Origin of the sequence: Amycolatopsis sp. lyj-346, from assembly GCF_046548975.1 — a bacterium.
Taxonomy (GTDB): domain Bacteria; phylum Actinomycetota; class Actinomycetes; order Mycobacteriales; family Pseudonocardiaceae; genus Amycolatopsis.
This window is the reverse complement of sequence record NZ_JAJPWT010000005.1, coordinates 226,871-281,008: the sequence shown is the minus strand read 5'-3', so window position 1 is coordinate 281,008 and position 54,138 is coordinate 226,871. Positions and strand designations below refer to the sequence as shown.

At 71.3% G+C, this 54,138-nt stretch carries 55 protein-coding genes and 1 tRNA gene (2 of these 56 only partly in view); 23 read left to right on the top strand and 33 right to left on the bottom strand.

Annotated elements, in window-relative coordinates; all coding sequences use genetic code 11:
* From ACLJQE_RS18965 to ACLJQE_RS18940, 6 genes are all read right to left on the bottom strand, one after another.
* Positions 1-735 carry the 5' portion of a hypothetical protein gene (locus ACLJQE_RS18965; protein ID WP_410640580.1) on the bottom strand. The gene continues 15 nt to the left of window position 1, outside the view, so the window shows 735 of its 750 coding nt (coding positions 1-735); it begins with the start codon at positions 733-735; the stop codon falls past the left edge of the window.
* A gap of 4 nt (positions 736-739) precedes the next feature.
* Positions 740-1,213: a thioredoxin-dependent thiol peroxidase gene (gene bcp, locus ACLJQE_RS18960; protein ID WP_410640579.1), complete on the bottom strand. Its 474-nt coding sequence runs from the start codon at positions 1,211-1,213 to the stop codon at positions 740-742.
* A 24-nt stretch (positions 1,214-1,237) separates the two neighbouring features.
* The gene (locus ACLJQE_RS18955) at positions 1,238-1,783 is read right to left on the bottom strand and encodes a hypothetical protein (protein WP_410640578.1); all 546 of its coding nucleotides are present in this window, start codon (positions 1,781-1,783) and stop codon (positions 1,238-1,240) included.
* Positions 1,784-1,974: 191 nt separating this feature from the next.
* On the bottom strand, positions 1,975-2,157 hold the full coding sequence (locus tag ACLJQE_RS18950; RefSeq protein WP_410616069.1) for a hypothetical protein: 183 nt from the start codon (positions 2,155-2,157) through the stop codon (positions 1,975-1,977).
* Between the two features lie 128 nt (positions 2,158-2,285).
* Entirely contained in the window at positions 2,286-3,173 is an 888-nt protein-coding gene (locus ACLJQE_RS18945) for a hypothetical protein (RefSeq protein ID WP_410640577.1), read from the bottom strand.
* Between the two features lie 50 nt (positions 3,174-3,223).
* On the bottom strand, positions 3,224-4,102 hold the full coding sequence (locus ACLJQE_RS18940; RefSeq protein ID WP_410640576.1) for an AraC family transcriptional regulator N-terminal domain-containing protein: 879 nt from the start codon (positions 4,100-4,102) through the stop codon (positions 3,224-3,226).
* Between the two features lie 118 nt (positions 4,103-4,220).
* On the opposite strand from ACLJQE_RS18940, the gene ACLJQE_RS18935 reads away from it, so the two are divergent.
* Positions 4,221-5,303 carry an aldo/keto reductase gene (locus ACLJQE_RS18935; RefSeq protein WP_410640575.1) on the top strand — a complete coding sequence of 361 codons (1,083 nt, stop codon included), beginning with the start codon at positions 4,221-4,223 and terminating at the stop codon, positions 5,301-5,303.
* On the opposite strand, the gene ACLJQE_RS18930 is transcribed toward ACLJQE_RS18935, so the two are convergent.
* The gene (locus tag ACLJQE_RS18930; RefSeq protein ID WP_410640573.1) at positions 5,297-6,256 is read right to left on the bottom strand and encodes a helix-turn-helix domain-containing protein; all 960 of its coding nucleotides are present in this window, start codon (positions 6,254-6,256) and stop codon (positions 5,297-5,299) included. The genes ACLJQE_RS18935 and ACLJQE_RS18930 overlap by 7 nt on opposite strands.
* 70 nt (positions 6,257-6,326) lie before the next feature.
* On the opposite strand from ACLJQE_RS18930, the gene ACLJQE_RS18925 reads away from it, so the two are divergent.
* Positions 6,327-7,277, top strand: coding sequence for a saccharopine dehydrogenase NADP-binding domain-containing protein (locus ACLJQE_RS18925; RefSeq protein ID WP_410640572.1), 951 nt, complete (start codon positions 6,327-6,329; stop codon positions 7,275-7,277).
* A 116-nt stretch (positions 7,278-7,393) separates the two neighbouring features.
* On the opposite strand, the gene ACLJQE_RS18920 is transcribed toward ACLJQE_RS18925, so the two are convergent.
* Positions 7,394-7,467 (bottom strand) — tRNA-Leu (locus ACLJQE_RS18920).
* A 100-nt stretch (positions 7,468-7,567) separates the two neighbouring features.
* On the opposite strand from ACLJQE_RS18920, the gene ACLJQE_RS18915 reads away from it, so the two are divergent.
* Positions 7,568-7,789 (top strand): DUF3618 domain-containing protein, encoded by a 222-nt coding sequence (locus ACLJQE_RS18915; RefSeq protein WP_004559246.1) that lies wholly within the window; start codon positions 7,568-7,570, stop codon positions 7,787-7,789.
* Positions 7,790-7,792: 3 nt separating this feature from the next.
* Here the strand turns inward: ACLJQE_RS18915 and ACLJQE_RS18910 are convergent, their stop codons facing one another.
* Together ACLJQE_RS18910 and ACLJQE_RS18905 are read right to left on the bottom strand one after the other, a co-directional pair.
* Positions 7,793-8,212, bottom strand: a complete 420-nt coding sequence (locus ACLJQE_RS18910) for a hypothetical protein (protein ID WP_410640807.1) — start codon at positions 8,210-8,212, stop codon at positions 7,793-7,795.
* 203 nt (positions 8,213-8,415) lie between these two features.
* Positions 8,416-8,973 (bottom strand): TetR/AcrR family transcriptional regulator, encoded by a 558-nt coding sequence (locus ACLJQE_RS18905; protein WP_410640806.1) that lies wholly within the window; start codon positions 8,971-8,973, stop codon positions 8,416-8,418.
* A 113-nt stretch (positions 8,974-9,086) separates the two neighbouring features.
* Here ACLJQE_RS18905 and ACLJQE_RS18900 point away from each other — a divergent pair, with 113 nt between their 5' ends.
* Positions 9,087-10,544, top strand: a complete 1,458-nt coding sequence (locus tag ACLJQE_RS18900; RefSeq protein ID WP_410640571.1) for a flavin-containing monooxygenase — start codon at positions 9,087-9,089, stop codon at positions 10,542-10,544.
* Between the two features lie 40 nt (positions 10,545-10,584).
* Here ACLJQE_RS18900 and ACLJQE_RS18895 read toward each other — a convergent pair whose 3' ends face one another.
* The 3 genes from ACLJQE_RS18895 to ACLJQE_RS18885 all read right to left on the bottom strand — a co-directional run bounded on the left by ACLJQE_RS18895 (position 10,585) and on the right by ACLJQE_RS18885 (position 15,213).
* Complete coding sequence (locus ACLJQE_RS18895) at positions 10,585-11,055, bottom strand: helix-turn-helix domain-containing protein (protein WP_410640570.1); 471 nt, start codon at positions 11,053-11,055, stop codon at positions 10,585-10,587.
* Between the two features lie 179 nt (positions 11,056-11,234).
* The gene (locus ACLJQE_RS18890) at positions 11,235-12,914 is read right to left on the bottom strand and encodes an LCP family protein (RefSeq protein WP_410640569.1); all 1,680 of its coding nucleotides are present in this window, start codon (positions 12,912-12,914) and stop codon (positions 11,235-11,237) included.
* Between the two features lie 145 nt (positions 12,915-13,059).
* Complete coding sequence (locus ACLJQE_RS18885; RefSeq protein WP_410640568.1) at positions 13,060-15,213, bottom strand: phospholipase A2; 2,154 nt, start codon at positions 15,211-15,213, stop codon at positions 13,060-13,062.
* Between the two features lie 163 nt (positions 15,214-15,376).
* Here ACLJQE_RS18885 and ACLJQE_RS18880 point away from each other — a divergent pair, with 163 nt between their 5' ends.
* A complete protein-coding gene (locus ACLJQE_RS18880) occupies positions 15,377-16,309 on the top strand; it encodes a hypothetical protein (RefSeq protein WP_410640567.1) in 933 nt (310 codons plus the stop codon).
* Here the strand turns inward: ACLJQE_RS18880 and ACLJQE_RS18875 are convergent.
* Both ACLJQE_RS18875 and ACLJQE_RS18870 read right to left on the bottom strand, forming a co-directional pair.
* A complete protein-coding gene (locus ACLJQE_RS18875) occupies positions 16,287-17,672 on the bottom strand; it encodes a GGDEF domain-containing protein (RefSeq protein ID WP_410640566.1) in 1,386 nt (461 codons plus the stop codon). The genes ACLJQE_RS18880 and ACLJQE_RS18875 overlap by 23 nt on opposite strands.
* A 284-nt stretch (positions 17,673-17,956) precedes the next feature.
* Entirely contained in the window at positions 17,957-19,204 is a 1,248-nt protein-coding gene (locus ACLJQE_RS18870; RefSeq protein WP_410640565.1) for an MFS transporter, read from the bottom strand.
* Positions 19,205-19,502: 298 nt separating this feature from the next.
* Between ACLJQE_RS18870 and ACLJQE_RS18865 the strand changes: the two genes are divergently transcribed.
* Positions 19,503-20,399, top strand: coding sequence for an SDR family NAD(P)-dependent oxidoreductase (locus ACLJQE_RS18865; RefSeq protein ID WP_410640564.1), 897 nt, complete (start codon positions 19,503-19,505; stop codon positions 20,397-20,399).
* A gap of 92 nt (positions 20,400-20,491) precedes the next feature.
* Here the strand turns inward: ACLJQE_RS18865 and ACLJQE_RS18860 are convergent, their stop codons facing one another.
* A complete protein-coding gene (locus tag ACLJQE_RS18860) occupies positions 20,492-22,348 on the bottom strand; it encodes an AMP-dependent synthetase/ligase (RefSeq protein WP_410640563.1) in 1,857 nt (618 codons plus the stop codon).
* A gap of 241 nt (positions 22,349-22,589) precedes the next feature.
* Here ACLJQE_RS18860 and ACLJQE_RS18855 point away from each other — a divergent pair, with 241 nt between their 5' ends.
* The 5 genes from ACLJQE_RS18855 (at position 22,590) to ACLJQE_RS18835 (ending at position 27,781) form a co-directional block, all read left to right on the top strand.
* On the top strand, positions 22,590-23,246 hold the full coding sequence (locus ACLJQE_RS18855) for a transcriptional regulator (protein WP_410640562.1): 657 nt from the start codon (positions 22,590-22,592) through the stop codon (positions 23,244-23,246).
* Between the two features lie 597 nt (positions 23,247-23,843).
* Entirely contained in the window at positions 23,844-26,414 is a 2,571-nt protein-coding gene (locus ACLJQE_RS18850; protein ID WP_410640561.1) for a nitrate- and nitrite sensing domain-containing protein, read from the top strand.
* The gene (locus ACLJQE_RS18845; RefSeq protein ID WP_043776694.1) at positions 26,414-26,830 is read left to right on the top strand and encodes a roadblock/LC7 domain-containing protein; all 417 of its coding nucleotides are present in this window, start codon (positions 26,414-26,416) and stop codon (positions 26,828-26,830) included. The genes ACLJQE_RS18850 and ACLJQE_RS18845 overlap by 1 nt, the downstream gene beginning before the upstream one ends.
* Complete coding sequence (locus ACLJQE_RS18840) at positions 26,827-27,198, top strand: DUF742 domain-containing protein (protein ID WP_410640560.1); 372 nt, start codon at positions 26,827-26,829, stop codon at positions 27,196-27,198. The genes ACLJQE_RS18845 and ACLJQE_RS18840 overlap by 4 nt, the downstream gene beginning before the upstream one ends.
* On the top strand, positions 27,179-27,781 hold the full coding sequence (locus tag ACLJQE_RS18835) for a GTP-binding protein (protein ID WP_103344348.1): 603 nt from the start codon (positions 27,179-27,181) through the stop codon (positions 27,779-27,781). The genes ACLJQE_RS18840 and ACLJQE_RS18835 overlap by 20 nt, the downstream gene beginning before the upstream one ends.
* 21 nt (positions 27,782-27,802) lie before the next feature.
* On the opposite strand, the gene ACLJQE_RS18830 is transcribed toward ACLJQE_RS18835, so the two are convergent.
* Positions 27,803-28,243, bottom strand: a complete 441-nt coding sequence (locus tag ACLJQE_RS18830) for a DoxX family protein (RefSeq protein WP_410640559.1) — start codon at positions 28,241-28,243, stop codon at positions 27,803-27,805.
* A 110-nt stretch (positions 28,244-28,353) separates the two neighbouring features.
* Here ACLJQE_RS18830 and ACLJQE_RS18825 point away from each other — a divergent pair, with 110 nt between their 5' ends.
* On the top strand, positions 28,354-28,821 hold the full coding sequence (locus tag ACLJQE_RS18825; RefSeq protein WP_410640558.1) for an NUDIX domain-containing protein: 468 nt from the start codon (positions 28,354-28,356) through the stop codon (positions 28,819-28,821).
* On the opposite strand, the gene ACLJQE_RS18820 is transcribed toward ACLJQE_RS18825, so the two are convergent.
* From ACLJQE_RS18820 to ACLJQE_RS18805, 4 genes are all read right to left on the bottom strand, one after another.
* Positions 28,811-29,458: an HAD family hydrolase gene (locus tag ACLJQE_RS18820; RefSeq protein WP_410640557.1), complete on the bottom strand. Its 648-nt coding sequence runs from the start codon at positions 29,456-29,458 to the stop codon at positions 28,811-28,813. The genes ACLJQE_RS18825 and ACLJQE_RS18820 overlap by 11 nt on opposite strands.
* A gap of 59 nt (positions 29,459-29,517) precedes the next feature.
* Entirely contained in the window at positions 29,518-30,309 is a 792-nt protein-coding gene (locus ACLJQE_RS18815) for an alpha/beta fold hydrolase (RefSeq protein WP_410640556.1), read from the bottom strand.
* An 86-nt stretch (positions 30,310-30,395) separates the two neighbouring features.
* Positions 30,396-31,517: a metallophosphoesterase gene (locus ACLJQE_RS18810; RefSeq protein WP_410640555.1), complete on the bottom strand. Its 1,122-nt coding sequence runs from the start codon at positions 31,515-31,517 to the stop codon at positions 30,396-30,398.
* A gap of 58 nt (positions 31,518-31,575) precedes the next feature.
* Entirely contained in the window at positions 31,576-31,989 is a 414-nt protein-coding gene (locus ACLJQE_RS18805) for a DUF1992 domain-containing protein (RefSeq protein WP_410640554.1), read from the bottom strand.
* 61 nt (positions 31,990-32,050) lie between these two features.
* On the opposite strand from ACLJQE_RS18805, the gene ACLJQE_RS18800 reads away from it, so the two are divergent.
* Positions 32,051-32,821, top strand: coding sequence for a TetR/AcrR family transcriptional regulator (locus tag ACLJQE_RS18800; RefSeq protein ID WP_410640553.1), 771 nt, complete (start codon positions 32,051-32,053; stop codon positions 32,819-32,821).
* Here ACLJQE_RS18800 and ACLJQE_RS18795 read toward each other — a convergent pair.
* The gene (locus tag ACLJQE_RS18795) at positions 32,818-33,069 is read right to left on the bottom strand and encodes a hypothetical protein (protein ID WP_410640552.1); all 252 of its coding nucleotides are present in this window, start codon (positions 33,067-33,069) and stop codon (positions 32,818-32,820) included. The two genes, ACLJQE_RS18800 and ACLJQE_RS18795, sit on opposite strands and share 4 nt — an antisense overlap.
* Before the next feature lie 5 nt (positions 33,070-33,074).
* Positions 33,075-34,232 carry a lytic transglycosylase domain-containing protein gene (locus tag ACLJQE_RS18790; RefSeq protein ID WP_410640551.1) on the bottom strand — a complete coding sequence of 386 codons (1,158 nt, stop codon included), beginning with the start codon at positions 34,230-34,232 and terminating at the stop codon, positions 33,075-33,077.
* Between the two features lie 509 nt (positions 34,233-34,741).
* On the opposite strand from ACLJQE_RS18790, the gene ACLJQE_RS18785 reads away from it, so the two are divergent.
* Positions 34,742-35,422: a hypothetical protein gene (locus ACLJQE_RS18785; protein WP_410640550.1), complete on the top strand. Its 681-nt coding sequence runs from the start codon at positions 34,742-34,744 to the stop codon at positions 35,420-35,422.
* Between the two features lie 3 nt (positions 35,423-35,425).
* Here ACLJQE_RS18785 and ACLJQE_RS18780 read toward each other — a convergent pair whose 3' ends face one another.
* The 6 genes from ACLJQE_RS18780 to ACLJQE_RS18755 form a co-directional block, all read right to left on the bottom strand.
* Positions 35,426-35,866, bottom strand: a complete 441-nt coding sequence (locus ACLJQE_RS18780; protein WP_410640549.1) for a GNAT family N-acetyltransferase — start codon at positions 35,864-35,866, stop codon at positions 35,426-35,428.
* A 585-nt stretch (positions 35,867-36,451) separates the two neighbouring features.
* The gene (locus tag ACLJQE_RS18775) at positions 36,452-37,687 is read right to left on the bottom strand and encodes a DUF222 domain-containing protein (RefSeq protein WP_410640548.1); all 1,236 of its coding nucleotides are present in this window, start codon (positions 37,685-37,687) and stop codon (positions 36,452-36,454) included.
* Positions 37,688-37,882: 195 nt separating this feature from the next.
* Positions 37,883-39,370: an alpha/beta hydrolase gene (locus ACLJQE_RS18770; RefSeq protein ID WP_410640547.1), complete on the bottom strand. Its 1,488-nt coding sequence runs from the start codon at positions 39,368-39,370 to the stop codon at positions 37,883-37,885.
* An 83-nt stretch (positions 39,371-39,453) separates the two neighbouring features.
* On the bottom strand, positions 39,454-40,848 hold the full coding sequence (locus ACLJQE_RS18765; protein ID WP_410640546.1) for an MDR family MFS transporter: 1,395 nt from the start codon (positions 40,846-40,848) through the stop codon (positions 39,454-39,456).
* A 117-nt stretch (positions 40,849-40,965) separates the two neighbouring features.
* Positions 40,966-41,295 (bottom strand): hypothetical protein, encoded by a 330-nt coding sequence (locus tag ACLJQE_RS18760; RefSeq protein WP_410640544.1) that lies wholly within the window; start codon positions 41,293-41,295, stop codon positions 40,966-40,968.
* Positions 41,296-41,593: 298 nt separating this feature from the next.
* Complete coding sequence (locus ACLJQE_RS18755; RefSeq protein ID WP_410640543.1) at positions 41,594-42,058, bottom strand: GNAT family N-acetyltransferase; 465 nt, start codon at positions 42,056-42,058, stop codon at positions 41,594-41,596.
* 61 nt (positions 42,059-42,119) lie between these two features.
* On the opposite strand from ACLJQE_RS18755, the gene ACLJQE_RS18750 reads away from it, so the two are divergent.
* Positions 42,120-42,737: a TetR/AcrR family transcriptional regulator gene (locus tag ACLJQE_RS18750; RefSeq protein ID WP_410640542.1), complete on the top strand. Its 618-nt coding sequence runs from the start codon at positions 42,120-42,122 to the stop codon at positions 42,735-42,737.
* Here the strand turns inward: ACLJQE_RS18750 and ACLJQE_RS18745 are convergent.
* A complete protein-coding gene (locus tag ACLJQE_RS18745) occupies positions 42,694-43,659 on the bottom strand; it encodes a helix-turn-helix domain-containing protein (RefSeq protein ID WP_410640541.1) in 966 nt (321 codons plus the stop codon). The two genes, ACLJQE_RS18750 and ACLJQE_RS18745, sit on opposite strands and share 44 nt — an antisense overlap.
* Positions 43,660-43,702: 43 nt before the next feature.
* Here ACLJQE_RS18745 and ACLJQE_RS18740 point away from each other — a divergent pair, with 43 nt between their 5' ends.
* The 6 genes from ACLJQE_RS18740 to ACLJQE_RS18715 all read left to right on the top strand — a co-directional run bounded on the left by ACLJQE_RS18740 (position 43,703) and on the right by ACLJQE_RS18715 (position 49,787).
* Positions 43,703-44,092 carry a cupin domain-containing protein gene (locus ACLJQE_RS18740; RefSeq protein WP_410640540.1) on the top strand — a complete coding sequence of 130 codons (390 nt, stop codon included), beginning with the start codon at positions 43,703-43,705 and terminating at the stop codon, positions 44,090-44,092.
* Positions 44,093-44,170: 78 nt separating this feature from the next.
* A complete protein-coding gene (locus ACLJQE_RS18735; protein WP_410640539.1) occupies positions 44,171-44,674 on the top strand; it encodes a winged helix-turn-helix transcriptional regulator in 504 nt (167 codons plus the stop codon).
* A 69-nt stretch (positions 44,675-44,743) separates the two neighbouring features.
* A complete protein-coding gene (locus ACLJQE_RS18730; protein WP_410640537.1) occupies positions 44,744-45,235 on the top strand; it encodes an SRPBCC family protein in 492 nt (163 codons plus the stop codon).
* Entirely contained in the window at positions 45,232-46,257 is a 1,026-nt protein-coding gene (locus tag ACLJQE_RS18725) for an LLM class flavin-dependent oxidoreductase (RefSeq protein WP_410640536.1), read from the top strand. Before ACLJQE_RS18730 ends, ACLJQE_RS18725 begins: the two co-directional genes overlap by 4 nt.
* Before the next feature lie 11 nt (positions 46,258-46,268).
* Positions 46,269-48,569: a molybdopterin-dependent oxidoreductase gene (locus ACLJQE_RS18720; RefSeq protein ID WP_410640535.1), complete on the top strand. Its 2,301-nt coding sequence runs from the start codon at positions 46,269-46,271 to the stop codon at positions 48,567-48,569.
* Positions 48,570-48,680: 111 nt separating this feature from the next.
* Positions 48,681-49,787 (top strand): epoxide hydrolase family protein, encoded by a 1,107-nt coding sequence (locus tag ACLJQE_RS18715; RefSeq protein ID WP_410640534.1) that lies wholly within the window; start codon positions 48,681-48,683, stop codon positions 49,785-49,787.
* On the opposite strand, the gene ACLJQE_RS18710 is transcribed toward ACLJQE_RS18715, so the two are convergent.
* A complete protein-coding gene (locus ACLJQE_RS18710) occupies positions 49,784-51,307 on the bottom strand; it encodes an AMP-binding protein (protein ID WP_410640533.1) in 1,524 nt (507 codons plus the stop codon). The genes ACLJQE_RS18715 and ACLJQE_RS18710 overlap by 4 nt on opposite strands.
* 61 nt (positions 51,308-51,368) lie before the next feature.
* On the opposite strand from ACLJQE_RS18710, the gene ACLJQE_RS18705 reads away from it, so the two are divergent.
* Positions 51,369-52,196: a hypothetical protein gene (locus tag ACLJQE_RS18705; RefSeq protein ID WP_410640532.1), complete on the top strand. Its 828-nt coding sequence runs from the start codon at positions 51,369-51,371 to the stop codon at positions 52,194-52,196.
* A gap of 219 nt (positions 52,197-52,415) precedes the next feature.
* Complete coding sequence (locus tag ACLJQE_RS18700; protein WP_410640531.1) at positions 52,416-53,144, top strand: nitroreductase/quinone reductase family protein; 729 nt, start codon at positions 52,416-52,418, stop codon at positions 53,142-53,144.
* On the opposite strand, the gene ACLJQE_RS18695 is transcribed toward ACLJQE_RS18700, so the two are convergent.
* Both ACLJQE_RS18695 and ACLJQE_RS18690 read right to left on the bottom strand, forming a co-directional pair.
* Entirely contained in the window at positions 53,145-53,993 is an 849-nt protein-coding gene (locus tag ACLJQE_RS18695) for an LLM class F420-dependent oxidoreductase (RefSeq protein WP_410640530.1), read from the bottom strand. It lies immediately after the preceding gene.
* Positions 53,994-54,038: 45 nt separating this feature from the next.
* A protein-coding gene (locus tag ACLJQE_RS18690; RefSeq protein WP_410640529.1) for a TetR/AcrR family transcriptional regulator crosses the window boundary here: on the bottom strand, positions 54,039-54,138 show its 3' end. 590 nt of this gene lie beyond the right edge of the window; only the last 100 of its 690 coding nucleotides appear in the window; its start codon lies beyond the right edge, outside the window; the stop codon is at positions 54,039-54,041.

Genomic DNA, 54,138 nt, shown 5'->3' with positions numbered 1-54,138 from the left:
GCCGGGGCCGAGCTCTTCGGTGCCGATGAGCTCGGTGTTGGTTGCATCGATGGTCAGTTCCAGGTCCGCCAGCGGGCTGACATCGACGGGCGCGCTGAGTGCAGTGAGCTTGCGCAGTGGGGGAAGGCGAGCGGACGAAGGTCGGGGATCTCCAGATCGTAGAGCTGGAGATCCGCCACCCGGGGGAAGCAACCGATGATGATTTCGCCGGTTAGCGGGTCGTCCACGCTGAACAGGGTGACGTGAACAGGCCCGGCGATCGGTGGCGATGCAGCGGCAGGGTTCGTCTCGGAAGAGACTCAGATGCACGAGGGTTTCGAGTCCGTGCAGGTTGTGTTCGCCGATGACCTGGCGAGGCCCGAACAGGCTGATGGCCGTGAGCTCGAGATGGCTGCTCAGGACGCTGAGGTCGACAGTTGCTTCATGCGCGACTTCGGCTTCGATTCGCACCAGGTGGGGGAGACCGTCGAGTGCATCCAGGTCGGTGAGCGGCTCCGAGAACAGCACGTGGACGCGCAACTCGGTAACGTTCTTCAGATGGCGGACCAGTGGCAAGAGCTGGACGAGGTTCTCCAGCTTGCGCCGCTCCAACGGCCCCTTGAGCTCGCCCGCCGCCAGGTCGACCAGGTCGGCCGACCGGGCGACGCCGGCTTTCCGCCGTTGCAGCCACGACTTCGCCGCCGCCGACGCGATCTGGCCGCCCAGCTTGAGCGCCGGTCCTTCCAGGCTCGTCACGGGCTCAAGAAGTCAGGCCGAGGTCCCGGATCAGCTTCGCGACGTGGCCGGCCGCCCTGACGTTGTAGAAGGCGTGGGCGATCTTGCCCTCCGGGTCGACGACGAACGTCGAGCGGATCACGCCGAGGTACGTCCTGCCGTAGTTCTTCTTCTCGCCGTACGCGGCCCACGCTTCGATGACCTTCTTTTCGGGGTCACCCAGCAGCGGGAACGTGAGGCCTTCCTTCTCGACGAACTTGGCGAGCTTCGCCTGTTTGTCCGGCGAGATGCCGATGACCTGGTAGCCGGCGTCGTTCAGCTCGGCGAGGTTGTCGCGGAAGTCGCAGGCCTGCTTGGTGCAGCCCGGGGTGCTCGCCGCCGGGTAGAAGTACACCACCACCGATCGGCCGCGGAAGTCTCGCAGGGACACCTCCTTGCCCTCGCTGTCGGGCAGGGTGAAGTCCGGGGCTTCGTCACCGGGGGAAAGGCGCTCGGTCATGCCCCCGAGCCTAATGGCGTCGGGTCAGGCGGGGCCACAGTAGGTGACCGCGACGGCTTCGGTCGCGCTCGGCCGGATCTGCAGCCGCAGCTGCGTCTGCTCGCGCGGTACCGCGAAGGCCAGCGTGACGTGCACCGAGCGGCCCGGCAGCACGTCCTTGCCCGCGTCGGTGATGCCCGCGAAGCCCTGGGCGGTGTCCACGACCTGCTTGACCGCGGTGCCGCCCGCGGTGGCGGTGACGTTGAGCCCCGAGAGCTTGTACGTCGTCGAGCCGTCGTTGGTCAGCTGGACGTCGAAGGCCGCGCCGCGCGGGCTCTGCGGGTACGCCGACGGGCTGGGGCGGAACGACTGCGGGGAGCCGACCGAGATGGTGAGGCCGCTGGCGAACCGGTGGTCGGCGCCGAACTTGAGGTCGTTGCCCACCGGCGAAGCCGAGGCGCCGGCGCCCGCGGGGGAGCCGGCCGCGCCGAGGGCCGCGGTGCCGTCGTGTGCCGAAGGGACCCCGCACGCCACCGCCAGGCCGAGCAGTCCTGAGGCGAACATGATCTTGCGGGTGCGCGCGAGCGCCATTGCGGGTACTCCAGTCGGCGGGTCGGGGTGCCGTCGGCAACGGGGGATTGCCGCGGGAACCCGCTCCACTCTGGCCGTGATCGCGCGCCGTTACGAGGCGCCACCGGGGGTTGTCGCGCACCTGGTGCCGCCCCGTGGCCAATCCGTGACCGGAACGGCACGGCTGGTGACAATCTCTGCCCACATGCCACTTAAACCGCGAGCGCGAACAACAGGATGAAGATCGCGACGCCGGCCACCCACGCCGCCATCAGCCAGCCGAAATCCCGGACCGGGTCGACGGCGCGGCTCTCTTCGCCGGGCACGTACACGCCGCGTTCCTCGAACCAGTCCGCCCAGCGAGCGATCCAGCGCAACGGGTTGCGCGACGCCATGCTGCACCTCCGGGGGCCGGTTTCCCCGTCACAGTACGCGTTCGGGCACGCACGCCGGAAGGTGCGGGCGGCCGTCCACTCCCGACACGCCACGGGCGGGTGAACTTGGGCGCCACTCGTGTAGAAGCTCAGGCGAGGCCGTGACGGCGGAGGATCGTCACCGCACGGACGGTCGCGTAACCGCGCCACTCGAGTTCCGCCGCCGGCGAGAAGCTCGCGAAATCCACCCGCCAGCCGCCGTCGTCCTGTTGCGCGGCCGCGAGCCGCCGCAGTTCGGCGTCGACGACGTCGCCGGTGAACAACGCGCGCGCCGGGCGGTCCGGCAGCGGCGCGAAGTCCAGGGCGCGCAGGGTTTCCCCCTCCGAACCACCGTCCACCGGGGCCAGTCCGTCGGCCGGGACGAACGCGGCGAGGTGCTCCAGGAGCACGGGCGCCTCCTCGTGGAGCTCGTGCGCCGCGTCCACGAACTGCACCGCGAAGGACAACGCGATCGCGTGCGGCGGCGCGGAAAGCTCGCGGATGGCGCGGAAGCAGTACTGCGTCGCCGCGGTCAGCCACGGGTGTTCGCGCACGGCCCGGTCGTGCCGGGCGACGCGCAGGGCCACGCCGGCGGTGAACGCGGTGCTCTGCAGGGTGGCCTCCGCCGGATCGGCGGTGGCCCAGAAGGGCGCGCAGCCTGCCGGGTCGGCCACGGGCAGGGCGAACGGCAGGCCACCGTCCGGACGGGACGCCGTGGCCAGCCAATCGCAGAGCTTCGCGGCGTGCGGTGTCGTCGCCGGGGCGATCTCCTCGAACACCTCGAAGGCGTGGAGGGCGCCGCCGGGCTGGCTTTCCGCAGCCCGCAGGTCCGGTTCGAGGCCCCAGCCGTACCCACCGTCGGGATTGCGGTAGCCGTCGACGGCGGCCAGCACCGAGTCGGCGTTCGTCGCGCCGTCGAGCAGCTCGAAGCGGCGCCGGTCGAGGAGGCGGGCGTGCGTCGCCATGAAGGACGCCGCCGCGGGAAGGTTCACGGACATGCCGCCAGCGTCGCACCCGGCGGCGACGGCGGTCTTGAACGGATCGGAACTCAGGGCAGCTGCGGCCCGGGGGCCGCGGCTTCGCGCAGCCGCGCCGCGTCCTGTCCCGGCGGGGCGCCGAACAGGCGCCGGTACTCGCGGTTGAACTGCGACGGGCTGTCGTAGCCGACGAGGTGCCCGATCCGCGCGACGTCGCCCGCGTCGGCCAGCAGCAGCGACCGGGCTTCCTGCAGGCGGATGCGCTTCTGGAACTGCAGTGGGCTCAGCGCCGTGACCGCGCGGAACCGGCGGTGGAACGCCGAGGCGCTCAGCCCGCTCAGCCGCGCGAGCTCCTCGATCCGCATCGGCTCGGCGTAGTTGTCCCTGATCCAGCGGATCGCCCGGCCGACGTGGGCCGTGCCGCTGTCGGCGAGGCCGATCCGGCGGACCAGGCCGCCGTGCGGTCCGGTCAGCAGCCGCCAGAGGATTTCCCGCTCGATCAGCGGCGCGAGCACGGGCGCGTCGGACGGGTGGTCGAGCAGCCGCAGCAGCCGCACCGCCGCGTCGAGCAGTTCCGGGCCGGCGTCGTCGATGGCGAGGGGGGACGACGGCGGCGTGCGGGGCGGCGCCTCGAGCAGCAGCGGGGCGATTGCCGCGGGCCGCAGGGCGAGACCGAGGCCCAGTGCCGGCGTCCGCGGGGTGGCCCCGACGAAGTGGCCGGTCACCGGCAGGTCGGTGCCGACCAGGAGGTACTGCCCGGCGCGGTACTCGTGCACCTGCTCGCCGAGCAGCAGGCGCTTGCCGCCCTGGGCCATGACCACCAGCAGCGGCTCGGCGAGCGAGTGGTGCGGCTCGCTGGTCTCCACTTTGGACAGCAGCAGGCCCGGCACCGGGGTGCGCAGGTCGCCGTGCGCATGCCGGGCGACGAGGTCGCGGAGTTCTTCGAGCACGCATCCAGATAACCGTGGCCGAGAGGATCGTGCAAGAGCCCGCGGCGATCGGTCTACCGCTGAGCAGGTCATTCGCGGTTTCCTGATGGCAGTCGATCCGTTACCCAAGGAGAGTTTCGTGTTACTCGATCACTACGTCACCCTCGGTCGTTCCGGCCTTCGCGTCAGCCCCTTCGCCCTCGGTGCGATGACCTTCGGAGAGGACCCCGGCGGCGCCGGCTGCGGTGTCGAGGAGTCCGAAAAGATCCTCGAGACCTACCTGGACCTCGGCGGCAACTTCGTCGACACGGCGAACTTCTACACCAACGGGCATTCGGAGAAGATCCTCGGCGACTTCTTCGCCGCCCGGCCCGGCCGTCGGGCCCGGGTGGTGCTCGCGTCGAAGTTCTTCGGCAACCTGTTCCCCGGCGACCCCAACGGCGGCGGCGCCGGCCGCGCGTCGATCATCGCCCAGCTCGACGAGACGCTCCGGCGGTTGCGGACGGACCACCTCGACCTGTACTGGCTGCACAACTGGGACCGCGGCACGCCGATCGAGGAAACCATGCGGGCTCTCGACGACCTGGTGCGCGCGGGCAAGATCCGGTACGTCGGCTTCTCCAACACCCCCGCGTGGGTCACCGCGCAGGCGCAGACGACGGCGTTGCTGCGCGGCTGGACGCCGTTGATCGCACTGCAGGTCGAGTATTCGCTGCTGGCGCGGACGGTCGAGGGCGAGCTGGCGCCGTTCGCGCTCGACCAGGGCCTGGCGCTGGTGCCGTGGAGCCCGCTGAAGAACGGCTTCCTGTCCGGCAAGTACCGGCGCGGCTCTTCGGTGCCGGATTCCGCCCGCGCGGCTTTCGTCGGCGGTCCGTCCGAAGCGGAGTTCGCGGTCATCGACGCGGTCGCGGCGATCGCGGGGGAGCTCGGGTCGACGTCCGCGGCGGTGTCGCTGGCGTGGTTGCGGGCGCGGCGCGGAACGGTGGTCCCGATCATCGGCGCCCGGCGGCTGGAGCACCTGACCGGCAACCTCGCGGGGCTGGAGGTGACGCTGACGCCGGCGCAGCTGGCCCGGCTGGACGAGATTTCGGTGCCGTCACTGGATTACCCGGCCCCGATGCACGGCGCCCAGCGGGCGATGCTCCAGTTCGCGGGCGCGACGGTCGACGGCGAACAGTCCACTGTGTACCCGCCGCTGCTGCAGAGCGACGTCCGCTACTGATGGCCGGTTCGCCGAACCGCCACCACCGATGTCGCAGCGCTGCGGAACGTGCGGCGGTAGGTGTCCGGGGGCACGCCGACCGTCCGGTTGAAGTGCCGCCGCAACGTCGTCGCCGTGCCCATGCCGACCGCCTCCGCGATCCCGTCGATGCTCGTGTCCGTGTTCTCCAGCAGCTCCTGCGCCCGGCGGATGCGCTGGTTCAGCAGCCACTGCAACGGCGTCGTGCCCGTTGCCGACCGGAAGTGGCGGCTCAGGTGGCGGGAGCTCAGGTTCGCGTGGCGGGCCAGGTCCTCGACCGTCAGCGGCCGGTCGAGGCGGGCCGTTATCCAGGGGAGCAGCGAAACCAGCGGGTGGTCGTCGCGGGTGGGGACCGGGGTGGTGACGAACTGGGCCTGCCCGCCCGCCCGGTGCGGTGGCACCACCAGGCGGCGGGCGATCGTGTTGGCCGCCGCCGGGCCGTGGTCGGCGCGGACCAGGTGGAGGCACAGGTCCATCGCGGCCGCCTTGCCCGCCGAGGTGAGGACCTGCCCGTTGTCGACGTAGAGGACGTCCGGGTCCACCGTCACCCGCGGGTAGCGGGCGGCCAGGACGTCCGTGTGCGCCCAGTGCGTGGTCGCGCGCAAGCCGTCGAGCAGGCCGGCCGCCGCCAGCACGAACGCGCCCGTGCACAGCGACGCCACCCGTGCGCCGCGGGCGTGGGCCGCGCGCACCGCGTCGACCAGGCCGTCCGGTGGGGGCGTGTCGACGTCGGCCCAGCCCGGCACGATCACCGTGTCCGCGCGCGCGAGCCGGTCGAGGCCGTGGTCCGGCTCCAGCAGGAACCGGCCCACCCGGACCGGGGCCGAGCCGCAGACCGCGAAGCCGTAGCGGGGATCGTCGCCGAACACCTCGGTGGCGATGGTCAGCTCGAACGACAGCATCCCGTCGGTGGCGGCGAGGGCGACAGCGTGCATGTCCGAAAGTGTACGCATCACGTCGTTCCGGACACTGGTGACGGCGGCCGGCGGTCGCCAGGATTGCCTCATGACTTCGGTACTGGTTTACGGCGCTTATGGACACACCGGCCGCTTCGTGGTCGCCGAGCTGCGCAAGCGCGGTTTCGACGCGGTGCTTTCCGGACGGAACGCGGCGAAGCTGCCGGGCGGGCGGCCCGCCTCGGTCGACGACCCGGCCGCCCTCGACCGCGCGCTCGACGGCGTGGCTGCGGTGATCAACTGCGCGGGCCCGTTCGCCGAGACGGCGCCGCCGCTCGCCGAGGCGGCCATCCGCGCCGGCGTCCCGTACGTGGACGTCGCCGCCGAGATCGAGGCGAACCTCGACACCCTCGCGCTGACCGCCGACACCGCGGTGGTGCCCGCGATGGCGTTCTTCGGCGGCTTGGCCGACCTGCTGGCCACGGCGGCGATGGGCGACTGGACGACGGCCGACGAAGTGCACGTCGCCTACGGGCTCAGCGGCTGGCGCCCGACGGCAGGCACCCTCGCCGCGGGCCGGGTGTCCCGGGAACGCCGTGACGGCAAACGCATCCGGTACGCGGGCGGCCGGCTGGAGCACCGCGACGACGCCCTGCCGACGCGCGAGTGGGCGTTCCCCGAGCCGCTCGGCACGCGGCCCGTCTTCGGCGAGTTCTCGATGGCCGACATCGTCACGATCCCCCGGCACCTGAAGGTGCGTGACGTCATCAGCTACATGACGGTCGACGCGGCGCAGGGCCTCGCGGCGGCCGGCGAGCGCGACGCGGCCGAGACGTTCGTGGTGGACGTCGTGGTGCGGGCCGGCACGGAGGAACGCCGCATCGTCGCCCGCGGCGAGGACATCTACGCGGTGAGCGCGCCGCTGGCGGTGGAGGCGGTGGACCGCATCCTGACCGGGCGGACGAAGGTGAAGGGCGTCGCACCGGCCGGCGAGATGTTCGACGCGGCCGACTTCCTGCGCGCGCTGGCCCCGCACATCACGGTCTCCGACGCGGGGTGACCAAGGGGGTCCGGGGGCGAAGCCCGCCGGGCGGGTTCTGGGGGTTGCACCCCCAGAAGACACGACGAGGGATATCGGCGAGCGCTCTCCGCGAGCAGACCTCGCCCAATCCCGAGTGGGCCCGGAGAGACTCGAACTCTCACTGGCACGGACCTAAACCGTGTGCCTCTGCCAATTGGGCTACGGGCCCCCGGCACTTCGCAGCGTAGCGTGCGGCGTGGCCGGTGCGGACGCGGCGGGGCGGTCGACTAAGTTGGGGCCTTGGAAGTCCCATGCGGCGAGGAGGACACGTGGCCCGCGATCCCGAGACGATCGAGCGTGAGATCGAGCAGGCTAGGACCGCCTTGGCGGCGACGCTCGACCAGCTGACCGTCAAGGCCGACCCGAAGAAGCTCGCCGACGCGGCCAAGGACGGCGTGCGCGCCAAGCTGGACAACCCCAAGGTCAAGTTCCCGCTGATCGGTGCGGGCGTCCTCGTGCTGGTCCTGCTGGTGCGCAAGCTCCTGAAGTAGCGCTCAGGCCTGTTTCGCCGGCGCCTTGCTCTCGGCAGCGGGCGCCGGCGCCGCCGGGCTCTTGCGGTCCTCGACCGCCTTCGGGAGCTGCTTGCTCGGCGGCAGCTGCGGCTTCTTGTCCGCCGCGGCCGGAGTCTGCTGCTTCGGCACGCTGCCGGGCGGCGGGACCTCGAGCGGCGGCAGCTTCGGGAGCGTCAGCCGCGCCGTCATGTACGCGCTGGTGAAGTCCAGTGCACTGCCGTTGAGCAGGTGCACCACCGTCGTCTTGGCGTCGCCGGCGAGCTCCTCGACCAGCTGGTCGGCCCGGTCCCGCGCGGCGATGATGCCGGGCGCGCGTGCGGTCAGCTCCTTGCCGCGGCCGCTGACCGCGATGGTCCAGTCGGCGTCTTCCTGGACGTACGTCGCCGTGATCGTTTCCATCATCTGCCTCACGCCCCTCTCCCTCACCGACATCCTTACACAACCGTGACGCGGCCACCGCACTTTCGTGACGTGATTGCCGTGCCCCTCCTCCGGTCGCGAAGGTCCAGCACACTTTCTACCTTGTCATCGGTACTGTAGAGCAACTCTGTGTCACAGGACACGACAACGCTGAGTAACGAACGAATGGCCCAGCGCAGCGCGGGCTAACGTGCCCGCTGCCGCAAGCCGGCCCACAGCACGTCCATGGCGTATTCGGTCGCCGTCTCGGGGTTCACTTCCTCGTGTCGCTCGCACCAGATCGCGAGCCGCTCGCAGGCGCCGACCACGAATTCCGCGGCCGCTTCGGCCCGCAGCTCGTCCCCGTTGTCGAAGTGGCCGCTCATCAGCGCGGCGATGAGGTCGGTCTGCTGGCGGCGGGTCTCCTCGACCTCGTCGGCGGCCGACGTGCCGATCAGCACCATCTCGTGCCGCAGCAGCGACCACGCCTGACGCCGTTCCCGGATGAAGACGAAGAAGGCCAGCAGGCCGCGCCGCAACGCGTCCTCGGCGTCGGTCGCGCCGACCGTCGCCTGCTCGGTGACCTCGCGCAGCACCGCTCGCGACTCCCGGATGCAGGCCAGCAGCAGGCCTTCCTTCGAGTTGAAGTACTCGTACAGCATCGGCTTCGAGACGCCCACCAGTTCGGCGATCTCGTCCATCGACGCCGCCGCGTAGCCGCGTTCCGAAAAGACCTGCTCGGCGACCTCGATCATCTGCCGCATCCGGTCGGCCCGTGGCATGCGCTTGCGCTTCGCGGTGGTCACGGGTCACACTCTACCGCTGGTAACCTACTCACAGTAAGATGGACGACGAGTAACAGGAACCCGGAGGCGTCATGGGCAACCGCACGGAGACCGGGGCCGTCATCGTCGGGACCGGGTTCTCCGGTCTCGGCATGGCGATCCAGCTGCGCAAAGAGGGCCGCGAGGACTTCGTCATCCTCGAAAAGGCCCACGACGTCGGCGGCACCTGGCGGGACAACAGCTACCCGGGCTGCGCCTGCGACATCCCGTCGCACATGTACTCGTTCTCCTTCGAGCAGAACCCGGACTGGTCGCGGGCCTATTCGCCGCAGCCGGAGATCTGGCGCTACCTGCGCGAGGTCGCCGACAAGCACGACCTGCGCCGGTTCATCCGGTTCGGCCAGGAGATGACCGGCGCCCGCTGGGACGCCGAAGAGAACCGGTGGCACGTCGCCACGAGGGGCGGCGACGAGTTCACCGGGACCGCGCTGGTCGCCGGCGTCGGCGCGCTCCACCTGCCGATGATCCCCGAGCTGCCCGGGATCGAGGGGTTCGCGGGCCCGGCCTACCACTCCGCGCAGTGGCGGCACGACGTCGACCTCGCGGGCAAGAAGGTCGCCGTCATCGGCACCGGCGCCAGCGCGGTCCAGTTCGTGCCGAAGATCGCGCCCGAGGTGGCGGAGCTGACGCTGTTCCAGCGGACCCCGCCGTGGATCATGCCGAAGGCCGACCAGGAGATGTCCGGCCGGGCACGGGCGCTGTTCAAGGCGGTCCCGCCGGCTCAGCGCGCCTACCGCACCCTGCTCTACTGGCTGCTCGAAGCCCGCGCTATTGGCTTCAACGGCCAGTCGTGGGTGATGAAGCTCGGGCAGCGGATCGCCAAGCGCAACATCGACCGCGCGATCAAGGATCCGCAGCTGCGCCGCAAGGTCACCCCGGACTACACGATGGGCTGCAAGCGCGTGCTCATCTCCAACGACTACTACCCGGCACTGGCGCGCGACAACGTCGACGTCGTCACCGGGGGCGTGCGGGAGGTCCGCGAGCACAGCGTCGTCGACGCCGCGGGCGTCGAGCACGAGGCCGACGTCATCATCTACGGCACCGGCTTCCACGTCACCGACGCCTTCGACGACCTGGAGATCGTCGGCCGCGACGGGCGCAACCTCGGCAAGGAGTGGGCGACCGAGGGGATGCGGACGCACCTCGGGATCACGGTCGCCGGGTTCCCGAACCTGTTCTTCCTGCTCGGCCCCAACACCGGCCTCGGGCACAACTCCGTCGTGTTCATGATCGAGGCTCAGATCTCGTACGTCGCCGAAGCGCTGCGGCTGGCCCGCGGCGGGGCGATCGAGCCGAAGCCCGAAGCACAGGAGCGGTTCAACGCGCAGATCCAGCGCAAGCTCGCGAAGGGCATCTGGACCCGCGGGGGCTGCAAGAGCTGGTACCTGGACGCGAAGGGCGTCAACCGGACGATCTGGCCCGGCTTCACCTGGCGGTACTGGCTGGACACGCGGAAGGTGCGGCGCGAGGACTTCCTGGTCGGCTGAGCCTGCGGGGTCCCTCGCCGCGGGGAGGGACCCCGCAGGCTCAGCGGGAGGTGTAGCGGCGGAGGCGGGCGATCAGGTCGACGGTCGGCAGGCGGCACAGCTCGGCCATGCGCTCGAGCGCAGGCAGGTCCAGGGAGACCTCGCCGCCGGCCTGGTCGCCGGCCTGCCGGAGGCGGTCCTCGGCCCAGCGGCGCAGCGGCAGCAGATCGGCCGAGGCGTCGGCGACGACCTTGCGCAGATCGACGCGCACCCGCCCGGGCTCGTCCAGGAACACCCGGCGGTGCACCTTGGCCAGCAGGTCCTGGGGGAGTTCGTCCATCGCGACGCACAGCTCGACCAGGCGCACGACGGAGCACTGTCTGGTGCCCAGCTCGTAGGTGGCCAGCGTCTGCAGCGAGATCTCGCTCTGCAAGTGCTGGTTCAGCTCCTTGCGCGTCCACCCTCGGCTGCGCCGGAGCTTGCGGAGCTCGTCTCCGAGGATCCGCTGGTACTCCTCAGCGTCGATCAGCACATCAATGTCCCCTGCCGTGCGCTCCCGCGGCACCGCACGGGCGTGATGATTCCCGTGCAGGTGCACCCTCACGTGTATGTAAGTGCGCTGGGCCCAGGCCCTTACGCGATTTTGCGCATGTCTTTGATACCGATTGCGCGAGTTAGGCCGAACGGGTTAACGACAGGTCGTCGACCGGCTCAGTTGACGCAGGGAACACCCTCGGCCGTGATCGGCTTTTCGTCGTCCGTGGCGGCCGGCGGAGGTGCGGCGGCCTGCGACGTCGTCGCGCCCGCGGCACCGGCGCCCGCGCTCGCCTCGGAGGCCGTGCCCTCGTAGTCGGCGCCGAGGAACACCGTCACGTGGCCCGCCTGCACGCTCTTGTCCTCTTGGATCGTCGGCGAGCCGCCCAGCGCGTCCGCGACGGCCTGGCCCTTGTCCTTGCCGCCCTTCGGCACCCAGATCACCGTGGTCTTGCGCGCGGTCGCGTTGGCCGTCTCGCCGGAGGTGAAGCCCTTGCCCTCGAGGGTCTTGGCGACGCTCGCCGCGAGACCGGTGCGGCCGGAGGCGTTGCGGACGTCGACCGTGGTCGCCTTGTTGGCGGGGTCGGCCTGCTGGGCGGGCGGGGCGGACTCGCCCGGCTGCGGTCCCGCGAGGCCCTGCACGAACTGCTTCACCGCCGCGGGGTCGACCTGGATGGCGACGCCGTCTTCGGGCGTCCGGTACTCGACGTTCTTCACCGGGATCGTGCGGAACTCGAGCTGACCGCCGGTCAGGCCCTTCATCTGCTGGGCGAACCCGAGGATGTCCCAGTTCTGGTTGAGCACGACCGACTTCTTGATCGCCTCGATCAGGCCGTTGAGCTTGCCCGGGTTGGTCAGCGTGCCCGCCGAGAGCACCTTGCGCGCCATCCCGGCCATGAACACCTGCTGGCGCACGACGCGGTCGAGGTCGCCGTTGGGCAGGCCGTGGCGCTGCCGGACGAACTCGAGGGCCTGGACGCCGGAGATCGTGTGCCGTCCCTTGGTGAAGTTCGCGCCGGAGTACTGGTCCTTGACGGTGTTGTTCAGGCAGACGTCGACGCCGCCGATGGCCTTGGTGATCTCGCTGAAGCCGAGGAGGTTCACCGCGGCGTAGTTGTCGATGGTCGACCCGGTGAGCTTTTCGACGGTCTCGATGAGCTCCTTCGCCCCGGCCTGGTTGGCCTTGACGTCGAGTTCCTTCGGGTCGGTGACGCCCTGCTTCTGCAGGTCCTTGCGGGCCGACAGCATCGCCCGCGCGTACGCCGAGTTGATCTTGTGCTTGCCGTAGCCGCCGGGGATGTCGACGTAGGTGTCGCGCGGCAGCGAGATCGCGACGGCCTTGCTGCCGTCGTTGGGGATGTGGACGAAGATCAGGGAGTCGGTGTTGAGCTCGCCGTCGGCCTCGCCGGCGCGCAGCTCGTCGAGCACCTCGCGCGGCAGCGGGTTGCCCTGGGCGTCGGTGCGGCTGTCGAGGCCGACCAGCAGGATGTCGCGGGCGCCGTCGGCGGGCTTGTCGCCACCGCCGCCGTCGCTGATCACGTTCGTGTAGTTGAGCCCGTTGACCAGGCCCTGCATGGCGGCCCACGCGTACCCGGTCAGGCCCATCACCAGCAGCGAGACGACGGCCAGCGCGACCTTCGCGCCGCGGAAGGAGTTGCGGCGGGCGCGCGGGGCCGGGCGCGGCTGCGGGCGGCGGGACGGCGGCGGGGCCGCACGGCGGGCGTCGGCCGGCTCGCCGCGGGGTGCGGGGCGGCGCGGCGGCAGCGTACCGCGCCGTGCGTCGTCCCGGCCTGGCTCGTCCTGCCAGGGCCGGGCGGGGCGGCGGCCGCCTTGCCCGTTCCGAGGCGGGTGATCCACGCGGGCGACTCCTCACTCCATCGATCGGGTGGTGCTAGGGGTTGGGACGCATGGTGCCTTCCCCCGGTTGCCGTAGCGTTACACATCCCCCCGTGAATGTGTCATGCACCACCCAGTTTCCCGTATGTTCGACGGTTTCGCCTGGTCAGGACGTCACGTTCGCCGGTGGTCGAGCCGGGATGAGGGTGCCCGCGGCGGCCAGCAGCGCAAACGCGGCGGTGACGGCGTGGAGCGTGACGCCGAGGAAGCCGGGCGTGTTGCCGTCGGCGGCGAACAGCAGCGATGGTGCGCAGGCGAGTGCCGTCGCCAGCCAGGTGCCGGTCGCCGCGCCGGCCCCGATCCGGATCGTGTGCAGCAGGAAAACCCCGAGCAGCAGGTGCACCAGGCTCTGGATCGGGTCGAGCCGCAGGCCGAGCAGGTCGGCGTCCGCGGCGACCCCGCCGAAGCGGGTCAGCGCGAAGCCGAACACGCCCAGCGTCGCGTAGCCGATCCCGAGCCCGGCCGCGGCCCGGGTGAGCACCGCGGTCCGGCGGCCGGGGTGCTCGGCCGCGCGCGGCTGCCGGACGCCGTGGCCGTGCCGCTCGAACCACCAGAAGACCAGCGTCGCGGGCACCGCGAGCAGCCCGACCGCGACCAGCGTGCGCGGGCGGATCAGCCAGCTGAGGCCGTCGACGATCCGGCCGGGCAGGTAGACGACGGCGACCAGCAGCAGCATCGCGGCGAGGAACGCCAGGTAGAGGCTCATCGGCGCACGCAGGACGAACCGGCAGGCACGGGTGACGCCCGGCCGGTCGCCGAGCCTGCCGAGCGGGCGGGCCAGCAGCCCGAGCACGCCCAGCTGGACCAGGCCCAGCAGCAGCACGCCCCACGGCGGGGCGGAGAACGCGGCGGGCGCGCCCGGGCTGCCGAGCAGGACGGGTGGCCCAGCTCGCAGGACGCTCATCCCGGCGAGACCCGCGATCCCGGCCGCGGCGGCCGCGGCGAACAGCCGTCGTGCCGGGCGGACGCCGTCGGCGTGCGCGAAGGCGAGCTGCTGGGCGAGCAGGGCGATGGCGAACGTCGCCGCGTAGCGGGGCAACGGCGAACCGGACCAGCTCGCGGCCAGCTCACCGACGGCGACCAGGGCGAGCAGGCCGGCGGCCGCGCTCACCGGCGCCCGCCGGTGCAGGGCCAGCAGCGGGGGCGCGCAGACGATCGTCAGCAGGTAGACGCCGAGCAGCCAGAGCGGGTGCAGCGCGATCCGCATCACCGTCGCCGTCGTCCCCGCCGGGCTGCCGAGCAGTTCGAGCGCGAGCGGCGTCAGCAGGGCGACGACCGCGAAGATCAGCGCCGGGCGCAGCAGCGGGCTCGCGCGTTCGGCCAGGTAGTGGCGGTAGCCGCCGCCCGCCTCCTGCTCGGCGCGCCAGCCTGCCGCGTTGGCGTGGCCGCCGGCGAAGTAGATCAGCGGGGCGAGCTGGGCGAGCCAGGTGAGCGGCCACAGCGCCGGCTCGGGAGCCCCGGCCCAGTGCGCGAGCGCCGTCACCGACTCGCCGAGCAGCAGGAGGACGACCCCGCCGGCCCCGAGCAGGGCCCAGCGGCTGACCTGCGCGGGGTCGGCGACGGGTACGGGTGCCCGCGGCTCGCGACGGGCCCGCAGCCAGCCGCGCAGCCGGAAGACCAGCAGGCAGCCGATCACCAGCACGCCGGCGACCATCGGGCCGATCGGATCGCCGACCGGCGGGCCCCAGCGCTGGTGCCACGAGTTGACGACCAGCCCGGCCGAGTAGAAGGAGGCGACGGCCCGGCAGGTGAGCGCCGAGTTCATCGGGTTCAGGTCGCAGGCGTGGTGCATGTCGGAGGAGAGCCGGTCGTCCAGGGCCTCCCGGACCTCCGGGCCGAGCGGGTGGCCCTTGCGAGCGGCGTACCGGAGCAGGTCGTAGCCGAGGTCGTGGGCCTTGCACGGCACGGCGTAGTCCCACTTCGTGTTGTCGTCGCCCCACGGCGTCGAGCAGCCGCCGTCGACGTGCACGGCGCGGACGGTGCCGTCGCGGGCCGGCATCGCCCCCGGGATGACGCCGCTGAGCGCGGTGAAGTCCGGCGGCAGCCGGGCGAGCGCGTCGGGGTGCGGGCCGGGGTGGACCAGCGCTTCGACGGCGTTCTGCGCGGCCAGCACGTCACCAGTGGGCGGGCCCTGGTCCGGCGGGGACGGCGGGCGCGAGGCGATCAGGCCGAACGCGAAGACGACCAGCAGGACCAGCAGCAACCACCCCGACGTCGACCAGGGTCGGCGGGTGCGTGGCGGAGTGGTCGGTGCCGGCATGGGTTCAAGGGTGCCAGCCCCGTCCGGCGGCCGACATGGGGATAACCACAGGGTTGTCTGGAGGTTTCCCGCAGGCTGCCCGGACGGCTGCCCGTTCTTCCCTTCCGCGGTGGGGATGGCCTCGTGAGACTGGGACAGGGGGTGCGGCGACCAGGAGGCAGCAGTGCGCTCGACCGAGCTCGCCGTGCCCGCGGAGAACACCGTGCGGGCACTGCGCCGGCTCGCCCCCGGCGCCCGGCTGCGCCGTCCGCGCACGCCGGAGCTGCGGGTGATCGCCGGTGCACTGCGCGACTGCGCGCCGCCGGAACTGGCCCGGGCCCACCCCGGGCCGGTCGCCCGGGTGGTGCTGGCCGCCCAGCTGCGGGCGCTGGATCGCGCGATGACGGGCTTCTTCGCACCGGAAGCGGGCGGCCCGGACGCGGCTCGCCTGGTCAGGGCAGCCGGCTACAGCAGGATCCGGCAGGCCCGGCTGCTGCTCGACCGGCCGGGCACCGAGCCGGGACTGCACGCGGCGGCGCTGGCCTGGGCGGAGGCACGCGGGCACCGGATCCTGGCGGGAGAGCTGCGCGGGGTACGCGAGCTCCCGGCGGAAGAGGACGGACGGCTGGCGGCGGAACTGGCGGTGGCGGCGCTGCTGCCGCGGGCCGAGGCCGGGACGGGGGGACGGGAGGTGTTGCTGCCCTCGCCGGACGGCGGGCAGGCCGGGCCGCCGCCCGCCGGTCCGGACGGCAGTTCCTTCCTCCGCGTCCGCTCGGTCCGCGTCGGCGACCACGGCTTCCAGGTCGACGTGCACGCCGATCCACCCGTCGACCTGCTCCGCGACGGCGACGGGCTCACCCTGCGGGCCCTCTGGTGGAACGGCCTGGGCCGGGTCGTCGACGATCTCGGGTACGAGTACCTCCTCCTGGCCAAGGACCACGCCGGGACCGGGACCGTCCGGCACTGGTGCCACCCGCGCCTCGCGCCCGGGGCGCGCGTGCTGCGGCTGGAGTCCGCGGGCTACCGGGGCGAGCGGGTGCGCCTCGACCCCGCCGCCGCCGGGACCTGCGCCGAGGTGCTCGTCAAGCTCGAACTCACCGTTCGGCTGGGGGCTTGAGCGTGTCCGGGGCGAAGCAGACCTGGTCGCGGCCGTTCTCCTTCGCCAGGTAGACCGCCGCGTCGGCGGACTGGAGGAGACGCTCGAGGGTGTCGCCGTGGCGGGGGTGGCGGGCCACGCCGATCGACGTCGTGCGGTCGGCGATGGTCGCCGGGTCGCCGCGCTTGTCCGTGGTCACTATGTGCAGTTTGGCGATTGCCATCCGGATGCGCTCGGCCGCGTCCCGCGTCGCCTCTTCGTCGATGTCCGGCAGCAGAACGAGGAATTCCTCGCCGCCGAAACGGCCGACCAAGTCGCTCGGTCTGGTCACTTCGTCGAGCGTTTGCGCAACGGTGCGCAGCACGTCGTCGCCCGCAGGATGTCCATAGGTGTCGTTAATCCACTTGAAGTGGTCCAGATCGACCATCAGCAGCGCCAGTTGATCACCCGATCGAGCGGTCCGTTCGAGCGCCCGCTCGGCCGACTCCGACCAGCCGCGCATGTTGAGAATGCCCGTTTTCGGGTCCGTCCGGACGTCGTTCTGGAGCTGGTCGAGTTCCGCGAGACGATTGAAGACCACGGTGACCACGGCCATCACCGCCACCATCGGCGGGACGGCGGCGAGCAGGATCGCGGTCACCGCGCCGAGGCCGATGGTGATCGCTTCCAGCATGTTGTCGGCCGGGCTGCCCAGCACGTTACGAACCGTGCGCCCGGCGGGGGATCCGAGCAGCAGGACCCCGCCCACGTACACGATCTGGATCGCTTCGTAGATGGCTCCGGTGACGACGATCGTGCCGAACTCGCGGAGGAAATCGCCCCAGTCCGGCCGACCGAAGAGGTGGGGCCCGAGCGCCGTGTAGGTGAGGTGGGCGAGCGCGCCGGCGAGGCCGTGGGTGATGGACGAGAAAATGAAGTTGTGCGCGGGCCGCCGCGCGATGAACCAGTGCTGCAGCCGGATGACGGCGATGACCAAAAGGGTGAGCGGTACCGGCAGTATCATCGCGGCGGAAAACGTCCACACGGCGGTGAGGTCGATCAGCACCGTTTTGGTCCGGTTGCGCCGCCGTTCTTCCTGCCGCTGGGTCAGCTGAATGTGGACGGTGGCGCCTGCCGCCAGAATCGCGAAATTGATCCAGTCGTTTCCGGACGGAATCGGCGAGCGCGCGAACGAGACGGCGAGAACCGCGACCGCGACGGCTTCGGCCGCGAGCATGAACGCGACCTGCACCGGCCGGCGGCGCCAGAGCGCCCAGTTGCCCGGCCAGTACGCGTGGCGCACCCTGGCGGCCGCGGGTGGACCACTGGTCGTGGTCGCGGGCGCACCTGTGGTCACGCCCGGTTCGCCCGGCCCGGCCGGGTCCCCGTCCGGTCCTGGATGCAATTGGTCACCTCCTTTCCGGCCTAGTCGCGCCCTTGAGTAATCTCATCGGTACCTGGCAGAGTGTTCACGCATTCCGTAGCCGGGTATCATCCCACAGCAACGGATCGGCCAAGGTCCCGGAGTAACTGCCGGGAACGCGGCGCAAAAGGTTCTGCGAGACTCTCCCCGCATGGAGGTGGCCCCCATGAGCAACCGCGACTTCTGAACCACCCTCGAATTGTCGCTCGTGACGTCCGCGAATGCCATTCATGATCTTGGTCGTACCCGGAGGTGGCACCTGGCGCTCATGACGGCCAGTGTGGTGGTTCCGCCCGGCCCACCCGGCGCCAGGCGAACGCCACCGGCACGGCCAGCAGCAGACCCACCGCGCCGGCGAGCGCGATGGTCGCGTGCGCGGAACCGAGCGCCTGCGCGACCAGCCCGCCCACGCCGACGCCCACCCCCTGCGCGACCCGCAGCCCGGTCCGGTACAGGCCACCCGCGCTGCCCCGGATGTCGTTCGGCACCCACGTGATGAACGTGGCCGACACCGTGATGACGTACGCGCCCGTCGCACCGGCCAGCGCGAGCAGGATCAGCGCGAACACCAGGTTCGGCCGCAGCGCGAACGCCGCCAGCGCGGCCAGCGGCAGCGCGGCCAGCACACCGAGCAGCTTGCGGCGGTGCTCGGTCGTGACGAACCGGGACAGCAGGAACGTCCCGGCGACGAAGCCCAGCGGGTCGGCGGCCAGCAGCCAGCCGACCGCCTGGTCGCCCACGCCCAGCTGTGCGGCGAGCGGCGCCGCGAGGCCCTCCGGGATCACCGCCAGCCCGACGAGCCAGGACAGGTAGAGCAGCACCCGCAGCCGTTCGTCGCCGAAAACCTGCCGGACGGCGCCGAACCACGGGGCACCGCCGTTGCCCGCGGTGGGCCGGCGCAGCACCAGCAGCCGCACGGCGACGGCGGCCACCAGGAACGTCAGCGCGTCGATCGCCAGCGCCCACGACGTCCCGACGGTGGTCACCAGCAGGCCGCCGACGGCCAGGCCGGCCAGCATCGCCGTGTTGTTCGTGATCCCGCGCAGGTCCTGGCTCTGCAGGTAGACGTCGTCGTCGGCGAAGACTTCGCGGCCGAGCGCGTTCTGCGCCGCGTTGCCCGGCGCGTTCGCCAGCCGCGCGAGGACGAACAGCCCGAACAGCCAGCCCAGCGGCATCCCGGGCAGGGCCATCAGCCCGATCAGCACGGCCTGCGCGAACGAGCCGGTCACCAGCACCGCGCGCCGGGGGAACCGGTCGGCGAGCTGGGACAGGCCGAGCCCGCCGGCGAGCGCGGGCAGGAACGTCAGTGAGTAGACGACGGCCGACAGCAGCGGCGACCCGGTCCGGTCGAAGGTGAGGATGGCCAGCGCGACGATGGTCAGCTGGTCACCCAGCATCGACTGCGTCTCGGCGAACCACAGCGCGCGGAACTCGCGGTTGGCCAGCACGGCCCGGAACCGGGGTGTCGCGCGCGTCGTCACCTCGTAACCACCGTCCCCCGATCGAGTGAACATGGACGTCCGCATTGTGCCTCTCCGGTGACGACCCCAGCCGGGGGAGTCACGGACGACCACCGGGAAGCACCCACAGTATGCCGCCGGTTACGCGCCGATGTCACCGGAATGCGCGCCAGTCACCCCCTCGTGACCGGCCCCGGATACCTCCGGGCTGATCGAACCGGACTCGTTCGGCGCAGGGCGGCGGCCGCTCGTCGTCGCGCCGATGCCGCGTTGGACCGAATGGGCCAAGACTGGACAGGGAGCCGGCCGGGGTGGGCGGACCGCGCCGCGGCGCTGCAGATCGGGGAGAAGCATGGACGGGTTGATGCAGGGCAAGGCGGTCGTGGTCACCGGCGCCGGACGGGGCCTCGGCGAGGCGTTCGCGGTCCACGTCGCGCGCGCGGGCGGGGCCGTGGTGGTCAACGACGTCGACGCCGAGCTGGCGGAGCGGACGGCGGAGAACATCCGGGCGCACGGCGGCCGCGCCGTGGCCAGCGGGCACAGCGTGGCCGAGGCGGGCGAGGCGCAGGAGATCGTCGACCTGTGCGTCAAGGAGTTCGGCGGGATCGACGGGCTGGTCAACAACGCAGGGCTGAACTACGAGGCACTGCCCTGGGAGGACGACGCCGAGCAGGCGCGGGAGCTCGTCGCGGTCAACGTCCTCGGCGTGGTGAACACCGGGCTGGCCGCGATCAAGGCGATGGTCGACGCGGGCACCGGCGGCTCCATCGTCAACATCTCCTCGGGTGCCTCGCTCGGGCAGCGCAAGCTCGGCGTGTACGCGGCGAGCAAGGGCGCGGTCGCGTCCCTGACCTACTCCTGGGCCCTCGACCTCGAGGACGTCGGCATCCGCGTCAACGCCGTCTGCCCGCTCGCGCACACTCGGATGGTGTGGAAGTCCGAACGCTCCCTGCGCGCCTGCCCGCCGGACCGCACGCCGTCGCGGATCGCGCCGGTCGTGCTGTTCCTGCTCGGCGACGGCTCGGACGGCATCACCGGCCAGATGATCCGGTGCAACGGCCCGCAGCTGCACGTCATGGGCCAGCCGTTCCTCAAGCAGCCGATCCTCGAGCGCCCGGTGTGGGACACCGAGACCGTGCAGAAGGCCTTCGACGAGGTCTTCTCCGCCCACCTGGAGAACTACGGCCTCGAGAAGCGCGTCCCGCCCCGGCTGCGCAAGTGGACCGACACTTCGCCCCGCACTGCCTGACCACTTTGCTTTTCAAAGCCGAGCTTTCCCTAGGAAAGATGCGTCCGAAGGGCCTCCAGACGCATCTTTCCTGGCGAAAGTGGCGGGGTTGGTCAGGCGCCGGCGGCGGGTTCGGGGTCGCGGGTTGCGGCGTAGAGGGCCTCGATGTCGGCCGAATAGCGGTCGTTGATGACCCGGCGCTTGAGCTTGAGCGTCGGGGTCAGCTCGCCGGATTCGGGCGTCCACGTCTTCGGCAGCACGTGGTAGCGCTTGATCTGCTCGATCCGCGCGAGCCTGCTGTTGGCCGACTCGACCGCGCGTTCCAGCTCGGCCCGCACCGCCGGGTGGTCCGCGAGCTCCTCCGGCGCGGCTTCGACGCCGTTCGCCGCGGCCCAGCCCGGGGCGATCTCGTCGTCGAGCACGATCAGCGCCGTCAGGTACGGGCGGTCGTCGCCGATCGCGACGGCCTGGCCGACCAGCGGGTGCTCCTTGAGCAGGCCCTCGACGCGGGTCGGGGCGATGTTCTTGCCGCTCGACGTGATGATCAGTTCCTTCTTGCGGTCGGTGATCGTCACGAAGCCGTCTTCGTCGATCGTGCCGATGTCGCCGGTCGCGTACCAGCCGTCGGCGTCGGTGGCGTCGGCGATCGTCCCGTCCTCCTGGAGGTACCCGAGGAACACGATGGGGCCGCGGACCAGCAGCTCGCCGTCCTCGGCGACCTTCACCTCGACGCCGTCCAACGGCTTGCCGACGGTGCCCGCGCGGAAGTCGGAGCCGGAGTTGGACGTCGCCGCGCCGGTCGTTTCCGACAGGCCCCAGACCTCGCAGATCTCGATGCCGAGACCGGCCAGGAAGTAGATGATCTCCACCGGGAGCGCGGCCGCGCCACTGGAGGCGACGAGCACCTTGTCGAGCCCGAGCAGCGCACGCACCGGCGCCAGCGCGGCTTCGTCGGTCTGCCGGATCTTCTCGGCCAGCTCCGCGGGCACCGGCTTGCCGGCGCTGCGCAGCTTGTAGCCCTGCTGCAGCAGCTCGTTGGCCTGCAGCAGCGCGGTGCGCCGGTCCTCCGGCACGCCGCCGAGCATGTTCTTGAGCCCGGCGACCATCTTCTCCCACACGCGGGGGACGCCGAAGAAGCTCTGCGGGTGCACCTTGCCGAGCGCGCCGGCGACCGCCGTCGGGTCGGCGAGGGTGTGCACGTGCCCCGCCCACACGATCGGCAGGTAGATCGACAGCTCCCGCTCGGCGATGTGCGCGAGCGGCAGGTACGCGATGTTCGTCGCGTGCATCGGCGGGTGGTGCAGCTCGGTGACCGCGTACGCCTGGTGGATCGCGTTGCGGTGCGAAAGCACGACACCCTTCGGGTCACCGGTGGTGCCGGAGGTGTAGATCATGGACAGCGGGTCGTCCGGCTTGATCTCCTGCCACGAGCGCTCGAAAGCGTCCGGGTCGCCGGCAAGCGCTTCCCGGCCCCGGGCGCGTAGGTCGGCGAAGGAGAGGAAGCGGTCGTCGCCGGCCGGGATGGCCGTCTCGTCCAGCACGACGACGTGCCGCAGTGCCGGGAGGTCGTCGAGCACCGGCCGCCAGCGCGCCAGCTCGTTCTCCCCGCCGAGCACCACGACCGGCGCCGCGCTGTGCCGCGCGACGAACCGGACCTGGTCCGGGCTGAGGGTGGCGTAGGCGGTGCAGGGGATCGCGGACAGGTGCGTCGCGGCGAGGTCGGCGACGATGTGGTCCGGGCAGCCGGGCGCCATGATCAGCATGCGGTCGCGCGGGGCGAGGCCCAGCCCGGCGAGCCCGCGGGAGACCTCGGCGATCGCCGTGCGGAACTCGCTCCAGGTCAGCGTCGGCTGTCCTTCGATGTCGAGCGAGGTGATCGCCGGCAGGTCCGGGTAGTCGACCGCGTTGCGGTGCAGCAACCGCGGGATCGTCTGGCCTTCGGTCTGCTCGGCGACGGACGGGGTGGTCAACGCTGGCCTCCTCGGTGCTCCGGATGGCCACACTGTAGGGGCTCCCGGCGCAGGTGGATAGAGAATCGCGGCCAGGTCAAGCGTCGCCGTCGAAACGGACACCGCGGTCAGGTCTTCACGACTGTCCATTGTGTACACGAGCGGGCGCGCGTGAACCACGCTTCAATGGAAGTACTGCTTCGTTCAAGACTGCATCATTCAAGACTGCTTCATTCAAGGACGTGGACTCCAGGGGGAACCGATGACGCGGTCGGCGCGCAAGCTGCTCGAAGAGATCCAGGCCGAACTCGCGCCGCGCGACGGTGACAACCGGCTCGTGCCGCTGATCACCGCGGGCCGGGCACCGCGCGCGGTGTTCGCCGCGCTCGCCGCCGAAGAGAAGCTGATCACGCTGAGCGACTGGCGGAGCTTCCACGAGCTGGCCGCCCGGGCCGACGAGCCGAACGCGCGTGCCTTCTTCGGCGGGCTCGCGCCGGGCGAGCAGCAGGCGAACGGGATGCTGGACGCGTTGCTCGCGGCGACTGGTCCGGACCACGGGGAGGAGCGGCCGCGGGCGGGCTGCCAGGTCTACCCGGCGTACGTCGCCTGGCTCGCGCTGAACGGCGAGTCGTCGGCGACCGCGGCGGGAATCTTCGCCAACTTCGCCGCCTTCGGCCGGTACTGCCGGGACGTCGCCGCGGGCATGCGCGAGCACTACGGGTTCACCGGCGAGCAGTGCGCGTTCTTCGACTTCTTCGCCGCGGACGTCCCGGAAATAGAAGACCAAGCGCTCGCCGCGATCCAGGCCGGCCTCGACGCGCACCGGCTCGACGAGCGCGAAGCGCACCGCTACGCGCGGTTGTTCCAGAGCTACGAACTGCTCTTCTGGAACACCTTGGCCGACGAGTTCCCGGGCTGAGGACGCCGCCGCCGCGGCGGAACCGGTTCCGCCGCGCCACGGCGGGGTCCTCCGGCCGCGCCTGCGAAATGGCAGGAATTCCGCCTCCCGCTCCGGAGAATCCGTGGCTGGGTCCGAGAAAACTGCCCAATCCGCTTTCGTGAGACCGTCCACCCCGGACGAACGGTGTCCCCGGGCACGTGGACCGGTGTCCGTGATGTTTGTCACCGAACGATTCGGCCCTGTCGTACGTAGCGGAGCCGGCGGGGACGCGCAGGGCGACCGAGACCGGTTCCGGCCGGTACGCACTGCGGTGGAACGGATGTCGCGCTGGGACGAACGTCACGACTTTCGGTGGTGGACTTTCCAAGCGCAGGCAGCGAGTGTGGACGGGTCACCGATCCAAGATCACGTTATCGCCACGGACTTGACGCGCCCTGGAGGGCTGCCTAACGTCGTCGCGGGCGAAGCAGACCACGGTGATGTTGATCCGGCTGGTCGGAATCCGGGTGTTGACCGCCTCGGGCGACCCGAAACCATGTACTGCCGGAAGGAAAACGGACCCAGGTGAAGCAGATTTCTCTTCGACGCAACCGGGGATCCTCGATTCGGAAGCGCGTGCTCACGATCGCGCTCGTCCCCAGTGTCGCGCTGTTGCTGGTCGGTGTGGTCCTCGCGGGCTACCTGATCTACGACGCCGTCACCGGCCGTGACTACACGAACCGCATCCGGGGCTCGGAGGCCCCGTCGATCCCGTTCCTCGCCTCGCTGCAGCAGGAGCGCCAGGCCACGCTGACCTTGATCGCGGGCCAGAGCAACCAGCGTGCCGTGCTCGCGGCCGTCCGGCCGAAGACGGACGAGAACGCCGCGAAGACGGTCCAGTACCTCAGGGACAACTTCGCCGACTACGACGACACCCCGCCGAGCGTCCAGAAGAACATCGCCACCTTCTTCGGGTTGTTCCAGCAGCTGCCGCAGAACCGGCAGGCGGTCGACAGCGGCCAGATGCAGCTCAACCAGGCCTTCGTCTACTACAACAAGATGATCGACCAGTTCACCGACGGCGTGGCCGGGCTGGCCCAGAACGCGCGCGGCGCCCAGAACGCGTTCGACCGGCTGACGGCCATCCCGCTGTTCACCGCGGCCGACGCGATGCAGCGCAGTGACGCGCTCGCCGCCGCCGGGCTGGCCGCGGGCGGGTTGAGCAACGACGACTTCCGGACCTACGTCGGCCAGGTCGGTGCCTACCACGCCCAGCTCGACGCGTCGGCGCCGAAGCTGATCCCCGAGGTCAAGGCCAAGTACGACGAGCTGCTGGCCAGCCAGCCGTGGCAGACGGTGAACCAGGTCGAGACCGCGTTCCTGCGCGGCGACCTGTCGAAGCTGCCGGTGCCGCAGGACCAGTGGCGCGCCGCCGCCCGCCAGGTCGGCGCCGCGATGATGGGCATCTTCGTCCTGCAGAGCTCGAACGCGAGCCAGGCCGCGATCAACGACGCGGACTCGACGTTCACCGAGTCGCTGATCGCCGGTGTGGTCGCGGTCCTGTTCGCGGTCTTCGTGGTCTTCGTCGCCGTCCGGCTGTCGAACCGGCTCATCGGCCGCCTGCACCGGCTGCGCGAGGACACCCTCGACGCGGCCGAGGTCCGGCTGCCGGAGCTGGTCGCCAGGGTCCAGGCGGGCGAGCCCGTCGACCTGGAAGAGGGCGGGCACTTCCTCGACCACGGCACCGACGAGATCGGCCAGGTCGCCGACGCCTTCAACAAGGCGCAGCAGACCGCCATCGCGGCCGCCATCGAGGAGGCGAAGATCAAGGAGGGCACCAAGACGGTGTTCCTCAACATCGCCCACCGCAGCCAGGTCATCGTGCACCGCCAGCTCAAGGTGCTCGACCAGGCCGAGCGCAAGCAGGAGGACCCGGACCAGCTGGACACGCTGTTCCAGCTCGACCACCTCTCCACCCGTGCGCGCCGGAACGCGGAAAACCTGATCATCCTCGGCGGCGGGCAGCCGGGCCGTCAGTGGCGCAACCCGGTCGGGCTGGCCGAGCTGGTCCGCGGCGCGTCCGCCGAGACCGAGGACTTCGCCAGGGTCAAGACGGCGGTGCTGCCGCAGATCGCCATCCGCGGCCCGGTCGTCGGCGACCTCGTGCACCTGCTCGCCGAGCTGATCGACAACGCGACGGCGTTCTCGCCGCCGCAGTCGCGGGTCGAGATCCGCGGCAACGTGGTCGGCAAGGGTGTCGTGATCGAGGTCGAGGACCAGGGTCTCGGGCTCGAGCCGGACCAGACCGAAGAGATCAACGCGATGCTGGCCGACCCGCCGGACTTCGGGATCATGGCGCTGTCGGACGAGCCCCGCCTGGGCCTGTTCGTGGTCGCGCGGCTGGCCGCGCGGCACGGCATCCAGGTGCACCTGCGGGAGTCGGCCTACGGCGGCACCCGGGCCATCGTGCTGGTGCGCACCGACCTGCTCGCCCCGCTCGCCGAGACCGAGCCGGAGCAGCCGATCACCCCGCCGAAGCCGGAGCTCGTCCCGAACCCGGCCGAGCCGGAGACGATGGCCAACGACGAGGTCGCGCCGCTCAAGCGGCCGGTGCGCCGCCCGGCCCGGCACCGCACCGAGCCGGCGGCCCCGCCCGTGACGGCTCCGGCCGCGGTGCCCCCGCCGCCCGTGGCCGTCCCGCCGGTCACCGTGGCGACGCCGGCCGCGGACCGGTCGCCGTCCCAGCCGGCATCCACACCGCCGTCGTCCACGCAGCCGCCGTCCGCGCCGACGCCGGTCCCGGCCGGGTCCGTGTCGGAGCCGGTGAGCCAGCCGACCCAGGCCCAGCCGGTGGCCGCGGTGCGGCCGCCCGCCTCGCCCAACCGGACTTCGCGCCCGGCGCGTCCGGCCGCGCAGCAGCCCGTGTGGCCGCCGCAGGAGCCGCGGTCCGCCGCGACGCCCGAAAGCCGCCCCCAGCAGCCGCGCCGCCCGGAAGCACCCGGCCGTCCGCCGTTGCCGCAACGGCGACGTCAGCAGAGCCTCGTGCCCCAGCTGCGGGAAGATAAGCCCGCACAGGAACGCGAAGAGGTCCGGCTGGACTCGCCGGAGGCCGCCCGCAGCAGGCTGTCCGCCTTCCAGCAGGGCACCCGGCGGGCCCGTGACGAAGAGTTTTCCGAGAACGACGACAGGTACGGAGAGCGCGAGTAATGGTCAACTCAGGCGCCCACGAGCTCGACTGGCTGCTGGACGACCTCGTCAAGCGGGTCGCCGGGGCAGACCGGGCGGTGGTGCTGTCCTCGGACGGCCTGCTCATCGGCAGGTCGGGCAACCTTTCCGAGGAGGACGCCGAACACCTGTCCGCGGTGGCTTCGGCGTTCCAGAGCCTGGCCCGCGGCACCGGGCGGCACTTCGGCGGCGGCAACGTCCGTCAGACGATGGTCGAGATGGATCACGCGTTCCTGTTCGTGACGGCGGCCGGGCGAGGTGCCTGCCTCGCCCTGCTGGCTCGTGAAGACGCGGACATGGGGCTGGTCGCCTACGAAATGAACCTGATGGTGAAGCGGGTCGGACAGGTGCTCACCTCGGCCCCGCGGACCGCCGGCGCGCAGCCCACCGCACCATGAGCGCACGGCACGAAGCCTGGTTCGACGACGAGGCCGGCCCGCTGGTCCGGTCCTACGCGGTCACGGGCGGCCGCACCCGGTCGGACACGCTCGGGCTCGACCTCATCACGCTCGTGGTCGCGCTGCGCACCGCGCACGAAGCGGGCATGCTCGAACCGGAGTACGCCCGCATCATCGCCTTGTGCCAGCGGCCGGTCTCGGTGGCCGAGGTGGCCGCCAGGGTCGATCTCCCGCTGCCCGTGGTGAAGGTGATGCTCAGCGACCTCATCGAGCAGAACCTGGTGCTGTTCCGTACCGCGGCACCGGTCAAGGAAACTCCCAACCGACACGTATTGCAGGCGGTTCTTGATGGCATCCGGAAACTCTGACCCCCGGCGGAACCTGACCGCGACCGCGGTCAAGGTACTCATCGCCGGCGGGTTCGGGGTCGGCAAGACCACGATGGTCGGCTCGGTGAGCGAAGTGCCGCCGCTGCGGACCGAAGAGGTCATCACGACCGCGTCCGAGGGAGTCGACGACCTGTCCGGCGTCGAGCAGAAGACCACCACGACGGTCGCGCTCGACTTCGGCCGCATCACGATCAACCCGGACCTGATCCTCTACCTGTTCGGCACGCCCGGGCAGGACCGGTTCTGGTTCATGTGGGACGAGCTGGCGGAGGGCGCGCTCGGCGCCGTCGTGCTGGCCGACACGCGCCGGCTCGACAGCTGCTTCGCCGCGGTGGACTTCTTCGAGCGCCGCAACCTGCCGTTCGTCGTCGGCGTGAACTGCTTCGACGGCGCGTACCGCTACGGCACGGAAGAGGTCCGGCAGGCGCTCGACGTCGGCATGGACGTCCCGCTGCTGCTGTGCGACGCCCGCGAGCGCGACTCGACGAAGCAGGTGCTGACCAGCCTGATGGAACACGTGATGGCGCGGTCCGACCTCGCGGCCGCCCAGGGCGGCTACTGATCGGACCGCGCGGGGTCTGCGTCAGCGGCGTCGCTTGATCAGGTTGTCCAGCGCGAACCGGCCCGGGCCGACCGCGGCGAGCAGCAGGAAGACCCACGCGTAGACCGCCGACGGCTCGCCCATGTTCTGCAGCGGCAGCAGGCCCATCGGCGCGTGCACGGTGAAGTAGGCGTAGGCCATCACGCCGGAGAGCAGGATCGCGGCGGGCCTGCTGGCGAGCCCGATGAGCAGCAGGACGGCGCCGGCGAGCTCCAGCACGCTGCCCCACCAGCCGGGCCAGGAGCCGAACGGGACGCCGCCGCCCTGGCCGTCGATCCCGCCGAAGAAGCCGAATCCCTGCAGGCCGTGGAAGCCGAACAGGAACGAGATCACGATCCTGCTCGCGCCGACCACGATGCCGGTGACCTTGGTCTTCGCCGGGGCGGTGGTGGTCTTGCTGTCGTGGGCGATGGTGGCGGTCATGGTGGTTCCTTCCCTGGGTTCCGCTTGCCTTCTGCCTACGCGTCGAGCGGGCCCCGGCCGGATCGACACCCTCGCGGAAAATCTTGGAAGAGTTTCGGGACACTGTCCCCATGGCGGGTAAACACAGTGCCGGGCTCCTGCTCTACCGAGGCCGCGGCGACGACGTCGAGGTGCTGCTCGGCCACATGGGCGGGCCGTTCTGGGCGAAGAAGGACGCGGCCGCGTGGTCGCTGCCCAAGGGCGAGCTCGACCCGGACGAGTCTCCGGAGAAGGCGGCCCGGCGGGAGTTCGAGGAGGAACTGGGCCTGCCCGCGCCCGACGGCGAGTACGTCGAGCTGGGCGTGGTGAAGCAGTCGGGCGGCAAGGTCGTCACGGCGTGGGCGGTCGAGGCCGACCTCGACCCGGCCTCGGTGGTGCCCGGCACCTTCACCATGGAGTGGCCGCCGCGTTCGGGCCGTCAGCAGGAGTTCCCCGAGGTGGACCGGGTCGCGTGGTTTTCGCTCACGGACGCCCGCGAGAAGCTGGTGAAGGGCCAGCTGCCGTTCCTGGACCGGCTGCTGGCACTGGTCAGCGGCTGAGCAGGGCTTCCAGCGGCTTGGCGGTGAACGACGGCAGCACGACGTCCGCCTGCCCGAAGTCGAGGCTCCGGGTGATCGCGTTCGGCACGGCGACGCAGGTCAGGCCGGCGGCCTTGGCGGAGGTGACGCCGTGCGGGGTGTCCTCGAAGGCGATGGCTTCGTCCGCTTCTGTCCCGAGCGCGGCGAGGGCGGCCAGGTAGAGGTCGGGATCGGGCTTGGCGCGGTGCCGGTCCCCGGTGAGGACGGCGTCGAAGTAGCCGTCGATGCCGAGCCGTTCGAGGTGCGGGTTCACCCAGGCCCCGGACGAACTGGAGGCGACGGCCAGCTTGATGCCGTGCCGGCGCGCGGTTTCGAGGTAGCCGAGCACGCCTTCGCGCGGACCGAGGTCCTCGAGGAGCCGGAGGACGTGCGCCCGGGTCTGGGGCCGCAGCGCCTCCGGGTCGATGCCGGGAGCGCGCTCGGCGAGCAGCGCGAACATCGCGGCCGTGGTGTGCTGCGTGCCGATGACGGCGTACCAGGCGTCCAGCGGCAGCTCGGTACCGTGCTCCCGGAAGACGGCCTGCCACGACTGCAGGACGGCGGACTCGGTGTCGGCGAGCGTGCCGTCGAAGTCGAAGACCAGAGCGCGGGTGGGCACGCCTGCACCCTGCCCGCTCGGTGATCGTTCGGGCAAGCGGGTTGTGACGAGGGCCCGCCTCAAGCCAGGAAGAACTCCTTCAGCACCGGGGCCAGCGCCGGCGCCTTCACGATGTGCGTCTGGCCCGGGAGCGTCCGGTACTCCGCCGACGGCAGCACCTTCGCCAGTGACGCCACGCCGTGGCGCATCCAGTCCGGGCTGCGGCCGCCGTCGATCACCAGCGCCGGGACCTGCACCTCCGGCCAGGCCGACGGCAGCGGTTCGCCCGTCTGGTGCTCGATCACCAGCGCCGTGTCGTACGGGAGCGTGTGGGCCACCTTCTTGAGCTTGGCCCAGAACGGCATGATCCGCATCGTCGCCACCATCGCGGCGCTCAGGCCGACGCCTTCGGTCATGAACAGCTTGACCGCCTTGCCCCGCTTGCCTTCCTGCAGCGCTTGGTCGAGCCGGGCCGCGTAGCCGGGCGGGACCCGGCTCCGGGTGCCGTCGACGATGAACGGCGGCTCGTACAGCGCCAGCTTCGTGACCGGGAGGTTGCGAGCCGCTTCGAGCGCCAGTGCGACGCCGGACGAAATGCCGAACAGGAACACCTCGCCGCCCGCCTCCTTGACGACCGCGGCGAGGTCCTCGACCTCGCGCTCGACCGCGTACGGCCCGGTGTCGCCGCTTGCGCCCCGGCCGCGGCGGTCGTAGGTGTACACGGTGAAGTGCGTGGCCAGTTCCTTCGCCAGCGCGTCGTTGGGGGACGAGCCGCGGTAGCACATCGCGCCGTCCACGAGGACGAGCGCCGGACCGGATCCGGTGCGGGTGTAGGCGATCCGGGTGCTGTCAGCAGAGCTTGTCGTCGTCATGCGCACAGCCTGCAGCCGAAGCATCGGTCTGTCAAGACAAAAAAATTTGTCGGTAGACCTCGTCCAGGGCGGTCGGAGGGAAAGTGTCAGGCGGAGCGCAAGGTCAGGAGCGTGATCTCGCTGGGCGCGAAGATCCGGAACGGCGGGCCCCAGAACCCGGTGCCGCGGCTGTTGTACAGCTGCGTGTCCCCGTGCCGGGTCAGGCCGGACAGCGTCGGCTGGTCGAACCGCACCAGGAAGTGGAACGGCCAGATCTGCCCGCCGTGCGTGTGCCCGGAAATCTGCAGGTCGATGCCCGCCTCGCGAGCCTGGCGGACCTGCTTCGGCTGGTGCGCCAGCAGCACCACCGGGACGTCGGCGGGCCGGTCGGCCAGCGCCGCGGCCAGGTCGGGGCCGTGGCCCGGCAGGCCGGACGCGGTGCCGGTCGGGTCGTCGATGCCGGCGAAGAGGATCTGGTCGCCGCCGCGTTCGAGCAGCGTCGCGCGGTTGTGCAGGGTGTCCCAGCCGAGCCCGGCCATGTGGTCGAGCCACGCCTGGGCCTCGCCGAAGTACTCGTGGTTGCCGGTGATGTAGAACCGCCCGAGCCCGGCCTGGACGCCGCCGAGCGGGTCGACCTGCTTGCGGCGCTTGGCCACCGCGCCGTCGGCGAGGTCGCCGGCGTGGCAGACGACGTCCGCCTCGAGCGCGTTGACCGCCGCGACGACGTCCTCCGACCACTTCGTCCGGTCGATCGGCCCGAAGTGGGTGTCGGTCAGCACGGCGACGCGCAGGCCGTCGAGTCCCGGCCCGAGCCGCGGGATGACGACGTCGACGGCCTTCACCGGCGGCACGCGCATGGCGACGCGGTTTCCGTGCACGAGCAGCCCCGCGGCGATCAGGGCGGTCGCACCCGCGACGATCCGCGACCGCGCCGGGTCGTCCACGCCGAGCAGCGCGACCCGCAGGACGAGACTCAGGATCGACCAGCTGAACAGCACCCAGATCACGGCGAGCAGCGAGTCGCCGAGCCGGGCGGCGCCGTCGCGCTGGCGCCGCCCGTGGCCGCGGACCATGGCGACCGGCATGGTCACCATGCCCAGCACGAACAGCGCGGTGCCGGCGATCGTGCCCGCGGTGCCCCAGTCCGGCGCGAGCACCAGCGTCCACCACGGGACGGCGAACAGCAGGAGCAGCGCCAGGAGCGGCACGACGACTAGTTGGCCTCTCATCGAACCAGGTTACAGCCCATCGGGCTGTTAGCGTCTTCGCTCCTCCGCGCGGGCGTTGCTACGACGCGGCTCGTGAGCGCCGCCAGTCCTCGACCGCCTCTTCGACGTCCACCGGCGCCACCGTGAGCGGTGGGCCGGCGAGGTGGTTGAGGTAGGCCTGGCGGATCCGCTCGTTGAGCTCCTCGACGAGCTCCCGCACCCGCCGTTCGGTCCGCTCGGCGGCGAGCGTCACCGGCAGGTCCTGCACTTCGCGCTTGAGGGCCAGCGACGGCGGCAACAGCGCCTTCGTGTCGTGCCCGCCCTTCCGGACTTCGCGGAGCACCCAGTCGGTCGCCGCGTCGTTGCCGGTGGGCTTCGGCAGCGGCTGCCCGGTGCCGGGCAGGTCGTCGAACTCGCCGCGTGCCCTGGCTTGTTCGATTTGCCGGTCGACCCACCAGCGGAAGGACACCTTGGGCGGCTTGCGTGCGGTCATCTCCTCACACCCCCTCCGTCCGCTTCCAGGATAATCTCCGGACGACGAGCGAGGGGACCGCATGACCGCCGAACGCAGTGGCGCCGAGGACGTCGACCGGACGCTGGCGCTGCTCTGGCGCGCCCGCGGCGCCGCCACCGAACCGACCCGGGGCCGCCGTCCGACGCTGACGATCGAGCGGATCGTCGCCGCCGCGATCGCCGTCGCGGACGCCGACGGGCTCGCCGCCGCGTCGATGCACCGCGTCGCCAAGGAGCTCGGTGCCGGCACGATGACGCTCTACACCTACGTGCCCGGCAAGGCCGAGCTGGTGGACCTGATGGTCGACGACGTGCTCGTCGGGCGGCGGCTGCCCGGTCCGGGTGAGCCGCGCCGCGGGGACTGGCGGGAGCAGGTGGCGCTCTACGCCGAGCGGACCCGGCAGGCCTACCGCGACCACCCGTGGCTGTGCGAGGTCTCGCGCGTCCGGCCGCCGCTGGGCCCCGGGCAGCTGGCGGGCCAGGAGTACCTGCTGTCGATCATGGACGCGCTGGGGTTGCCGCCGCGGCAGGCCGTCGCGGCGGCCAACGGGATCGGTACGTACGTCGACGCGAACGCCGCGCTCGACGCCGAGAACACCCGGCTGGAGCGCAGCACCGGCCAGTCGACCGAGGCGTGGTGGCACCAGCGGTCGTCGTTCTGGGAGAACTACTTCGACGTCGACGCGCACCCGGCGATGAACCGCATCTGGCTCGGCGGCGGCTTCGACCAGAGCGCCAAGTCGCAGGGTGACACGGCGTACGAGTTCGGCCTGAACCGGATGCTCGACGGCATCCAGGCCCTGGTGGACTAGCGCCGGCTGCGCCACCGCAGCCCGCGCCGCTCCTGCCGGGGCACCGAAGCCACCGGGGCCGCGCGCAGGACGTCCCGGCAGACCGGGTCGAACCGGCCGGGCTCCTCGATCATCGGCGCCGCCAGCACGACGTGCCCGCAGACCGCCCGGAACCGCCCTTCGTGCCGTCCCACCGCGAACTCCTCCTCGGTGACGGCGTGGGTGTAGCCGTCGGTGTCGCAGCGGATGTGCACGAGGAACGGCTCCACCGGCCTCACCCGGCCGAACTGGTCGAGGTGGTCCCGGTGGGGGTGGTCTCCGAGTTGGCCGGGGTGGCGGCCGTGGACGACGGCGGCTCGGTGGTGCTGGTCGTCGTGGGCGGCGGCGTGGGCGTCGACGGCGGAGTGGTCGGGTCCGGGGACGTCGGGGTGGTCGAGGTCGGCGTGGTGGACGTCGGGGTCGTGGACGCCGGCGTGGTGGGCGTCGTCGACGTGCCGGGCAGCGTACCCGGCGGCGTGGGGACGACCGGCGGTGCGGGCGGGGCCGGGATGCCGACCGGGGATCCGGCCGCGGCGGCGTCCGGGGCGTCGGGCGCGCCGATCGGCACCTGGCTGTCGGGCAGCTGGGCCACCCCGCCGCGGTAGGCCGAGGCCCACGCCAGCACGGTGTCCACATAGGACTGCGAGTTGTTGTAGCGGCGGACGGCGATGCGCTGCCCCGCGTCGGTGGAGAGGTCGAGACCACCCGAGCACAGGTAGCGCGCGGTGGCCAGCGTCTCGTCGTAGATGTTGTTCGGGTTCGACACGCCGTCGCCGTTGCCGTCGGAGGCGTAGCCGCGCCACGTCGACGGGATGAACTGGGTCGGGCCGACCGCGCGGTCCCACACGGTGTCGCCGTCGTACTTGCCGCCGTCGGTGTCCCGGATCGCGGCGAACGCGCCCGCGCCGTTGAGCACCGGGCCGAGGATCGGCTCCAGCGTGTCGCCGTTGACGTTGACGTACCCGCCGCGGGCGTGGTTCGACTCGATCCGGCCGATGCTGGCGATCAGCGCCCAGTCGAGGTGGCAGTTCGGCTGTTCCTTGGCGATGATGTCCGCGGCGTTCTTGTAGGCCCTGAGCATGCTCCCCGGGATGCCGAGCGACCCGGAGATGCCCGCGGAGCCGGCGCGCCCACCGGGCACGACCAGCGGCTCGGGCAGCGGCGGCTGGGGCAGGCTGCCGTCGACCGCGATCGGCGGCATGACGATGTTCGGCTGCTGCGGCGCCGCGGCGACAGCCTGGTCCGGCACGCTGTCCCCGGCGTTGGCCACCACGACCGGCGCGGGCAGGCCCGTGGTCAGCGTGGGCAGCACGACGAGCGCCCCACCCGCGAGCGCGGCGGCGGCCCGGCGGACCGAGCGCCCGCTCTTGCGACGTGGCCGGTGCTTGGGCATGGTCGTCCCCGCTTCCCTCGATCTGTCGCTGATCGCCTCACCCGATCGGCCTCACCCACCGGTACTGACCGGTAGGAGCAAGCTATCCGATGGAAGCAAACTTTGGCGAATGCCACAGCCAAATCTGCCCTTGAGGGAGAAGTTCGTCTGGATGGCACAAAACCTTCGTAGGAAATCTGTCAGATTCACCAGGACTTAACGGGGTGCTGCGGAGAGTTGCCCGACGGACAAGCCGCGCCGGCTCGCCCGCGACGTCCGCTTCGCCCGGCTCCAGCGCCTCGGCGGGCGCGCACCCGGTCCGGACCACTCGTTCGGATCTTGCGGGGAATCGTCGGTGAAAACGTTTGTCGACGAGGTGGGCGAAGCCGGTTTCGTCAGGGGCTCGGTGCTGCATGTGGACGGTGGCGGCCGGCTCGGGTGAATGAGCCTTTACACGGACTTCAAGCGTTCCTATGATCGGCCGTCCGGACGCGTTGCCGCCCGTCCGGACGGCCCAGGTGGAGGGTTTGATGGCACGTAGGGCTCCGCGCCGAGAGCAGGTCACCGTCGCCGAGCTGCTGGTCCGGTCCGACGCACCGCCCGACCGTTACCGCGACGAGGACACCCTCGTGCTCCCGCGGGCGCGGCACCGGGAGAAACCGCAGGTCCTGCGTTCGCTGGCCCGGTTGCGGGTGTTGTCCGTGGTCGCCGGGGCGCTGGCGCTGACGGGCGGCGTGAGCGCGGCGGTGTCGATGCCGAGCGAGCGGAACGCGGCCGCGACCTGGCCCCCGGCCGGCTTGGAACCCCCGGCGGTGGCACTGGTGCCGCTGCCGGCGGACGTCGTCGTGCCCCCGGCCAAGCAGGTGCAGCAGCCACCGGTGGTTCCGGAATCCGTAGCGCCATCCCTGGAACCAGCCGATATTTTCCCAGCCGCCCAGGATCCGAAAGCGAAATCCGTCAGCCCGGTTGCGCACCGCGGAACCCTTGCGCGGGCGGTGAAGATCGTCGACAAGGTGAAGACGCCGGTGAAGGCGAAACCGAAGCCGCCCGAGCGGGCCGCCCCGGTGCGCCACGAGATCCCGGACGTCCCGCTCTGGTCGCACGGCCGTCCGAAAACCCAGGATTGGCCGTCGATGTCGGCCGGCCGCCGCCCGGCGGGCTTTCCCACGGGCGGCCACCACGGCTGCGGCGGCGGCCGCCACCGCCGCTGAAGTTCAGGTGCCGAGCGGGATCTGGTACTGTATGAAGCCCTTGTCGAGCGCCACCTGGTCGTAGAGCCGCCGCGCGGCCGTGTTCGACGTCTGGGTGTGCCAGTAGACGCGCACGCACCCCCGAGTCCGAGCCCACTCGGCAACGGCTTCGATGAGCGCCCGGCCGACCCCGCGCCCGCGCGCGTTGGCGTCGGTGAAGAGATCCTGCAGGTAGCAGACGTCGGCGGAGGTGGTGCTGACGTGCGTGAAGAAGTGGACGATCCCGACGAGCTCGCCATCGACCCGCGCGCCGAGAGCGTGCATCCGTTCCCCGGCGGCGAACTCCCGCCAGGCCCGGTCCATGAGTTCCGGCGCGAGGGTCCGGCCGTAGAACGAGTTGTAGCCGGCGAACAGGTTTTCCCAGGCAGCGCGGTCTTCTTCGGTGAGGCCCCCAATGGTGATCATGGTTCGAGGCTAACGCGCGGGGGACATGCACCGGACACAACTCGCGAGTAAGGTGACGAACCCGAATCGAATTCATAGAATTTCGGAGCCCGGTCGGCGAAAGCAGCGGAGGTTCCTGATGGCGCGCACGGCGCACCGTGCCAACGGCAGACCCGTCACGGTGGGTGAGCTGATGCTGCGGCCGGATGTCCGGGGCCGCCGCCGCCCCGAGGACATCGAGGTTCTCGAACTCGCGTACCGCATGCGCCGCCGAATCGGCCCGGAGACCGAGACGCGGACCCCATCACCCCGCGCCCGGGCACTGGCAGTGGTGACCAGCCTTTGGCGGCGCAGGCCGAGATAGCCCGGTCACGTCGCGCTGGCTGGGGTTCCGGCGTTTGCTTGCCGTGTGGACTGTGGGTCCGCCGGGGCCGCCGGCGGGTGATGTGGGGTGCATCTTTGGTTTGTGGGCGGGCGGTGGAACCGTTGGCAGACTTGCCCGCGGGAAGTGAATCCGCTGCCGCCCCGAGGTGCCGGGGACGGGTCCTTTTCGGCGGTGCCGTGGGTGTGGGCCCGTAGCCGTGTGGCTGCGGGCCTTTCCCGTGTTCAGGCTGCGAACGGCAGCGGTTCGTGCAGGTTGTTGCGCCTGGGTTTTCGGCGCCTGTCGATGAACACCGGTGGAAGGAACTCGGGCAGGCCGTCGGCGGCGATCCGGACTTCCCATCCCGAGCGGTGCAGGAGCCGGTGGTGGTGAGCACACATCAGCACCAGGTTGGCGAGATCGGTCGGGCCACCGTCAGCCCAGTGGCGGATGTGGTGGCCTTGGCAGTGCCGGGGTGGCCGATGACAGCCAGGGAACGCGCAGCCACGGTCCCGCAAGAACAGGGCCCGGCGGAGCCCAGCGGAAATCAACCGGCGGAGCCGACCCAGGTTGAGAGGCTCACTCTTCTCACCCAGCACCGCGGGGATGACCATCGCGTCGCAGGCGTGCACGCGGGCCTCGGCGGCCGAGATGGTGCCGGTATCCCCAAGAGTTGCCGCACCCACACCCGTCTTCAGGTCTTCGAGGGATACGGCGACCATGACGTGGGCTCGTTCCCCGGCCTGCATCGGCAGCTCTGGGGAGTTGAGGGCGAGGTCGATGGCGTCGGAGAAGGCATCGCCGTAACGCTGCGGCAGCGTACGAAGGTCAGGGCCCTCATCGCTGGTCCGGCGTTCGGCCAAGGCATCCAGCAGGGCGCTGGCGCGGGTGCCGATCTCGTCATCGAACCGGGCGTTCAACTCCCAAACCCCGGATCTCTTGCGCCGCAGGAACAGCTCCCGCGGCGGAACCACCGGGTCGGCGACGGCGGGTTCCTCGCCGTCAGGGGCCAGGTGGGCAAGGATGCGAGCCCCCAGCGCAGCGACCTGCTTGTGCCCGGCCTCGGCGGCGAAAGCCAGCAGGTCGGCCTCGGCGCTGTCGTGGTGCTCGGGCGGAACCTGGCCGAGGACATCGGTGATCACATCGATCATCGGGTTACTCAACCGCCCCGCCCGGGCAGCAGCACCGGTGGCGGGTGCCAAGGCGGGAATCGGGCTCCCGTCGAGGGTGCGGCCCGGGCTCACCAGACGGGCCCGCTTCACGATCCGTTCAGCAGCGGACTTCGGGATATCGGCCAGCTGCTCCAGCAACCGGGCCGCAGAGCGGTAGCCGAACAGCTCCATCACCCCACGCTGCTCGATCTCCACCAGCACAGCCCCGAGTTCGGCTTCGGCAGACCGCATACACGCCACCAGCTCACCGATGCGATCGGCCAAAGCCACCGCATCAGAAGAGGAGGAAAGTACTGCGTTGCTGGTCATACCTCCAAACTACCGGTCATCGAACACACGTTCATCACACGAACGGGTGCACCTGTTGAGAGGATGTCGATAGTTGTTGGCAGCCAGGGATTTCCGGTGATGGCGTCCAAGCCGGCGTGGCGTGCGGCATGGGCCCCGGGTGCGAACACCCGACCGGCTGGCCGGACCCAGAACACCAAGCCCTGGCAAGAAACCTCAGAAGCCGATCGTCGAAGGTGGCCGGGCGATGAGAGCCGCCGCCGGTGGTTCGACTGCGGGGCAGTGCGTTCCCCGGGCCGGGAGCTTGCCGGTGATCAGGTAGTCGTCGGTCGCCTTGGTGATGCACTCGCTGTTCTTGAAGTACGCGCCGTGGCCCCAGCCGTCGTACGTCAAGAGGGTGCTGCCGGTCTGCCGGGCCACGGACTGCGACCACGCGTACGGTGTCGCCGGGTCGTGCCGGCTGCTCAGCAGCAGCATCGGCGGTGCGCCGTGCACCTGCAGCGGGCGCTGGGGGTTGCTCGTCCGGTTCGGCCAGCCGATGCAGCCGGTGATCGCGGTCCAGCCCAGTGAGTTGACCTTGACGTCCGGCGCGAAGGCCGCGGCCACCCGGCGGTAGGTCTCGAGTTCCGCGAAGTTGTGCACGGGCAGCCGCCAGTCGTCGCAGAACACGCTCGGGAAGACGTGGTTGATCGGGATGTCTTCGCTCAGCCTCGCCGACGCCGCCGGTGCGGTGCCGTCGGCCAGCAGCTTGAGCGTCGTCGCGAGCCGATCCCAGCTGGGGGCGTAGAAATTGCCCTGGAAGATCGACGCGAGGTCCAGCGGCTCGATCGGCTCCTCGCTCCGCGGGTCCTTCAATTCCCCGCGTGCGGCCTTGTCCTGCAGGTCGCGGGTCAGCTTGGAGACGTCGCGGCCGCGCAGTGCGCAGCTCGGCGTCCGGTTGCACCAGGCGACGAACTCGCCGAACTCCGCCTGCACGGACCGCGTTTCGCTGAGCAGGAACTCGGCCGCGGTGAACTGCGAGTGGTCCATGTTGCTGTCCAGCACGAGCGCGCGGACCTTGTCCGGGAACAGTTCCGCGTACTGCTGGCCCATCAGCGTGCCGTAGGAAACGCCGTAGTAGGTCAGTTTCGGATCGCCGAGCGCGGCGCGGATGGCGTCCATGTCCCGCGCGACGCTCTTCGTGTCGCCGAACTGCCCCAGTGGCCCGGAGATGCGGTTGCAGCTCTCGCCGAGCTTCCGGTTGTACTCGGCGAGCTGCTCGAACTCGGCCTGGTTGCGCGGCATCCGCGGGTGGTCGGCGATCAGCTCCTCGAGCCCGCACGAGATCCGGCCGCTGGCGCCGACGCCGCGCGGATCGAACCCGACCGTGTCGAAGCGCCGGGTGATCTCGGCCGAAAGCGACCAGCCGTACTTGACCTCCTCGGTGCCCGAGCCGCCGGGGCCGCCCGGGTCCATCAGGACCGAGCCGATCCGGGCCCGGGGGTCGGTGGCCTTGCGCCGGGCGAGCGCGACGGTCGTGGTGCCCCGGTCCGGGTGCGCCCAGTCCACCGGCACGGTCACCGTGCCGCAGTCGACGCCGGGCGCGTCGGCGCACGGCTGCCAGTCAACGGCTCCGGCGGCCGAAGCGGGTGTTGCCGCCAGCAGGCTGCCCCACACCACCGTTGCCGCCGCGGCCGTCAGCAGCCGGTTGCGCACCCCCGCCATGGCCAGTCCTCCCCCTCACCGACAGTGCTTGACCGGCTCCAGCAAATCACCGATCCGGTGATCTGGCCAGCTTCCCAGGTGAATCACACCGTCGCGGCCACTGTGGACGATCGCTCGGCCCGCCGGAGCCAGGCCGTGGCCATCGCGCCCAGCACGCACAGCACCGCCAGCACGCCGAAGGCCCAGCCGAACCCGGTTGCCGGACCGTCGTTCAGGCCTTGGGACAGCACGATCACGCACAGGGCGCCGCCGAGCGCGCCGCCCACGCGCATCACGATGTTCACCAGCGCGGTGGCGTGGCCGAGTTCGACGGCGCCGACCGACGCGTACGCCGCCGTCGACGCGGGCATGATCGACAGCCCGATCCCGGCGCCGCGGACCAGGAGCAGGGCCTGGATCAGCCACGCCGGCGAATCCGGGCCGAGCCACAGCATCGGCACCGTGCTCGCCAGCACCACGAGGGATCCGGTGAGCGCAACGGTGCCGCCGCCGTAGCGGTCGGTCGTTCGCCCGGCGACGAACACGAACACCGCCGTGGCCAGCCCCATCGGGGCCAGCATGATCCCGGCCTCGGCGGGGCCGGCGCCGAGCCGGACCTGGAACCACAGGGGCAGCAGCAGGACGGCGCCGAACATCCCGGCGCCGCCGAGCAGCACGGACGCGAGCGCGGCGCCCATCACCGGCCGCGCGGCGAGCCGCAGCTGCAGCACCGGGTGCGGAGTACGCAGCGACCGCCAGGTGAACAGCCCCATCGCGGCGGCGCCGACGGCCGCGAGCGCGATGTCGAGCGAGCCGGGGGTGGCGAGTTCGGTGAGCGCGTACACCAGCAGCGGCAGGCCGAGCGACACCATGGCGAGGCCACGCCAGTCCATCGGCGGCGGCTGCTCCCGGTCGCCGCGCGGCACGTACCGCAGGGCCAGCCCGAAGGCGAGCAGTCCGATCGGGAGGTTCAGCCAGAACAGCACCGGCCACGAGAAGTGCGCGAGCAGGAACCCGCCGACGCTCGGCCCGACGACCGGCGCGAGCCCGACCACGAGCGCCAGCGTCCCCATGGTGCGGCCCAGCCGTTCCGGGCCGACGGCCAGCCCGATCACGGTCTGCCCGGCGGTGACCATGACGCCGGCGGCCATGCCCTGCACGGCCCGGAGGCCGATCAGCGTGCCCACGTCCGGGGCGAGCGCGCACGCCACCGACGTGACCAGGAACGCGGCCAGTGCGCCGAGCCACAGCCGTCCGGCGCCGAACTTGCGCCCGAGCCACGGGGTGAGCGGGAGCGCGGCCGAGAGCCCGAGCAGGTACGCCGTCGCAACCCACTGGATTTCGACGAGGGTGACGCCGAGGCTGTCCCGCATCGACTCGAGCCCGACGGCGACGATCGAAGCGTCCATGTTGCCCAGGAAGCCGCCGAGCGCCAGCACTCCGGAGGCAATCCAGACGGTGCGCGGGATCGGTGGCGGTGCGGTGCGGAGATCGGTCATGGCTGCGACGGTAAAAGCTCGAGAAAGGTTGAAGTCAACCTCGCCGGTGCCGGGCGCCCGCCGCGGCGGCTGCCGTCCGGGTTGCCGGGCGTGCGGCAGCGCGGGATCGCGCTCGTGTCACCGGGCCGACCGGCGGGCGACGACGTTCCGGCTGCCCGCGCCGAAACCCCGGTAGTGTTCGAGCGCCGCCACGGATTCCGTCACCTGCTCGAAGCTGGGCAGCGCGCGCACGTTCGCGACCAGCGTCATGTCCTTGCGCGGGATCCCGACGAAGCACACCTCGACGCCGGCGTGCTCGGCGTGGGCGGCCACCTCGGCCTGCCAGCTCGGCAGATCCAGGTCGTCACCCAGCCATTCGTGCAGGTAAACGCACCACTTGCCGCGCAGCAGCTCACCCGCGATGGCTTCCAGCCCGACCACGTACGGCTCGGTCACGTGCTCGGCCATGACCGTTCCCCGCAACACCAAGGCACAGCTTCCCTCCTGCACCCGGCGGTGACCCCTACCGCCGGAAAGCGCTCTCTCGGCGTGGCCTCCCCGCTCCGCCGAGCAGCGCGAACCCCGGTGACCGATGACGAACACCGGGGTCCGCCAACTTACCGGTGGATTCAATTCCCAGCAACCGTTTCCCGAAGATCACGGAAGGCGCGTGCACAATCGGCGTGCGGATGCACGTTCATTTCCGCTATTCCGTCCGAAGTGGAGAAATAGTCCGCGCCGTCGCGCAGGCGATCCCGCCGGCCGATCACAGATCGCGGGCGAAGCAGCGCGAGAGCGGCTCGCCGCGATAAGGCCCGTACGCCTCGATCGGTTCGTAGCCTTCGCGCTGGTAGAAGCGGATCGCGTCCGGCTGACCGGTGCCGGTTTCCAGCAGCAGCCGCGTGATGCCGAGATCCCTGGCGTGGTCTTCGAGGGCGCGCAGCAGGGCGACCGCGACGCCGGTGCCACGGGCCGCCGGCTCGACGTACATGCGTTTGACCTCGCCCGAGCCGGGGCCGAGCGGCCGCAGGCCACCGCAGCCCACGGCGGTGCCGCCGGCGTCGCGCGCGAGCAGGAACACGGCGACGGTCTCGGCGGTGGGGACCGCGCCGGGTTCGTGGTCGTCGGTGCCGTAGCGGGCGTCGAGTTCGGTCCGCTGGGCTTCGCGCAGGCGGACGGCGTCGGGATCGTCCCAGGTCACCGGGGTGATCGTCAGTGTGGAGCCGATCATCAGGGCACACCCCCTCTTTCCGTAACGGACGTTACCGTAGCATCTGTTACGCTTCCCGGCCATGCCGAAACAGCGTGATGTCCAGGCGCAGCGCGACCTGCTGTCGAACGCGACCTGGCAGGTCCTCGCCGACGACGGCCTGCCGGGGCTGACGCTGCGCGCGGTCGCCGAGCGCGCCGGCTGCACGACCGGTCTGGTGATGCACGCGTTCCCGACGAAGAAGGCGTTGCTGCTGCACGCACGCGACCTGCTGTACGAACGCACGGCGGTCCGCGCGGACGCGGCGGAAGCGGCGTGCGCGCAGCCGTCCGAGGCGTTGGCGGCGGTCCTCGGCCAGTCGGTGGACCTCCCGCACGGCCACCACGAGGAATCCCGCATCTGGGTGGGTTTCCTGGCCGCCGCACTGGCCGACGACGACCTGGCCGAACGCCACCGCGCGGCGAACCGTTCGTTCCTGGCCCGCATCCACCGGTTGGTGGCGGCCTGCCGTCCGGAGTGGACGGACGAGCGGCTGGAGCTGACGACGAAGAGCTTGGTGGCGTTGGTGGAGGGGATGAACGTCCTGGCCGCGGCCGACCCGAAGACCTATCCGGCGGGGTTGCAGCGGGCCGCGCTGGCCGAGGCGCTCGCCGAACTCACGCCGCCGGGCCGAAGCGGCGGCGGTAAGCGCTCGGGCTGAGGCCCGTGTGACGCCGTAACTGCGCCCGCAGGTTCGCCGCCGTTCCGAAGCCGCTCAACGCCGCTACCCGGTCCAGCCTCAGCTCGCCTCGCTCGATCAAGCGGCACGCCAGCGTCACGCGCTCCGTCGTCAGCCACGCCAACGGTGTCGTGCCCAGCTCCGCGCGGAACTTCCGGTGCAGCGTCGCCGGGCTCGTCGCCGCGCGGGTGGCCAGGTCCGGCACCGTCAACGGGGTGTCCAGCCGCTCCAGCGCCCAGGCCAGGACCGGGGCCAGTGACGTCTCCGGGACCGCCGGGACCGGGCGGGCGATGAACTGGCGCTGGCCGCCGTCGCGGTGGGCGGTGAACACCAGGCGGCGGCTCACCGCGTTGACGACTTCGGCGCCGTGGTCGCGGTGGACGAGGTGCAGGCCCAGGTCCAGGGAGGCCGCGCTGCCTGCCGCCGTCAGGACGTTGCCCTCGTCGATGAACAGCACGTCCGGTTCCCAGTGCACGCGGGGGAACCGCGCGGCCAGCGAGGCGGCCCACTGCCAGTGGGTGGTCGCGCGGCGACCGTCCAGCACGCCGGCCTCGGCCAGGGCGAACGCTCCCGTGCAAAAGCTCACCAGGCGGGCTCCGCGCTCGTGCGCCCGGCGGATCGCGGCGATGATCGCCGGGGCCGTCGGGACGTGGGTGTCCGGGCGGGCCGGGACGATCAGGGTGTCCGCCGTGTCGGCCGCTTCGAGCCCGGCCACGCCGGACAGGGTGAACATCCCGAGGTTCATCCGGACCGAGGGGGTCGCCGCGCAGAGCGTGAAGTCGTACCAGGGCCGGTCGAGTTCCGGACGGCGGAGGCCGAACAGCTCGGTCGCGACGCCCAGCTCGAACGGGTTCGACTCTTCGGTGACGATCGCGACGACCCGGTGCGAGAATTCTTGCGGCATGTGCGATTCCTAGCACTCCCGGGCCGGGGAAGCCAGGACGACCATGACCCGCATGAACCCGATCGACCTCAACGAAGTCCTCGCGAGCTTCGACGCCGCCTGGAGCCCGCGCATCGTCACCCGCGTCAACGACTACGACATCCGCCTCGCCCGGTTCGACGGCGAGCACGTCTGGCACGTCCACGAGCACACCGACGAGTTCTTCCTCGTCCTGGACGGCGAGATCGAGATCGGCCTGCGCGATCCGGGCGAACGCGTCGTCACGCTCGGCCGCGGGCAGGTCTTCGTGGTCCCGAAGGGCACCTTCCACAAGCCCTCGTCGAAGGCGGGGGCGAGTGTGCTGCTCGTCGAGCCGTCGGGGACGCTCTCGGTCGGGGACGCGCACGACGACGTCCCGGCCCACGTCGACGTGACCACCGGGCACCTCGTCTGACCGATGGTCGTCGAGTCGCGGCTGTCGTCATGCGGCTGACCTGCTGAGTCTTTCCCAGGACGGCGTACCCTCGGCCGCATGAAACGGACATCGTTCGCGCAGTGGCCGTGCTCGATCGCGCGCACCATGGATCTGCTCGGCGACTGGTGGACGCCGCTGGTGCTGCGGGACGCCTTCTACGGCGTGCGCCGCTTCGACGAGTTCCAGCAGGCGCTCGGCATCGCGCGCAACACCCTCGCCGACCGGCTCAAGCGGCTGGTCGACGAGGGACTGCTGGAGAAGGTGCCGTACCAGACCGAGCCGGTGCGCTACGACTACGTGCTCACCGAGAAGGGCCGCGACTTCTACCCGGTGCTGCTCGCGATGACCCGCTGGGGCGACAAGTGGCTCGCGAGTGAAGCCGGCCCGCCGATCACCGTGCACCACCTCGCCTGCGGGCACGACACGCACGCCGAAACCGTCTGCGGCGACTGCGGGGAACCGATGTCGCCGGACGACACGCGGATGCGCCGCGGTCCCGGCTTCCCGCCGCGGCTGGCGCAGCGCCCGGACGTCGAGGAGCGCTTCGCCCGGCAAGAGTGACGTTGACAGAGTAGGTCTATCTACGCAACTATCGTGGTCAGAAGGTCCTTCGAGAGGAGTGCGACCACGATGGAGTGGACGGGCGCGCGGTACGCCGACCTGCCGACGGCCGAGGTGTCGACCTGGATCGACGCCGCACCCGAGGACGTCTGGCCGCTGGTCTCGGACATCTCGCTGATGCCCGCGATGAGCCCGGAACTGCAGTCCGTCGAGTGGTGCGAAGAAGGCCGCAAGTTCCTCGGCCGCAGCAAGCACGACGCGTTCGGCGAGTGGGAGACGACCTCGTACGTCGTCGAGTGCGAAGCGCCGCGGGTGTTCGCGTGGGCCGTGCAGGACCCCGACGAGCCCAGCGCCGTCTGGAAGTTCACCCTCGAGCCCGACAACGGCGGCACGCGCCTGAGCCAGTGGATGCGGATGGGGCCCGGCCGGTCCGGGCTGTCGTTCGCCATCGACCGGATGCCGGAGAAGGAACAGAAGATCGTTTTCGTCCGCATGCGCGAGTTCGAGACGGCGATGCAGGGCAACCTCGCCGCGATCAAGGCCCGGATCGAAAACCGATGAGGACCGCGACGACCGTCGAGTTCTCGAAGGACACCCGCACGACGCTGGACTTCGTGCTGGAGGCGGAAAAACTCGGTCTCGACGTCTGCTGGGTGGCCGAAGCCTGGGGCTCGGACGCGCCGTCCGCGCTCGGCTTCCTCGCCGCCCGCACCGACCGGATCCGGCTCGGCTCGGGCATCGTCCAGCTGGGCACGCGCACGCCGGTCGCGATCGCGCAGGCCGCGCTGACCCTCGCCGACCTCTCCGGCGGCCGGTTCGCGCTCGGCCTCGGCCCGTCCGGGCCGCAGGTCATCGAAGGCCTGCACGGCGTCCCGTTCGCGAAGCCGCTGACGCGCATGCGTGAGACCGTCGAGATCATCCGCCAGGCGTTCGCGGGGGAGAAGATCTCCTTCTCCGGCAAGGCGTTCGAGATCCCGCTGCCCGGCGAGGCCCGCCCGATGCGGCTGTCGGCCGCGCCCAACCCGGACATCCCGATCTACCTCGCGACACTGTCGCCGAAGCTCCTGGAGCTCACCGGCGAAGTCGCGGACGGCTGGCTCGGCACCAGCTTCGTGCCCGAAGGCGCCGACGCGTACTTCGCGCATCTCGACGCCGGACTCGCGAAGGCGGGCAGGCAGCGTAAGGACCTCGATGTCTGCCAAGGCGCCGAAGTCGCCTTCGCGGACAACGAAGACGAGCTGCGTGCCTTGGTCGGCAGTCGCAAGAAGGAGCTCGCCTTCAGCCTCGGCGGGATGGGCTCGGCCAGTACGAACTTCTACAACAACGCCTACAGCCGCCAGGGCTGGGCGGACGTCGCCGCCGAGGTCCGCGAGCGCTGGCAGGCCGGTGACCGCGACGGCGCCACCGCGCTCGTCACCGACGAAATGGTGCTGGGCACGACGTTGATCGGCACCGAAGACATGGTGCGCGAACGCCTGCGCGTCTGGCGCGACGCCGGCATCGACACGGTCCGGTTCTATCCGGCCGGCGAAACGCTCGAAGCGCGTTTGACGACCCTCGGGCGCGCACTGGACCTGCTGTGAAGGGGAACGCCATGGGCGAGTGGCAGCGCACCGCGTGCAGCCTCTGCTACCTCAACTGCGGGCTGGAGGTGCAGCTCGACGGCCGGAAGATCACCCGCGTCCGCGGCGACAGGGCGCACCCGCGCTCAGGCGGCTACCTGTGCCAGAAAGCCCAGCGCCTGACCTGGTACGGCGACCACGACGACCGCCTGACGACGCCGCTGCGCCGCCGTCCCGACGGCACCCACGAGCCGATCGGCTGGGACACCGCGCTCACCGAAATCGCGGCCAAGCTGCACGCGATCCGCGACGCCGACACCGCGGCCGGGCGGCCCGGCTCGTTCGCCTACGTCGGCGGCGGTGGCCAGGGCAACCACTCCGGCGGCGCGTACGGTGCGTCGCTGCTGAAGTGGATGAACTCGACGCGGCACTTCAACGCACTGTCGCAGGAGAAGACCGGCGACTTCTGGGTCAACGGGCAGATGTTCGGCTCGACGATGGTGCACACCGCCGAAGACGTCGAGCACTGTGACCTGCTGGTCGTGCTCGGCTGCAACCCGTGGCAGGCCCACGGCTTCAGCAACGCCCGGCACGCGCTGAACACGCTCAAGAACGACCCGGACCGCCGGATGGTCGTGATCGATCCGCGCCGCACCGAGACCGCGGAACTGGCCGACCTGCACCTCCCGCTGCGACCGGGCACCGACGCCTACCTGCTGGGCGCGATCCTGGCGCTGCTGCTCGAACGGGGTGCCGTCGACGAGCGGTTCCTCGCGGAACGGACCGAAGGCTTCGCCGAGGTCGCCGCCGTGCTGGCGAAAGTGCCGGTGGACGCGTGGATCGCGCACGCCGAACTGTCCCGTGTGGACGTCGAGCGGGCCGTCGACCTGATGTGCGCGGCGAAGGCGATGGTCGTCCGCGTCGAGCTGGGCATCCAGCAGGGGCGGCACTCGACGCTGAACAGCTACCTCGAGAAGCTGCTGTACCTGCTCACCGGGCACTTCGGCAGGCGTGGCACGAACAACCTCCACTCGTGGCTGCTGCCACTGTGGGGTGCGACGACCGGTAAGCGCTCCGAGATCACCGGCTTCGAGTACATCGGTGGCCTGCTGCCGGCGAACACCCTCGCCGAAGAGGTCCTCGCCGACCACCCGAACCACGTCCGCGCGGTGTGGGTGGAGTCGTCGAACCCGGCCAACACCTTCGCGGGCACACGGGACGTCGAGCGCGCGCTCGAGGCCGCGGAACTGTCCGTGGTCGTCGACGTCGCCTACACCGAGACGGCCGCGCTGGCCGACTACGTGCTGCCCGCGGCGTCCCAGCACGAGAAGTGGGAGTTCACGCTCTTCACCTTCGAGTGGCCGACGAACTACTTCCAGCTGCGGCAGCCGCTGCTGGATCCGCTGCCGGGCACCCTCGTCGAGGCCGAGATCTACGCGCGGCTGTTCGACGCGCTCGGGGTCCTGCCGCCGCCCGAGGTCCTCGCCGAACTGGCCGCCCGGCCGCGTGCGGAGCTGCAGGCGGCCCTCGGCGCCCTGATCCACGCGGTGCCGGAGCGCGCGGCGATCCTGCCGGTGCTGCTCTACCGCACCCTGGGTGCGTCGCTGCCCGGCGGCGCGGCGTCGATCGCCCCGCTGTGGGCGGGCTGCCACCGCGCGGCGAAGACGATGACCGTGCCGGTCCAGCGCGCGCTGGGCAGCTCGGCCACCGGACCGCAGCTCGGGGAAGAGCTCTTCGAACGCGTCTTGGCCGGTCCGACGCCGTTCTCGGTGCACGAGCAGGACGAGGTGTGGGACCTGATGCGCCGCGAGCGCGTCCGGCTGGCCGTGCCGGAACTGCTGGACTGGCTGGCCGCGCTGGACCCGGCCGCCGAACGGCCGGACCCGGCGTACCCGTTTTCGCTGCTCAACGGGCAGCGGCGGGCGCACAACGCGAACCAGATCCTGCGTGACCCGCGCTGGCGCCGCACGGATCCGGACGGTGCCCTGCGTGCGCGTCCCGAAGAACTGGCCTCGATCGGCGCTTCGCCGGGGGACTGGGTGGCCGTCGTGACGCCGGCGGGGCGGGTGGTCGTCCGCGCCGAGGCCGACCCCGCGCTGCGGCCGGGCCAGCTCTCGTTGCCGCACGGCTACGGCATGGCCCACCCGGCCGCCGACGGCCGCCGGGTGGTCAGCGGCCCGCGGATCAACCTCCTGACCGATGCGCTGGATCGCGACCCGATCGCCGGTACTCCGCACCACAAGGACGTCCCGGCACGCCTGGAACCCGCGACCGAACAGGAGCGGGCCCGGGCGGAGGCGGACAGCCGGACCGTCGCGAGTGGACGGTCTTGACGGTTGAAGAGGTTTATAGTGGGACCCTGACCGGAGGGGGCCCATGCGCAAGATCGTCGCGAACCTGTTCGTCTCGCTGGCCGGCGTGGTCCGGCTGACCTGCGGGCCGTCGTGATCACGCCGTTCCGGATCGAGGTCCCCGAAGCCGACCTCGACGACCTGCGTGCACGGCTGCGGCAGACGCGCTGGCCCGAAGCGGGGCCCGTGGACGACTGGAGCCAGGGCACGCCGCTGGGGTACCTGCGTCCGCTGTGCGAATACTGGGCGACGGAGTACGACTGGCGTCGCACGGAAGCTCGGCTGAACCGGTTTCCGCAGTACCGCACCGAAATCGACGGACTGGGCATCCACTTCCTGCACGTGCGTTCGCCGGATCCGGCCGCGTTGCCGCTGATCCTCACGCACGGCTGGCCCGGCTCGTTCGTGGAGTTCTCGAAGGTGATCGAGCCGCTGTCCGAGGAGTTCCACCTGGTGATCCCGTCGCTGCCGGGCTACGGCTTCAGCGACAAGCCGTCGTCGCCGGGGTGGGGCATCGAGCGGATCGCGGCGGCGTGGGCGGTGTTGATGGCCCGCCTGGGGTACTCGCGGTACGGCGCGCAGGGCGGCGACTGGGGGACGTCGATCACGACGTCGCTGGCCCAGCAGGACGCGGCGCACCTGGCGGGCATCCACCTGAACCCGCCGATCGCGGCGCCGGACCCGGCGACGTTCGACGACCTGACGCCGTCCGAGCGGGCGGCGCTGGACGCGTTGAAACGGGCTCAGCGCTGGGAAGACGGGTATTCGGTGCTGCAGTCGACCCGTCCGCAGACGATCGGCTACAGCCTGCTCGACTCCCCGGCGGGACTGTGCGGCTGGCTGGTGGAGAAGTTCCACGCCTGGTCCGACGGCTTCCCGTTCACCCGCGACGAGCTGCTGGACGACATCACGCTGTACTGGCTCACCGGCACCGCGGCGTCGTCCGCGCGGCTGTACTGGGAGAGCATCCGCAAGGTGCAGAAGTGGTTCTCGGAGGCGACGGACGACACGGTCGACGTCCCGGTGGGCTGTTCGATCTTCCCGAAGGAGATGCCGCGGCCGTCGCGGCGCTGGGCGGCGAAGCGGTACACCGACATCCGGCACTGGAACGAGCCGGCCCGCGGTGGCCACTTCGCGGCGTACGAACAGCCCGAACTGTTCGCCGACGAGGTGCGGACGTTCTTCCGGCTGGTCCGCTAGTTGACCTGGCGGGGCTGCCCCTGCCAGAACGGCTCGCGGAGCTTGAACTTCTGGATCTTGCCGGTGGCCGTCCGGGGCAGCTCGGCCAGGAACTCGATCCGCTTCGGGCACTTGTACCCGGCCAGGTACCCGCGGCAGTGGTGGATCAGCTCCTCGGCGGTGACGTCGGTGTCCACCACGACCAGCGCCGTCACCAGCTCGCCCCACTTCTCGTCCGGGATGCCGATCACCGCGGCCTCGCGGATCGCCGGGTGCGAGTTCAGCGCGTCCTCCACCTCGATCGACGACACGTTCTCGCCGCCGGAGATGATCACGTCCTTCTTGCGGTCCGCGATCGTCAGGTAGCCGTCTTCGAACGAGCCGCCGTCGCCGGTGCGGAACCAGCCGCCCTCCTGGACGCGGGCCGTCTCCGCCGGGTTCTCCCAGTAGCCGTCGAGGTTGTGGTTCGACTGGGCGAGCACCTCGCCGTCGGCGTCGACGGCGATCCGGACGCCCAGCGCGGGCGTTCCCGCCCGGCCCAGCAGCCGCGCCTGCTCGTGCGGGTCGAGGTCCGCCCACTCGCTGCGCATCCGGTTGACCGTCAGCAGCGGCGCGGTCTCGGTGAGCCCGTAGATCTGGATGAACTCCCAGCCCAGCTCCGCCCGGACCCGCTCGATCGTGCGCGTCGGCGGCGGCGCGCCGGCCACGACGATCCGGACCCGGTCGCGGCCGGGGATCTCGCCGTCCCAGGTCGAGGCGCCGTCGAGCGCCGCCGTGACCACCGCGGGCGCCGCGCACAGGATCGTCACGCCGTGTTCGCCGATGCGCCGCAGGATCTCGGTGCCGTCGACCTTCCGCAGCACGATGTGCCGCCCGCCGAGGCCGGTCACCGCGTACGGCATCCCCCAGCCGTTGCAGTGGAACATCGGCAGGGTGTGCAGCAGGACGTCGTTGTCGCTCAACGTCGTGTGCAGGCCGAAGACGGCGGCGTTCAGCCAGAGGTTGCGGTGGGTGAGCTGCACGCCCTTCGGCCGGGCGGTCGTTCCGGAGGTGTAGTTGACGGTCGCGGTGGCCGACTCGTCGCCGTCCCAGGGCCGGGGCGTTCCGTCGCCACCCCAGATGGCGTCGTCGTCGCGGCCGAGGACGAACACGTGCTTCGCCGTCACCGTGTCCAGCAGGTGCGTCAGCTCCGGGTCGACGATCAGCACCTCCGCCCCGGAGTGCTCCACTATGTACTTGACCTCGGCGGGTGCCAGCCGGAAGTTGACCGGCACCAGGATCCGGCCCCAGCCGGACACGCCGAAGAACGACACGAGCAGCCGGGCGGCGTTGTGCGACACCACCGCGACGCGCCCGCCGGCCGGTACGCCCAGCGCGTCGAGGTTGGCGGCCTGCGCACGGGCCCGGCGCGCCACCTCGCGGTAGGTGAGCGAGCCCCAGCTCGGCGCGGGCTGGCCGGGCTCGTCGACCACCGCGACGCGATCCGGGTACACCGTTTCCGCGCGGTCGAGGAAGTCCCGGACACCCAGATCGAAGAACATCCCCCGATGATGACCCCTTCGCGGGTGCCGGCACCAGTCCGATGTGGTTCGCTGGACCACGATGGACTTCGACACGGTGGCCGGCGAGCTCTACGGGGGCGACCTCGCGGAGTTCATCAGCGCGCGCAACGCGGCGGCGAAGGCCGCGAAGGCCGAGGGGGACGCCGAGCTCGCGAAGCGGATCCAGCAGCTTCGCAAGCCGACCACGGCCGCGGCGATCGTCAACGGCCTGGCCAGGGACGACTCCGATCAGCTGCGCGAACTGGCCGAGCTCGGTGCCGAGCTGCGGGACGCGCACACCCGCCTGGCCGGTGACGAGCTGCGCGCGCTGACCCGGCGCCGCGGTGAGCTGGTGCGGCGGATCCTCCACGAGCTGCCGTCGATGAGCGACGCGGTGTCCCGTGAGGTGGAGGCGACCCTGGAGGCCGTCGCGGCCGAGCCGGACGTCGCCGCACTGGCGCTCGCCGGGCGGCTGACGTCGGTGGCGCACCAGGACACCGACCAGTGGTTCAGCCTCGCCGCGAGCGTCCCGCCCGCCACCGGGAAGCGGCCGGGAAAGCTGGTGGACAAGGCCGAACCGGCCCGGCCGAAGCGGGATCACCGGCGTGAAGAAGAGGAGCGGGTGCAGGCCCGCGCGGAACGTGAGCGCCTGCGCAAGGAAGCCGCCGAGCGCGACAAGGAACGCGCGGTGGCCGAGCGCGACCTGGTCCGCACCGAGCGCGCGGCCGAGCAGGCCACCGCCCGCGTCGACGACCTGCGCGAGCGCCTGGCGGAGGCCGAGGAACGCGCCGGGCGGGCGACGGCGGAGTTCGAGACGGCGAAGGCGGCCTTCGACGAAGCCGACGCGGCCGCCACCGCCGCACGAGAAGCCGCTGACGCCGCCCGCTGAGCCGTGACCGGTCACGGCCCGGGCTATCCGGATTGAGGATGGCAGGCGGCCGGTCCGATTGGTAACGTGCAGTCGTGCCCCGGATGGGCCGACACACGGAGGTAGTGGCTACTCAGCCCCCTTGAGATCGACACGTTCTGCCTTTCCCCGGCAGAGCTGTGCCCTCCGTGTCGGCCTCTCGGCCTCCGGTGATTTCGTCATCGGAAAGGACAACTCAGCTTGATCATGCTCACCACGACCGGTGCCCGGACGGGCCGCAAGCACCGGGTTGCCCTGGGCGCCTTGGACATCGGCGGCCGGCTGGTCGTCGTCGCCTCGGCGATGGGCGCGCCGAAGCACCCGGCCTGGTACCACAACATCCGGCGAAACCCGCTGGTCACCGTGGAAACGGACACCGAAACGTACGAGGCGATGGCGGCCCTCCCGCCGGACCGCGACCGGCTGTTCGCCGAGGTGATCGAGCGGGAGCCGGGGTTCGCGGACTACCAGAAGCGAACGACCCGGATCCTGCCCGTCGTCGAGCTGCACCGGTTCGACACCGCCCGCCGCATGGGTGACTGGCTCGTCGAGATGCACGACTGGCTGCGCGGCGAGCTGAAGGAGATGCGGGCCGAGCTGGACTGCGGCGTCCCGCGGCAGCTGCGCACGCGGTGCGCCGGCTTCTGCACGGCCCTCACGCGGCACCACGGCGGAGAAGCCAGGAACATCTTCCCGGTGCTGGCCGAGCGGTTCCCCGCCCTCAAGCCCACGTTGGCGAAGCTCGACGAAGAGCACGTCGTCGTGGCCCGGCTGCAGGAGGAGATCGAGCAGCTCGTCGAGCAGGAAGCCGATCCGGTCCGGCTCCGCGCGGAGTTCGACCGGCTCCAGTCCGCATTGGACGAACATTTCGCCTACGAGGAAGAAACGCTGGTCACCGCGCTGAACGTCCTGCTGCCCGCGCCCGGCTGATCAGAGCAGCAGTTCGGCCAGCCGCCGCTGGTTTTCCAGCTCCACCCGGGGTGACGGGCCGAGCACCTGCACGGCCACGTGGTCGGCGCCGGCGTCCACATGGGACCGCAGTCCCATGGCGACGGTTTCCGGGGTGCCGTGCAGGACGAGGTCGTCGATCAGGCGGTCGCTGCCGCCGCCGGCGACGTCGGCCTCGGTGTACCCGTGGCGCAGCAGGTTGTTCACGTAGTTGCGCAGGCCGAGGTAGGGGGTCTGGACGTACGGCCGTCCGATGGCGCGCGCGGCCACCGGATCGTCGTCGACGACCACCTTCTGCTCCGGCGCCAGCAGCTTGCCCGCGCCCAGGATCGCCCGCGCGTGCCGGGTGTGCCCGGGTGGCACGAGGTACGGGTGCGCTCCGGCGGTGCGCTCGGCGGCCAGCTTCAGCACGCGGTCGCCGAGCGCGGCGAGGACCCGGGCCTCGGCCGGGACGCCGGCCGCGTCGAGCCGGTCGAGGTAGTCGACGACCTTGGCGTACGGGCTGCGGTACCCGGTGACCGACTCCGGGTGGCCGACGCCGATGCCGAGCAGCAAGCGCTTTCCGTACCGGCCCGAGAGCCGGTGGTAGGACCCGGCGAGCGTTTCCGGCTCGTCGACCCACATGTTGACGATCGCCGTCGCCACGGTGATCCGTTCGGTGGCGGCGAGGACGTCTTCGACGAACGCGAGGTCGCCGACCGAGTTGCGGCCGGTGCCGAGCCAGACCGCGCCGTACCCCAGCTCGTCCGCCGCGATCGCCTGCTCCTTGCGGACCACGTCGTCGCGGTGCGGGGCCAGGAACACGCCGAACTGCTTCACTATATTTGTCATAGGCATCAATGTAGCAAATGTAGCGCTCGCTGTCAGCGTGCACAGTCAGGCGGCGAGGCGGTGCAGCCACTCCCGCAGCAGCTGACGCTCGGTCGGCGTCAAGGCGCGGTGCTCGTCCTCGAGCGCGGTCGACAAGGCGACCGCG

Coding starts and splice junctions, on each gene's coding strand:
- bcp (WP_410640579.1), bottom strand. CDS start 1,213: ATGACCGAGCGCCTTTCCCCCGGTGACGAAGCCCCGGACTTCACCCTG.
- ACLJQE_RS18955 (WP_410640578.1), bottom strand. CDS start 1,783: ATGGCGCTCGCGCGCACCCGCAAGATCATGTTCGCCTCAGGACTGCTC.
- ACLJQE_RS18950 (WP_410616069.1), bottom strand. CDS start 2,157: ATGGCGTCGCGCAACCCGTTGCGCTGGATCGCTCGCTGGGCGGACTGG.
- ACLJQE_RS18945 (WP_410640577.1), bottom strand. CDS start 3,173: ATGTCCGTGAACCTTCCCGCGGCGGCGTCCTTCATGGCGACGCACGCC.
- ACLJQE_RS18930 (WP_410640573.1), bottom strand. CDS start 6,256: ATGCACGCTGTCGCCCTCGCCGCCACCGACGGGATGCTGTCGTTCGAG.
- ACLJQE_RS18925 (WP_410640572.1), top strand. CDS start 6,327: ATGACTTCGGTACTGGTTTACGGCGCTTATGGACACACCGGCCGCTTC.
- ACLJQE_RS18910 (WP_410640807.1), bottom strand. CDS start 8,212: ATGATGGAAACGATCACGGCGACGTACGTCCAGGAAGACGCCGACTGG.
- ACLJQE_RS18905 (WP_410640806.1), bottom strand. CDS start 8,973: ATGCGGCAGATGATCGAGGTCGCCGAGCAGGTCTTTTCGGAACGCGGC.
- ACLJQE_RS18900 (WP_410640571.1), top strand. CDS start 9,087: ATGGGCAACCGCACGGAGACCGGGGCCGTCATCGTCGGGACCGGGTTC.
- ACLJQE_RS18885 (WP_410640568.1), bottom strand. CDS start 15,213: ATGCCGGCACCGACCACTCCGCCACGCACCCGCCGACCCTGGTCGACG.
- ACLJQE_RS18870 (WP_410640565.1), bottom strand. CDS start 19,204: ATGTTCACTCGATCGGGGGACGGTGGTTACGAGGTGACGACGCGCGCG.
- ACLJQE_RS18865 (WP_410640564.1), top strand. CDS start 19,503: ATGGACGGGTTGATGCAGGGCAAGGCGGTCGTGGTCACCGGCGCCGGA.
- ACLJQE_RS18855 (WP_410640562.1), top strand. CDS start 22,590: ATGACGCGGTCGGCGCGCAAGCTGCTCGAAGAGATCCAGGCCGAACTC.
- ACLJQE_RS18845 (WP_043776694.1), top strand. CDS start 26,414: ATGGTCAACTCAGGCGCCCACGAGCTCGACTGGCTGCTGGACGACCTC.
- ACLJQE_RS18840 (WP_410640560.1), top strand. CDS start 26,827: ATGAGCGCACGGCACGAAGCCTGGTTCGACGACGAGGCCGGCCCGCTG.
- ACLJQE_RS18835 (WP_103344348.1), top strand. CDS start 27,179: ATGGCATCCGGAAACTCTGACCCCCGGCGGAACCTGACCGCGACCGCG.
- ACLJQE_RS18830 (WP_410640559.1), bottom strand. CDS start 28,243: ATGACCGCCACCATCGCCCACGACAGCAAGACCACCACCGCCCCGGCG.
- ACLJQE_RS18825 (WP_410640558.1), top strand. CDS start 28,354: ATGGCGGGTAAACACAGTGCCGGGCTCCTGCTCTACCGAGGCCGCGGC.
- ACLJQE_RS18815 (WP_410640556.1), bottom strand. CDS start 30,309: ATGACGACGACAAGCTCTGCTGACAGCACCCGGATCGCCTACACCCGC.
- ACLJQE_RS18810 (WP_410640555.1), bottom strand. CDS start 31,517: ATGAGAGGCCAACTAGTCGTCGTGCCGCTCCTGGCGCTGCTCCTGCTG.
- ACLJQE_RS18805 (WP_410640554.1), bottom strand. CDS start 31,989: ATGACCGCACGCAAGCCGCCCAAGGTGTCCTTCCGCTGGTGGGTCGAC.
- ACLJQE_RS18800 (WP_410640553.1), top strand. CDS start 32,051: ATGACCGCCGAACGCAGTGGCGCCGAGGACGTCGACCGGACGCTGGCG.
- ACLJQE_RS18790 (WP_410640551.1), bottom strand. CDS start 34,232: ATGCCCAAGCACCGGCCACGTCGCAAGAGCGGGCGCTCGGTCCGCCGG.
- ACLJQE_RS18785 (WP_410640550.1), top strand. CDS start 34,742: ATGGCACGTAGGGCTCCGCGCCGAGAGCAGGTCACCGTCGCCGAGCTG.
- ACLJQE_RS18780 (WP_410640549.1), bottom strand. CDS start 35,866: ATGATCACCATTGGGGGCCTCACCGAAGAAGACCGCGCTGCCTGGGAA.
- ACLJQE_RS18775 (WP_410640548.1), bottom strand. CDS start 37,687: ATGACCAGCAACGCAGTACTTTCCTCCTCTTCTGATGCGGTGGCTTTG.
- ACLJQE_RS18770 (WP_410640547.1), bottom strand. CDS start 39,370: ATGGCGGGGGTGCGCAACCGGCTGCTGACGGCCGCGGCGGCAACGGTG.
- ACLJQE_RS18765 (WP_410640546.1), bottom strand. CDS start 40,848: ATGACCGATCTCCGCACCGCACCGCCACCGATCCCGCGCACCGTCTGG.
- ACLJQE_RS18760 (WP_410640544.1), bottom strand. CDS start 41,295: ATGGCCGAGCACGTGACCGAGCCGTACGTGGTCGGGCTGGAAGCCATC.
- ACLJQE_RS18755 (WP_410640543.1), bottom strand. CDS start 42,058: ATGATCGGCTCCACACTGACGATCACCCCGGTGACCTGGGACGATCCC.
- ACLJQE_RS18750 (WP_410640542.1), top strand. CDS start 42,120: ATGCCGAAACAGCGTGATGTCCAGGCGCAGCGCGACCTGCTGTCGAAC.
- ACLJQE_RS18745 (WP_410640541.1), bottom strand. CDS start 43,659: ATGCCGCAAGAATTCTCGCACCGGGTCGTCGCGATCGTCACCGAAGAG.
- ACLJQE_RS18740 (WP_410640540.1), top strand. CDS start 43,703: ATGACCCGCATGAACCCGATCGACCTCAACGAAGTCCTCGCGAGCTTC.
- ACLJQE_RS18735 (WP_410640539.1), top strand. CDS start 44,171: ATGAAACGGACATCGTTCGCGCAGTGGCCGTGCTCGATCGCGCGCACC.
- ACLJQE_RS18730 (WP_410640537.1), top strand. CDS start 44,744: ATGGAGTGGACGGGCGCGCGGTACGCCGACCTGCCGACGGCCGAGGTG.
- ACLJQE_RS18725 (WP_410640536.1), top strand. CDS start 45,232: ATGAGGACCGCGACGACCGTCGAGTTCTCGAAGGACACCCGCACGACG.
- ACLJQE_RS18720 (WP_410640535.1), top strand. CDS start 46,269: ATGGGCGAGTGGCAGCGCACCGCGTGCAGCCTCTGCTACCTCAACTGC.
- ACLJQE_RS18710 (WP_410640533.1), bottom strand. CDS start 51,307: ATGTTCTTCGATCTGGGTGTCCGGGACTTCCTCGACCGCGCGGAAACG.
- ACLJQE_RS18705 (WP_410640532.1), top strand. CDS start 51,369: ATGGACTTCGACACGGTGGCCGGCGAGCTCTACGGGGGCGACCTCGCG.
- ACLJQE_RS18695 (WP_410640530.1), bottom strand. CDS start 53,993: ATGACAAATATAGTGAAGCAGTTCGGCGTGTTCCTGGCCCCGCACCGC.